Origin of the sequence: Microcoleus sp. PH2017_08_TRC_O_A (assembly GCF_020738665.1) — a bacterium.
GTDB lineage: Bacteria > Cyanobacteriota > Cyanobacteriia > Cyanobacteriales > Microcoleaceae > Microcoleus.
Map to the genome: position 1 here is coordinate 1 of NZ_JAEQCE010000043.1, position 57,671 is coordinate 57,671.

Genomic DNA, 57,671 nt, shown 5'->3' on the forward strand with positions numbered 1-57,671 from the left:
CAAATAGTCTCGTGCGATCGCCCGAGTTGCGGACAAAGCTACCCAAATAGTCAAGGATGGGTAGCTTTGTCCATAAATTAAGTTACAGTTTCAAACCCACGCATTGATTTGGTTTCTCGAAGGAAATCAAAGATTGGGGACTCAAGCCCAAGCCATTCTTTCTAATTTGGACAGTCAGCTTGTTCTACCCGCGATCGCTCTTGCTGAAGCTGCATGGATTGTAGAGCGGGGAAAAACATCAATTCCATCTGTAAATGCCTTGTTTAATGTGATTAATAGCGATTCCAGAATCACAGTTTATCCACTCGATCGAACTATCGTCGATCGAACGCTCAGCTTATTGAACATTAATGAAATGCACGATCGCCAAATTGTCGCAACCGCAATGATTTTGCAAGAGCGAGGTGAAACTGTTGCGTTGTTGACGTGCGATCGAAATATTACGGCTTCAGGTGTCATCTCTATTATCTGGTGATGGGATTTATAATAAAATAACGGTTACAAAGCATTGCGCCGGAATTCTCCAGAAATAAATTCTGCTTTGGTGAATCAATACTGAGGATTGTAACTTAAAGAATTTGATAAAAAAAAGGAACAATGTATTTTTCCATTGTTCCTTCTCTTGTTATTTCCCAAACTGTCAATCTACAGCTTGACTTCAATATCTACGCCGGCTGGCAAATCCAATTTCATCAAAGCGTCAATTGTTTTAGCAGAAGGCTGGTGAATGTCGATAATGCGACGGTGCGTGCGGGTTTCAAAGTGTTCGCGAGAATCTTTGTCTACGTGGGGCGATCGCAGCAAGCAATAAATCCGTCGTTTTGTCGGTAGGGGAATCGGGCCGATCGCAGTAGCTGCTGTCCGATTTGCTGTATCTACAATCTTTTCACAAGATGCGTCGAGAATTCGGCGATCGAAAGCTTTGAGGCGAATGCGAATTTTTTGTTGTGGGATAGCTGCCATTTTGGTTTCTTTAATTTTCTAGGTTCTGTTTATTTTTTGTTCTTTGTTATTTGTTCTTTGTTACTTGTTATTTGTTCTTTGTTACTTGTTATTTGTTCTTTATTATCGAATATTTAATCAATAACTACCAACCAATAACTACTAACCACTAACTACTAACCAATAACTACTAACCAATAACTACTAACTACTCACTAAATAGCAGAAAAGCCTATTGACATTTGGTGGCTTTTCTGCTATCAGGGCTGTTAGCGGATTCCTACTTGAGGATTTTGGAAACAACGCCGGCGCCGACGGTGCGGCCGCCTTCGCGAATTGCGAAGCGCATTCCTTGTTCGATCGCGATCGGGTGAATCAGATCTACAGTCATTTTGATCCGGTCACCAGGCATCACCATTTCAGCTTCCGAACCGTCATCAGCAGTGAACTGCATGATTGTACCGGTTACGTCAGTTGTACGGACGTAGAATTGAGGGCGGTAGCCAGAGAAAAATGGCGTGTGACGGCCGCCTTCTTCCTTCTTCAGAATGTAAACTTCAGATTCAAACTGAGTGTGAGGACTGATGGATTTTGGCTTGGCAATTACCATGCCTCTTTCAATATCAGCCTTCAAAATACCCCGGAGGAGTAGACCCACGTTGTCGCCGGCCAAGCCTTCATCCAAGGACTTAGTGAACATTTCCACACCAGTCACCGTAGTGCTGCGAGTGTCCTTAAGACCAATCACTTCGACAGTTTCGCCTACTTTGACACTGCCGCGCTCAATCCGACCAGTAGCCACAGTACCCCGACCAGTAATCGAGAATACGTCTTCAACTGCCATCAAGAAAGGCTTGTCAATTTCGCGTTCTGGAGTAGGGATGTAAGCATCTACTGCTTCCATCAGCTTGTAAATCTTGTCAATCCACTCATTTTCGCCCTGCTTGGTTTTGGGGTTAGCAAGCATCGCTTCGAGAGCTTTCAAGCCAGAACCAGTCACGATGGGAATGTCATCGCCAGGAAAATCGTAAGAGCTCAAAAGTTCGCGAACTTCCAGTTCTACCAGTTCCAACAGTTCAGCGTCATCCACCATGTCTTCCTTGTTCAAGAAGACAACCAAGCTGGGAACACCAACTTGCTTAGCTAGCAGGATGTGTTCGCGAGTTTGAGGCATGGGGCCGTCTGCCGCTGACACTACTAGGATGCCGCCGTCCATTTGAGCAGCACCGGTGATCATGTTTTTCACATAGTCAGCGTGTCCGGGGCAATCCACGTGGGCGTAGTGACGACCTGTGGTTTCGTATTCTACGTGAGCGGTATTAATCGTAATACCCCGTGCTTTTTCTTCGGGCGCAGCGTCGATGTCGGCGTAGTTCTTAGCCTTTGCTTGACCTAGTGCAGAGAGAGTCATCGTAATCGCCGCGGTCAAAGTTGTTTTGCCGTGGTCAACGTGACCGATTGTGCCGATGTTTACGTGGGGTTTAGTCCGTTCAAATTTTGCGCGTGCCATTCTCGATTTGTTCCTTGTTTTTTTTAGCGATTTTAGACTTGAGATTTTAGATTCTAGATTTTGGATTCAATCCAAAATCCAAAATCTAAAACCTTAAATCATTAGTTCCCTTTGTTCTTAGCGATAATGGCTTCAGCCACATTTCGCGGCACTTCTTCGTAATGGCTGAATTCCATTGTGAAGATGCCTCGACCTTGGGTTTTGGAGCGGATGTCAGTAGCGTAACCGAACATTTCTGCTAGTGGAACCTTTACAGAAACTTTGGCAATTCCCTGATCCGTCTCTTGACCTTCGATCTGACCCCGACGCGAGTTGAGGTCTCCGATGACGTTCCCGATGTAATCTTCGGGAACTTCAACCTCTACCTTCATCATAGGCTCTAGCAGCACAGGCGACGCCTTCATCACGGCTTCTTTGATTGCCATTGAACCGGCGATCTTGAATGCCATTTCTGAAGAGTCTACATCGTGGAAAGACCCGTCTACCATAGTAGCTCTGAGGTCGATCACGGGATATCCTGCTAGAATACCTGATTCGCAGGCTTCTTTCATCCCTTGTGCTGCCGGATTGATGTACTCTTTCGGTACAGTGCCACCGACAATTTTGGAGACAAATTCAAAGCCGGTTCCCTCTTCAGCAGGTTCTAGTTCGATCACCACGTGACCGTACTGACCTTTACCGCCGCTTTGGCGGATAAATTTACCTTCGGCGCGGACGGATTTGCGAATGGTTTCGCGGTAGGCTACTTGCGGCTGACCGACGTTGGCTTCTACTTTGAATTCGCGCAGCATCCTGTCTACCAAAATTTCCAAGTGCAGTTCTCCCATGCCGGCGATGACTGTCTGATTGGTTTCTGGGTCAACGTTGACTCGGAAGGTGGGGTCTTCTTCGGAGAGTGACTGGAGGGCTTTGGAGAGCTTCTCCATGTCTTGTTTGGTTTTGGGTTCCACCGCTACCGAGATGACTGGTTCTGGAATAAACAGGGACTCCAGAATCACTTCGGAGCCTTCTTCACAGATGGTGTCACCGGTGAAGGTGTCTTTCAGACCCAAGGCTGCTCCCAAGTCTCCGGCGCGGAGTTCTTCTACGTCTATCCGATCGTCCGCTTTGAGTACAATTAGGCGAGAAACCCGCTCTTTTTTGTCTTTGGTGGAGTTGAGGACGTAGCTACCTTTTTTGAGGACACCGGAGTAAACGCGGAGGAAGGTCAGGCGACCGTAGGGGTCTGCCATGATTTTGAATGCCAGAGCTGACAGCGGGGCGTTGTCGTCGGCAAAGCGCTCTGCGGTGTCGCCGTTGGGTAGGAGTCCTTGAATTGGGGGAACTTCCAAGGGCGACGGCAGATAGTCGATGACTGCATCCAACAACAACTGAACGCCTTTGTTTTTGAATGCCGAACCGCACAGCATGGGGACGATCGTACCTTGGACAGTACCGTGGCGCAGGGCCAAACGGATTTCGTCTTCGGTTAGTTCTACACCTTCGAGGTATTTCTCGGTAAGGGCGTCGCTGGTTTCTGCTACGGATTCGATCAGCTTGGTGCGATATTGGGCCGCTAGCTCTTGGACTTCATCGGGGATTTCTACTTCCTCGATATCAGTGCCCGTGTTGTTCTTGTAGATATAGGCTTTCATTTGCACTATGTCTACAATTCCCCGGAAGTTTTCCTCACTGCCGATCGGGATTTGGATGGGTACAGCGTTCGCTCTCATCCGATCGCAAATTTGAGCATAGACTTTGTAGAAGTTCGCGCCCATCCGATCCATTTTGTTGACAAACACGATTCGCGGTACTTTATACCGATCGGCTTGTCGCCAAACTGTTTCCGATTGTGGTTGCACTCCACCTACCGAGCAGAATACTGCGATCACTCCGTCAAGCACTCGCATGGAACGTTCTACTTCGATAGTGAAGTCTACGTGTCCGGGAGTGTCGATGATGTTGATTTTGTGCTCTTTCCAAGTGGTGGTGATAGCGGCAGCAGTAATCGTAATTCCCCGCTCTCGCTCTTGCGCCATCGTGTCCATAATTGTTGTTCCATCGTGCACTTCACCCATTTTGTGAACCATGCCAGAATAGAACAGAATTCTTTCTGTTGTTGTTGTTTTGCCCGCGTCAATGTGGGCGGCGATGCCGATGTTGCGAGTTTTCTCTAGCGGGACGATACGTGCCACAGCTACCTCCTTGGAGTTTGTGTTGCTATAATACAACTATACTACATAATAACTTTGTTTGCCATCGCTACCGACTTAGAACATAAGTATATGGAGCGTATTGTTACATTTTAATATTTTTTGCAACATTTGTTTACAAAAATATTAAGGATGCGACATGGAGGATTCAGAGACCGGGTGAATTTTTACTTTGGGAGTTTTGAGTTTGCTTCACGAATGGCCGGCAGCATTGTCCCTGGAGAAGCAATCTCAATACTCAAAATTTACACTTTTCAATTGATCGCCCGATGCTTTTATGCCGCGCGATCGACCTCTTCTCCATGCCCGACGATTTGGCAATTAGTAACGGTAGTGAGCAAAAGCCTTGTTAGCTTCTGCCATACGGTGTGTTTCTTCGCGCTTGCGAATAGCACTGCCTGTTTCGTTGGCTGCATCCATCAGTTCGTTAGCCAGCTTGGCAGCCATCGAGCGGCCTGTGCGGGCGCGGGCAAATCTGATCAGCCAACGGAGTGCGAGGGTGGTTCCGCGATCGGAACGTACTTCCATCGGCACTTGGTATGTAGCGCCACCTACCCGGCGGGCTTTGACTTCTACCAGGGGTGTAGCGTTTTTGACTGCTTTTTCAAACAAGTCTAACGGTTCAGCTCCTGTGCGTTCTTGGATGGTTTTCAGGGCGTCGTAGACTATGCTGGAGGCCACGGATTTTTTGCCGTGCTGCATGATCCGTCTCACCATCATGCTTACCAACCGGCTGTTGTAGGTTGGATCTGGAGGAACTGGACGTTTTTGAATAACTGTGCGGCGAGACATAGTTCTATTTGGGATTTTTGATTTTGAATGATTGAATTTGGGGTTTTGAACTCAGATATTATCGATCGCGGACGATCGAAAGTTTGGCTTTTCCACCCCTCAAGGATGCGAGTTACCAGAAAGAATTGGTTGAAAGCCGGAACACGAGTGAGGGAGAAGTTAAAATCAGACTATTCATTACTCCAATCCTCTTCCTTCTAGGTAGAGGTCGCTCTTAAACTGTCAACTGTCAACTGTCAACTGTCAACTGTCAACTGTTGCTTTAGGACGCTTCGCCCCATATTTTGAACGACCTTGCTTGCGGTCTTTCACGCCGGCAGTGTCTAATGTACCGCGAATGATGTGGTATCTAACTCCAGGTAAATCTTTTACCCGACCGCCTCGAATCATTACTACCGAATGTTCTTGCAAGTTGTGACCGATGCCGGGGATGTAGGCTGTCACTTCAAAACCAGAGGTCAGCCGTACCCGAGCCACTTTCCGCAGCGCCGAGTTGGGTTTTTTCGGGGTGGTCGTGTACACTCTGGTGCAAACTCCGCGGCGCTGGGGGCAACTCTTGAGAGCTGGCGATTTGGTTTTTTTCTGCGTTTGTTCCCGTGCTGAACGGATGAGTTGCTGAATAGTGGGCATGAGTTACGGCATTTCTAGCTTTTTGCTGAATATAGTGATTTGGCGGCATCCGCACTGAAAGTCCCTTCCCCTGTGTGGGGACGGGATAAATGAAAATAATTATGGGTAAGTGAGGATACCAGACTCTATATAGTACACGACTCGAGTTTTTTTGGCAAGAAATTTCCACGGCGGGCGAACTTTCTTGCTTGTTTGCTCGAAGTTGGGATGCGGCGATCGCCCGTCGTACCAATACATATGTGGCATTATATATTGAAGCCCAACTTTGAAAAGGGTCACAGCAGTGGTGCAAAATCGATCGCGCGAAATATCGAACCACCATTTTTCGGAGACGCCCATCAACTCTACCGTGCGATCGCATCACAGCCGCTCGCATCACAGCCTCAGAGAGATCGACATCACATAAAGTTATATAAAATTACCTGATAATAAGCAATATACATTTAGTTGAGCGCAGATGAAAACCAAAACTTATATTCCTGAAAGTACAATTTCCGAACTTTACTTGAATATTTGGAAATCCGGTAAGATAGATCGGACGGTGTTCCACCAAATTCAATACGAAATTAATTCTGAGAGTTTAAAAAGTTCAGACGAGCTAAAAATTGTTAGCAGACTGCTCTATGCAGTCCGACGGGGATGGCTTTTAGTCATGGACTAAGTGGCGTTTGGAGTGTTGATATTACCTCCAAAGGCAAGCGCCAACAACGCAGGTGAGTGAGTTTTCAGTTTTGAGTTAAAATCTCATCCATAAAATCATATATAAATTATATTATATAGAGACTCAAATAAGACTCACCACACTTGACAGGCAATATTCAAGGAAAAGGACAGGGTATGTTTAATTCTACAGAACTGCTGATCGAAGCTTTCATCAAACAACTAGAAAATGGATATAGTCGCACTTACGGAGGCTACAAATCCGACTATGCCGACATTATTGCCTGGGTGGGGGCAATGGCGTTAGAAAACATTGCCAGCAGCGACGCTCTTTATCACAATACAGAACACGCCATTTGTATTACCTTGGTCGGTCAAGAAATTTTGCGGGGAAAACACATTCGCAAGGGCGGAGTCTCGTGTGAAAATTGGCTGCACTTCATCATTTCTTTGCTGTGCCAAGATATCGGATATGTCAAAGGAGTTTGCCGAGAAGACCAAGCATCAGCAGGATTGTATGCTACCGGAAAAGATGGCATGAGAATTGCACTTGCTCCTGGTGCAACAGCGGCTAGTTTATCTCCTTACCGAGTTGACAGAGCAAAACTATTCATTGACGAGCGCTTCGGCAACCACAAGCTAATTAATGCTGAGATAATCAAGCAGAACATAGAACAGACTCGTTTCTCGGTGCTTGACGGCAACATTGACCAAGATGCAGGTAATTATTCTAGTTTAGTTCGCGGTGCTGACTTGATAGGTCAGCTCAGCAACCCACAATATTTACAAAAAATTGGCGCGCTGTTTTACGAATTGGAAGAAAGCGGTGCTACTAAAGTTTTGGGATACCGACATCCGGGCGACTTGCTCCAAAGCTACTCTAAGTTTTACTGGAGTGGAATTTATCCTCACATTAGCGAATCTCTCGGTTATTTGCAGTTGACCCAGGAAGGCAAACAGATTGTTGCTAGTTTGTACGCCAACGTATTTCGGATGGAACACCAACGTTTCGATTCAGAGGTTGCTTGATTGCCAAGGGCGGGAGCTCACAGCCACCGCCCCTAAAGAACTTCACTCTCCATTTCCGAATGGTATTGAGGACATAACCAATTGCTAGGTATCAAAGAAGGCCATCCCTCCCGCAGCGCTTCAAAACAAACAGCACGCACAGTTAACTGACAATCCAGCAATTCTACACCAGCTTTTTCAACTTGCTTTTTCCCAATTTTAAAAATCGATTCATCGCTAAATTCAAAAGTCTTGTGACACTGAATGCAAACCAGGTGATGATGGTGGTGTAATTCAGGCAAATTTAGTTCATAATGTTTGTGTCCTTCTGCTAATTCTAGTTCGCGCAAAATCCCAATTCTGGCTAATAAATGCAATGTTCTATATACAGTAGATAAGCCAATTTTTTCTCCTTGACTCTGTAAAGTTTTATATAACTCTTCTGCACTCAAATGATTGCCTTGCCGTAGATTTTGAAAGACGCTTAAAATAGTTTCTCGCTGGGGAGTCAGGCGACAGCCCCTCTGGTTGAGTTCGACTTTGAGTGAGTTAGCACTGTATAAATTCATATTTGTGAAGGCAGAAGGATTTAGTTATCTAGGAGAGGAGAGGAGGGTAGGCACGGGGGCACTACCCCTACAAATTGTTCGCAATTCATAATTGAGGGCTATAGCCGCTTTTCCCTCTTGCTAAAGGTGTAACTGAAGGATTAGTTGTCGGTATTTCTGTGTAAGGTTTATGAAGCTTAGAGCAATGTTGTTGACAAGAATTGGCAAAACAAGTTTTCGGTTCAAAGTCGGTACAGCCGATCGCATCTTCAGTACAAGCAACACACGGCCGCACGGTACACTTGAGACGGTAGTCATTAGTAAAAAACTCGCAATCCGAACACGGAATTTGATGCAGTCGCCGAATTTGATAGAATCCTTCTCGCAGCGCTACCGAAATACTCCACAAAAACAGAACCATCAAAGTCCCGATACAGAAACAGCAAATAAAAACAGTCATAGGGTGATTTTCTCAACAGTACACACAAATCCAGAAATGAGCCAATTTAAGCAAGAAACAAAGTTCTAATTTCTTGCTTAAATTCGATTCAGATTCTATTTTGAGTTCAGTTCACAACACCTCGGAAAATTGCATCAATGCCAGCAAAATTGTCTAGCAGCAAATAAGCAAGGAAAGCTCCGCTCGTACCTCCGATCACAAAACCGCCCCGGAATAAACTCCAATCTTCCGGCGTTTTGTGCCAGTAAAGAACTTTACCTGCTTCGATGTTCCGATTCTCGTAAATCGAGAGGCCTATTGCCAAAATCAAGACTAATGCCAGAGTTGCCAGCAATCCTGCCAGAGGTGCTAAACCTTTTTCTTGTAAAGGCAGCAATACTGCAAAAGCTCCTACCAGGAAATAGCCGTGAGCCAAGCTAACTTCTAATCCCCTGACTATGGGAGACAATCCCTTGCGGTAAATCGGCAAATTCCGCAAAAAAGTTACAGTCGTGTCAGAAAAACTTACGGTTGTCGTTGCACTTGCAACTGGAACCATAGCAGGAGTTGCCGTTACAAATTCGCCCGATCGAAAATCAAATCCTGCTGCTTTTGTCCGTACCCGCAGGGCGTGCCAAATATGACCGGAAAGCGCCAAAATCGCTAAGATAAAGTGGCTTGTTGCCTGCCAAGTCCGCGAAGAAACTACTGTGGCTTCCGGGCCGGTTAAACCCACAGGGCCGTAGAAAACCTCTGGATAAACAGTGTCGTTTACTGTCACAAAGTAGGCAGCCAAAAAGCCCATGTAAGCCAAAGCGCCCAAACTGTAAGAAAGGTAAGCTTCTCCCGACCAAAACAACACTCGCTGGGCCCAGGCAAAAGGCTTGGTGAAGATATGCCAGAAACCGCCAATGATGCAGAGCAAGCCGACATAAATGTGACCGCCCACAACATCTTCTAAGTTGTCAACTGCTGCCATTCCTTCCGGGCCTTGTACGGGCAAGAGATAGCTAAAAATGCGGGCGGGATTGAGGGTTGGTTCGCTAATTATTCGTACATCTGCGACGTGGGGATCGTAAAGACCTCCCCAAAATAAGGCTTTTGCGACTAGCAGCCAAGCACCAGCACCTAATAGTAATAGGTGAATGCCGATGATGCTGGTCATCTTATCTTTGTCTTCCCAGTCGTAGCCGAAGGAACCAAAGAAAGTGTTGTTTTGTGGCAATACTTTCGGGCCGAGCAAGGAATGATAAAGGCCGCCGGCACCAAGAACTGCGGAGCTAATTAAATGCACAACTCCGATCGCAAAATAGGGATAGATATCAACAATTTGACCACCTTTACCTACTCCCAAACCCAAACTTGCCAAATGCGGCAGCAGGATTAAACCTTGGTCGTACATGGGCTGCTGTGGGTTGAAATTGGAAATTTCAAACAGGGTCATCGCCCCGGCCCAGAGTACAATCAAACCTGCGTGAGCGACGTGAGCTCCTAAAATTCGTCCTGAAAATTCTGTGAAACGGGCGTTACCAGCCCACCAGCCGTACTCGTTTTCTGGCTTTTCCGGTTCTGGTTTTAAATTCGGTTCAGCTATTGCTTGCATTTTCGCTTTCCTCTAATTTCGGTGAATTGGAGTTGCCCAAAAAACCCGGTTTCTCACAAAAGTCGTCGCTTTTTTCGAGAAATGTTGGTGCAGAAACCGGGTTTTTGACCCCCGCGCGTAAATTCTGGGTTAACTCGCTGCATTCGCTGCAACTTGGTTGACGACTTCGCCTTTGCGGAAGTCAAATCCCGCTGCTCGGAGGGCGTGCCAAATATGTCCTTGCAAGAAGAAGAAGGCTAACCAGAAGTGAGAATTTGCCAGCCAAGTTCGAGAAGTCAAAACTTCTCCACTATCGAAATAGGGATATTGCTGGATGCCAATTTTTAAGGCTGGGCCGAAGAATTCTACTGGGTAAACCAGGGTGTTGACTGAGACAAAGTAGGCGGCGATGAAACCCATTAAGGCTAAAGCGCCAAGACTGTAGGAGAGATAAGCTTCTCCTGACCAGACGAACAGGTTTTCTGTCCAAGCAAAAGGCTGAGTGCGAATGTGCCACAACCCGCCGATTATGCAGAGAATTCCTACCCACATATGGCCGCCGACAACATCTTCGAGGTTGTTGACGGAGGCAATCCAGTTTTTGCCACCTGCGCCGAATAGGTAGCCGAAAATCACAGTTGGGTCGAATGTGGGTTCCGAAATCACCCGCACTTGCCCGATCGTGGTATCATACAAACCACCGAAATACATTGCTTTGGCCACCAATAAGAAGGCTCCGATACCTAACAAAACTAGGTGGATGCCTAAAATTGTGGTCATTTTTTCTTTGTCTTCCCATCTGTAGCCGAAGAAAGGAGTTTTTTCTTCGAGGGTGGCTTCTCCTTTGAGGGAGTGGAAGATGCCACCGAAGCCGAGAAAGGCTGAGCTGATTAGATGAATGACACCAATCTGAAAGTACGGATAGGTATCAACAATTTTGCCTCCGGCTCCGACACCCAAGCCAAGTCTGGCTAGGTTGGGCAGCAGAATTAAGCCTTGTTCGTACATGGGCAATTCTGGGTTGAAGCGGGAAAGCTCAAACAGGGTATAGGCTCCCGCCCAGAGGACGATGAGGCCGGCTTGGGCGACGTGAGCACCTAGCAAACGACCCGAAAGGTTGATTAAGCGGGCGTTGCCGGCCCACCAGGGATAGGTTTCTCCTTGGGCTGGGAAGGATTTTTTGGCCATGCTTGTCACGGCGAGTTACCTCTTGAGAAAGATGTCAATTGAGTCTTAAGCTTGTGCGGCTTATTGATATAGATAATCAACAATTTTAGAAGTTTCGTCAAGGGCTATTTGATAAAGTTTTTCACTTATTTTAGTTAAGATATGTAACACAGCCGTTTAAAATATCGTAAAACCAAGTCTACAATTGGTTTTGAGCTACAATAAGAACTTTTCCTCCGGTTGGGCAGAATAAAATTTAGAGCAAGATTTATAAATTTATTGACAAATAGTCTTAGTAAAGGTAGAGTTTTGTTTAAGTAGCTATCTAATCCTCTCGGAAAAGACAAGGTGGCAAAAGAAATTCGGTACTTTCTTCTGGGCAAGCTTGATAAAAGTGGGGCTAGAAGGGGTGCGGGATTGTTTTTTTCTGAATCAAGAGAGTTAATCGCTACTTGTTGGCATATTCATCTCAAACTCTAAACAACAAAGCCTGAGAGCGTTTGCTCTCAGGCTTTTCTAGTTAGATTTTTAACTGCTTGTGGCATCGGACACGCTAGCTCAAGCAGATGATTTGCTTTCCGATGATCTGCTTTCCTCGGCTACTTGCTCGTTGCTGGGCAACTCCAGGCAATAACCCGCGCCGTATACGGTTTTGATGTACCGAGGATGGCGGGGATCGGGTTCCATCTTGGTTCTCAGGTGTCTGATGTGTACGCGAATTGTTTCGATATCGTCATCGGGGTCGTAACCCCAGACTTCTTTGAGAATTTCGCTGGGAGAGACTGTCTGACCGTGGCGCTGGAGCAAGCAGTGCAACAACTCGAACTCTAGGTGAGTCAGTTTGACGGTATTAACGTACCAAACAGCTTCAAACCTTTCGGGGACAAGAGTTAGCGGGCCGTAATTCAGGATTTCTGAGTGTTTGGCAGCTTGGGGGATGCGGTCTGTGCGCCTCAGCAAGGCTCGCACTCGTGCCAGCATTTCTTCTAGTTCAAAGGGTTTGGTCAGGTAATCGTCGGCGCCGGAGTTGAAGCCTTCTACTTTATCTTGAGTTTGACTTAAGGCTGTCAACATCAAGACGGGTATGTCGGCGGTGCGATCGTCACGCCGCAATCGCTGACACACTGTGAATCCGTCTACTCTAGGCAGCATCAGGTCTAGCATGATCAGGTCGGGGAGCATTTGTATTGCTAGTGCCTGACCTTTGATGCCGTCTTCTGCCTGGGTGACTTCGTAGCCAGCCATTTCTAGGTTGACGGCTACGAGTTCGGCGATCGCCGCGTCATCATCAATAACAAGTATCCGAGGCATCATCATTTATCTCACCGCTAACCAGATGGCGGAGGCTACAGCCTTCTGGGGGTTCCAGGTAACTTTAAGGAGCAATTTTTTAATTTTAAGCTTCATAAAAAAACTCGGTAAGTGGGAAACTCAGGGTATGAAAGACCTGAGAGGAAAATGACCAGGCGATTTCAACCGCCTTGAATCTTTACCATTACCGCCTTGGAGTTGCAAGAGTCTGGTGTACTTTTGTAATGTACTTTCAATGGGACAATTACCATCTCAAATCTTGCAACCCTGTACGCATAATGTTCGCTCCTGATGGAGCCTCCCTTCCGGGGTAATGTTCGCCTCGACCTGGTTATAAAGGCTTGTTAGACCTGCGACACTGTTTCAGTGACTTTAAAACTGTTTAATCGCAGGTGACAGAGCGGAAAACTGGCGTCGCATTCGCCGGTGTCGTGACCTAAATAACGTCTCCTCCCAAGAGGGGTCTGGTCAGAACAGCTTGCAATTTCTTACAAGCTCAGTGGCTTGAGCCTCGGAGTTCCTGACTAAGGATTATAAGGTTCATTAAGAACTTTTAGGGTTCTGTAAATATTCTTGTACTAATTATAAGCCCTCTTGAGCGCATATCAGAAAACTGTTCGCCAAAAATCTTGCTGGGAGTCGATTTTTTGCCGGCAAGAACAGCTTCCTGTTTCTTCTGGGTTTGCCTGCGACTTCAGGCAATGGCGCTAAGGGTAAGCTACTGCGGGTGCCAGAGATTGTCTGTGGCGATCGACCCATATAGGGGAATTCGGATAGAGGATTTGGCGACTCGATAACGGGTCATTGAAATATACTGCTTAAATGCTGTACCACTTAAGCCCGGTCTTTGAGACATCTGTTAACGGCTAACTGTTAACTTTTAAAATTTTGTTAAGTTTAGTTAAAAAACTTTCTTTTTTTTGAGGATTGCCACTTGCTTTTCAGGGCTATTGACTGTATAATTTAATAATTGAAATATAAGTATTTATCAAAAAAATAAAAAATATTCCCATTATCAAATAGTATCATACATAAGTCAAACAATCAATCCCGCAACCTGAAAATTTGGGGTGATTTTTTTTCAATTATTTTTTTACCATAAAGAATTGGTTGAAAGCCCGCCCGCCCGATCGCCCTTGAGAAATCAAAAGAAGACGATTCATTACTCCAATCCTCTTCCTTCCTTTGTCAACTGTCAACTGTCAACTGTCAACTGTCAACTGTCAACTGTCAACTGTCAACTGAACATCGCCCTTGGAGCAGCCAAGCAAAGGATAAAAACTGCTAGCAAGGCTAAGGCTACTGAGGGGGAGCAGGCTGAGTATTTTTGGTAGGAAGAGTCGGTTGAGGGGTTAATTTTTGGAAGTAAAGACCGCCGACTGTTAGTAAGAATATTGTATAACCAACAGCTTGCAAAAGATAGATTCGATCGCGGTATCCAAAGAGCGCTTTGAGAATCACTCCCGGAAATTGTCGATCGGGCAAAACTCCCGCTACATTCCACACCATCGGGCCTAAAATACAAGAGTGGAGTTGTGCAGTGCGATCGTAAAAAACACAAATTGCTGCATACTGGCTATCCGTCTGGGACAAAATGGCAGCGGAGGCGTCAAAATGTTTGAGTGCAGAGACTGCTAAACCGGCGACGATTAGCAATAATAAGATTCCCATAAATTTGAAAAACTGGCGGATATCGATTTTGACACCCCATTTAAAAATTAGGGAACCAATGATTGCAGCCCCAAGCAAACCGCCCACAGCACCTAAAGCTGGAGTTAAACCTTGTTGAAATTGAGCGCTGATAAATATAACTGTTTCAAAACCTTCGCGAAGTACGGCGATAAAAATCAAGCCGAATACGCCCCAGCCAGCATTCGTGTTTGATTTTAAAGCTGCGGTAAGTGCGCCTTCAACTTCGGCTTTGAGAAAGCGGGCTTGCTGAGTCATCCAAATTAGCATCCAGCTTAGCATGGCGATCGCAAAAATTCCCAATACGCCTTCTAATAGCTGTTTAATTACGGGTGCGTAAGGCTGATTTGATGTTGATAGTGCTGCGAGCAATCCATTGAATAAAACACCGACAAAACCGCTAGCAGCAATGCCGGCTGCGATACCTGCATAAACCCAAGAATTGAGGTGAGTTTGGTCGGCTTTTTTCAAGCAAGCTAGGACAATTCCGACGACTAAGGCGGCTTCTACGCCTTCACGGAGAGTAATTACAAAGGTTGGGATGGCTTCAGTAAAGTTCATTTTTTGATAACTGCTAATTTGTAGTTAGTGTTTAGTCTTTAGCAACTTTTATTTTAGCGCTGGCAGAATATCAATTTATTGATCCGCGAAGGCGCGTTAGGCGAAGCCGCGCGTAAGCGCTAGGGCGTGAAGGAATAGAAACTAAGAGAAGGACTTATAGCCTTTCTCAAAAAGATGAGGTATGACTGACAGGTTATTATAACCCTTGAACGTATAGGGATCTCTTCCCAACAACGTCCGCGAATATGAGAGCTAGATACGCTATAGATACTCTTAAGGCGGTTCTGGAGTAACTAATGACAATGACGAATGGTAAGGTGCGTCGCTTTGAGATTGTCTATTTTTTTTGAGTGATTCTTTGTACCGACGCACCCTACGACTAATGACTAAATCAACTGTAATCCCGCAGCATTTTTTTGAGTTCCACTTGGTGCAATTCTTCTTGTCCAATTAGAGTGCGGGCGTATTCTTCGAGATAAACGCTGGAGTCTGTGACGACTTCTAGTAAGGATTTATACTTTTTAAGCGCTTTTTTCTCGTGATTTAAACTTTCTTCCAACAAGTCTTTGATGGAGTGTTTGTATGTTTCTTCGATGGGGGCAATTTTTTGGCTGGGATGTCCGTCTAAACCTGTTAAAATTTCTCCGGCTTGTTGGGCGTGGAGTAGGGATTCGGTTGCTTGTGCTTGAAAAAACTGCACGATGGGAATTCGGTTTGGCCCTGTCACCATTAGTGCATAGTGGGTGTAGCGCACTACTCCTGCTAGTTCCCATTCCATGATGGTGCATAGCAGTTCTTGGGTTTTTTTCTCGTCGAGTTCTTTCATTTGCTATTTTCGATCTAAGATGCAGTCAAGAGCAGTTGTCATAATATCACATTTTTTAATTTAATAGCAATATAGCAATATCGAATGCAAAACTCGGATTACCGTCACGCGGCTAATGTCTCGATTGGAAGAGGAAAAAGTTATCGATCGCTCCCGCCCTCAGTACATCGTTTTAACTTAGCATTTTTGACATTTCTGATAATTATTATAATTATCAGAAATAAAGGAATTTTTTAACCCCACATGCACACAGAAAAACGCAGATACCCAAAAAGTATCTGCGTTTGTACTTCGACTGATTATTTAAGTCGTCACCAATGCCTTCAGCAGATAAGCGCGAGTTCCTGTTTGGTTTACGCCCTTCGCATCTCTGTAGGTGTAACTGCCATAGGCAGAAATATCGCCAAAGTTATTGATGCCAGTAGCGTTAGTTAATGTCACATTCGAGCCGCCAAAGCTCGGATTTGTGAGGATCAAACTGTTCAAGTCTTTGATAGTGCCGTTGTTCCAGACAAAAGCGCGGTTTTGAAGGCTCGAATTCTGGGAGACGCCGACCACTTGACCGAATTGGTTGATGCCAGCGGCGGCACCGGTTGCACCGCCAAGGCTGCCGATGTTGATTTTTTGACCGTTTTGCAAGAGGAAGGGTGAGCTTGTGGCTGTAGCCCCAGTGCCACCGCTCGTACTACCGATGATTTGACCGCTATCGTTGATGTCACGGAGAGTGGCTTGTTCTGCCCCAAAGGTGCCGAGGTTGGTTAGTTTATATTTACCGTCTGCGCCTTTTTCCCACAACGCCGCAGTGTTTACGGTCTTGTCGTTGAGTCCGTCACTGTCAACTTCGCCGACAATTACACTCTTATTGTTAATTCCAACCGCTCTACCTGTGTCACCGCCCAAATCTGGCAGGGGGTTGATGAAACCTTCGCTTGAATAAAAGGCGCGGGTGCGATTTGAGGCTGTTGAGGTAGAACCGGGCCCGTAGATGTGGCGGCCAGCAATTTCGTTTTTGTTGTTGATGTCGAAGAAGTAGCTTTCAACACCACCCAAATCGGTGATTTGTAGGGTGTAATCGCCACCAGCCTCCCTTTGCCACAGCAAGCCGCGGTCTGTGGCTCGACCGGCAAATTCATCGCTTGTACCGGCGATCGCACCTAGATCATTGATGGCCGCAGTAAAGCCGCCACCACCGCGCTGAGTAACCTCTTTTCCGGTATTGTCACCGCCGCCATTTTTGATGCCAGTGCTAGTCAGTGGCTTGAACTCCCCATTTTCCCAAACAAATCCTTGATTGCGGAAGCCTGTGCCACTTACTTCGGTGGTTTGGGAACGACCAACTATTTGTCCTTTGTCGTTAATAGCATTAGCTTGGGTGGCATTGCCTGTGGGTGCGATCGAACCTAGGTCAATAGCCTGGTAGCGGTACAGCGGGATATCGTTGGAAAGGAGAGCTTTTTGTACTCCCGTAGCTACGTCTTTGATGGTTGCCAACAAGTCATCTCCGGCTTTGATTAGGGTGTTGCCCATTTCGGTGACAAAGGAGAGGAATTGGCCCGCGAGGCTGCCGCCTAAGCGCAGTTTATCTGTACTCCCATTAAATCCAGATATGGTAACGGAACCAGGGCCTGCTTCGAGAACGATTTGATCGCTACCATTGCCAAGGGAAACTGTATCGTTGCCAGTTCCTGGTTTGATCAAGTTATCGCCGTCGCCTGCGTTGATGTTGTCATCGCCGGCACCGGTGTAGATTTGGTCGTTGCCACTACCTGCGGTGACGAAATCGTTGCCACTACCTGTAACCACGCGGTTGTTGCCTTTGCCTGCGAAGACGCGGTTGTTACCTTCTCCGGCATTGATGATGTCATTGCCTGTTTGAGCGTAGATGGTATCGTCACCTGGGCTGCCGACGATGCTTTTATTACCTTCGCTAGCGAAGATGCTGGTGGCTTTTGCCCCGGCATTGATGATGTCTTTACCAGTGCCTGCAAAAAGTGTACCGCTGCCATCGCCTGTGATTAGGCTGTCATTATCTAGTAGTTTAATTTCGCTGGCGGTTCTTTCTGAATTGAGGGTGCTGGGTGAGCCAATCGACTTTGCAATCAGACTATTCAACTGCGACAAGTCACTGGATATTCCTAAGTCTGCAATAGCAGTATTGGGAAACAGGGGAAATGATGTATTCAACAAGTTATCGGGAACCATTAGAAACTCCTTTGATATGTATGTTTGGGTTGTATTTGAGCGCGTGTAAAACTACACCCTGAAGTTAGACTTTGGGATCAAGATTGATGCTATAATCTCGAAAAAACCTGATGAGAATTGAGTCGATGCCGCACTGGAAAAATCTCAAACCTTTTGCAATGACTAAAGGTTCGCCCTGTCCAGTAAATGACTAATATTAGTTTTACGGGTTAACTTCCAATACTCCGCTAGGAGCGAATACTACCGTAAACTTAGCTGCGGGTACTGTCGCCTTGGTGCTGCCTGTCTGGGCAGATTTGAGCAGATTTGGCAGGGGGGTTTCTTGGGTGTAATCCTTGGCTGGTTGGTTGAGGGGCTCGAAGTTGCCGATCGCCCCGTCTTGACTTGCAGTGACTCGATAGACTAGATTTTGAGTGAATGTGGGAGTAGCTTGCCAAGTCTGATTTATGCGATCGTACACTTTGAGAGCTAACTCATCTAGTTTGGTGCGATCGGTAATTTCCGCTGTCTGATTAGTGACCTCAACCGCCTGAACTTCCTGCTTACCTGCTGACACAGGCAATGCTTGGACAGTCTTATCTGTAGGGCTACTCGCAATAGCCGTTTCAGGAGACTTATTAGCAACAGGTGCAATTTCAGGAGACTTTTCAGGCAGTTTTTTTGTGCTATCAACAGCTAAAGCCGGAGGTGTTGTGCTAGTCGCCATAGCTGGCTCCGCCGGTTTATTAGCAACAGCATTAACATCTGCTACCTTAGCGGGATCTTTCCCCTCAATTGTCAAAGACTTGACGTAAATACCACGAAACTTTTCCATTTGAGTGACGCGCCACATGGCAATTGGATAAGTCACGCATACAAGTGTAAAAACTCCTACACAACCCCAAACGAATTTGTGCATCTCCCTCGCCGGGAGTGGCTTACTTTTTGTTTCCATCATCAAACCTCGTATTACTTAAATTAACGGCAAATAGGGGAATAAAGGATGCCAAGACATAGCTGTGGAAGCTACTAACAAAGCAAACATCCAGAAAAATATGGTGCGGCTTTTCACACTCTTATTCTTCCAAATCGCATACAGTATTGGCCAACTGATAAGCCAGCCAACAAGTAACATAGTTTCTTTGCCCGTGTAACTGCCGATATTTCCCCACAATTCGCTATCACTCTTGCTTCCGGGAATCCAACTGCCAATATTCCAAACAATTTTTTCTGTGGCTTTGGATGTGTCGGACAAGTGGTGAGTTACCATCATGACAAAACAGCCAATGCCAGCACTAATTAATGCAGCAGCAGCCGGGCCAGAATTGCTAGGCGGAGTTTCGGCTCCCTCAGCTAAGCTTTTCGGGAATCGTTTTAAATTATTCCAAAATTTCCCGTAGAAAGGTTCATTATCCGCATGATTTTGGCGGGATAATTGTCTGGTCATTGCTAAAATCTCCTAAGTTTGGGAATTGCTCATTAGCTGTTGCTAATAGTGTCAAATAACCGCAGAAAAATATTCTATGTCAACAGGCAAGATGCCTGTTCCACAAAAAATAAATTTTCTTGTGGGGTGGGCTTCTAGCCCGCACATAAAAAGATTATTGCGAATAGTGCAAAATCTTAGATAAACTAACTATTTACTAGAGAGCGCGAATTTTGGCAACACCAAGTCCGCTCACCATGCCGCCCATTGCAAAAAACATGATTCCCATCAAAGCTACACAAGTAGCTGTTAAAACTGGGCGATTTTTTTTGTCTAAAATTGAGTCGCCGTAGTACCACAAAATCCAGGTACAAGCTACTGCTAATGGCAATGTAAATAGCACGGTAAATTCGTGATATTCCATCAAAATGTACTGGACTAAAGGCGAGTTTGATTTCAGCCAAGCACGAGCTCCGCCAAAATCTGCGCCTGCTCGATAGCGCATATATGATAAGTTGCCGGTAGCAATGGCTAAAAAACTCAAAAGAGTTGACCAAAAGGCTAATGTACGCATTTGTGGCAAGATTTTACCGACTCCCCGTAGCAAGGGAAATGCTAAGTGTCCGGTATAAGCCATGACTACTAATGCCAACATTGAACCCATGCCGTGAATGGTTCCCATCCATCGCTGCCAAGGGCTGGGATGGAGTAGGTTAACGAAAGGCATAAACAGAAATAAACCAGCGGATAAAATGCTCAGCCCGTAGACAGAAACTTGAGCAATATCTAATTGTCTGGGAAATTCAGATGGAACTAAATCGGTAGTTGATTTTTCGATTGAATTTTGCACCGCTATCGGGCCTCATTGAGTTTGGATTGTTCGGGAACGTATTTGAGAATAGTTGCATTAGTATTTTGACTTTCTTGAGAATACAAGCCGTGCGGAGGAGTCGATCGCACATTCACGCGATCGATCGCCTTAAAATACTGCTAAAAGGACATTAACTAGCAATAGAATCCGGCTTTTTAGTTTTTAGAGCACCCAAAACTTTTACTTTTACTGCTTACTCGGCATTTCTACCGCTTCTTTTAGAAAGCAAGTAATGCAACTAATTCTCAAGAACAGATAATAAGGGACATTATTGACTTTTAGTCTTTTGTTAATTTTATTTTAAGATTTGCGTCAAAGCTTGATTCTTCAGGGATTTTACTGCCAGGTCGATCGCGAATTATTGATAATAGTTATCAAAAAGCCGATAATACGTGGCTTCTGAAACCAAAATCGGCAAAAATCCCCCCAGAGGGGATTGTAAAGTTTTGTAAAAAATAGTTGACTAAAAGGTTGGGAGTTCTCATGTTTTGGAGATATCGATGCACATACCTGATGGTTTTCTTTCACCGCCCGTAGCAATTGCCACGGGCATAGCAAGCGCAGCATTTATTGCAGTTGCCCTAAATCGAACCCGCGCCAGTCTTGGGTTGCGACAAGCTCCAGTCATGGGTTTAACCACGGCTTTTGTGTTTGCGGCCCAGATGATTAACTTTCCTGTAGCAGGTGGCACCAGCGGGCACTTGTTGGGAGGCGCACTAGCTTCCGTGGTTTTGGGTAGCCCTTGGGCGGCAACTCTGGCGATGAGTACGGTTTTTATAATTCAGAGCGTCTTGTTTGCGGATGGGGGCATCACCGCACTGGGAGCGAATATTTTTAATATGGGGCTAGTCGGAATTTGGGTGGGTTGGTGGCTGTTGCAGCCATTGCAGCAACTATTGGGAGGTTCCAGAAATCGTTTGCCGCTAGCTGCGGGGATTGCAGCCGCTCTCAGCGTTGTTGCTGCTTCGATTTGTGTGGCGATTGAATTGGCAATTTCGGGCACAGTAGAGCTGAATATCGCATTGCCAGCAATGGTAGGTATTCATATTTTAATTGGGATTGGTGAAGGGCTAATTACAGGCGGTGTTTTAACTTATCTCGTGAAAGTACGGCCGGATTTGTTACCAGGAGAACAGCCACAATTACAGAAATGGTTAGTGCCAGTAATTGGGGTGTTATTAATTAGTGGCGTGCTTTCATTGTTTGCTTCAAGTTGGCCTGATGGGTTAGAAGCGGTAGCAGAACAATACGGTTTTAAAGATAAAGAAGCTGTGGCGATTGAGATTCCAACTCCTCTCGCTGGTTACGGTGTTAAAGGATTAGAAGAACAACCAATAGGTACTAGCATTGCTGGAGTTTTAGGCTCTGCTATTTGTTTCGGTACGGCTTTTGGGATTGCTCAGTTGGTGAAATCTAAAGATGCTTAAACTTTCCATACCTTTTCGATTGCGACTGTCTCTCACAATTGTGATTGGGATTGGTTTTATGAAGACAGGTGCTTGGCTGTGGCTGGGCATTTATGGGGCGATCGCACTTTTTTGGTCACTTTGGCTGAAAGCACCGCTGCGAACCCTGCTGCAACTATTAGGAGCAGAATTAATTTTCCTCTCCTTATTAGTGCTACCCCAAGGTTGGGAACGAGCGAGTTTTCTGTTGCTGCGTTCCCTCATTTGCTTGCTAGTTATGAACAGTTTTCTGCTAACTTTGCCGCCACACAGCTTCGGAATTGCGCTCAAAGGATTGCCCCTACCAGCAGGCTTACAAGAGATTGTGCTTTTAGCTGGACAATACTTAGAAATATTGCTCGCAGAAGTCAACCGGATGAAACGATCCGCTCAACTGCGAGGTTTGTCGGGTAGCGTAGGATGGCTGAGATACGCCAGTGCTTCGATGATAGGAGCTCTTTATTTGCGAAGTCTCGATCGCGCCGAGAGAGTCCACGCAGCCATGATGATTCGTGGCTACAAAGGCAGTTTGCCCGCCGACTCAAAATCAACACCAAAAGAGCGACTCTGGCTGACAGTCACGATTTTAACCGCAGCCGGATTAACAATAGCTTCTTACGGTAATTGGTAATTGGTAATTGGTAATTGGTAATTGGTAATTGTTACTTCTTCCCTCTTGCTTCTTCCTTTTCTCTTTCCCTCTCTGCGCCCTCTGCGGTCTCTGCGGCTAAATACTCTTAATCCTAAAATTGAGGTAAATAAAATTGACTAATCTCAAAGTTGTGCCAACAATCGAAGTACAAGACTTAGTATTCGGATATCCGCAGCAAAAACCTGTATTGCAAGGAATTTCCTTCACCTTACAACCGGGAGAAAGAGTTGCCTTACTTGGTTTGACAGGCGCTGGAAAAAGCACTTTGCTGGAAAATTTAATCGGCTTAAAAATGCCGCAATCTGGCGAGGTTAGAGTGCAAGGAACTAAGCTGGAACAGGCAACTTTATCGGAAGCGCGTAAGCAGATTGGATTTTGTTTTCAAGATGCGAATGACCAGCTATTTATGCCGACTATTTTAGAGGATGTGATGTTCGGGCCACGCAATTATGGAGTACCAGAGGGAGTTGCGCGCGATCGGGCTTTAGCACTATTAGACGAATTCCGTTTGGTTGAATTTGCCAACCGTTCGGCCCACGAGCTTTCTGGGGGTCAAAGAAGGTTGGCAGCATTAGCTGCAATTTTAGCATTAGAGCCGGCAATTTTAATTTTGGATGAGCCTACAAATGGACTAGATCCGTCGTGGCGGAGGCATTTGGCTAAGGTTTTGTCGCAATTGCCGATCGAGGTAATTTTGATCGCTTCCCACGATTTGAACTGGATTGGGAAAACGACTCAAAGGGCGTTAGTCTTGGCTGATGGTCAGATTCGGGTGGATGAACAAACTCAAGAATTGCTCAAAGATCGATCGACTCTTGAATATTACAATTTACCGCCAGATTGGTAATTAGTAATTAGTCATTAGTCATTGGTCATTGGTCATTAGTCATTAGTCATTAGTCATTAGTCATTAGTCATTAGTCATTGGTAATTTGAACCAACTGTCAACTGTCAACTGTCAACTGTCAACTGTCAATGGCTTTGATTAAAGCTGGAATTTGCGAACAGTCTCGTTGTACAGATGAATAGCTAAATCCCGAAGAACTTCTTCATTCTCAATATGACTTCCTAATTTCTGTTTCGCCGAGTTGATGCACATTTGCATTAAGTCGGCGGAACTTTCGACGTAAAGCGCGATCGCCCTTTGCTGTTCTTCAAAACCAATCTCGACTTCCCCGAGCATTGGTACCGATTGACAATTAGCAGATTGGTCTAAGTTTGCCCCAATTCTTTCCTGTTTTCTCCTTTGCACTTCCTCGGAAAAACCAGAAGCAATTATCCCTGCGGGTAGCGCAAAAATCCCGATTCCCAAAAATGCTAAAATTGCTCCTAAAAATTTACCTAAAGGAGTGATAGGATAAATATCGCCGTAGCCGACAGTCGTCAATGTCACAACTCCCCACCACATTGAATCGAGGATACTCCCAAAAGCTTTGGGATGCGCTTCGTATTCAACAAAATACATGATGCTAGAGGCAAATATTAACAGAATGAAAACTGCAAAAGCTGTGGCGATTAATTCTTCTTTTTTTGCGTACAATACTGCTCCCATAGTTCGCACTGAGTGTGAATAACGGCTCATTTTTAGCAGCCGTAACAAACGCAACAGGCGAATTAAATTGATGAAGCTTAACTCGGGAAATAACAGCACTGTAAAAAATGGCAATATTGAAACTAAATCTATTAGACTTAGTGGTGTCAGACTGTATCTCAATCTTCCCCAAAGCGGGTGGCTATATCTGCGATCTACTGTACATACCCACAGCCTCAAACCATATTCTATTGTAAATACTAAGGATGCAACAATTTCGATCTTTTCTAGAATACTTTTTTGTTCTTGGGAGAAACTGGGGGAAGTAGAAGCAATAAAAGCTGCAACATTTATCAGAATCAAACCAGTGATAATAATATTGCCTGCTAAGCTGTATAAATTGCTACGCTCTGAACCTTCTAAGATTTCATGAATTATTGGTCTGAGTTGTTTTTGCACCTGAGTTTCTCCTAAACAATTAGCAATTCATGCTCGCCCTTTACCATAGCTTAAGAAGTTTTTTTGAAAACGTCAGTAGGATTTGTGAGGAGGGCTAAAAATCTGGTTATTTCAGAGATGTTTTCGTTGCAAAACTCCATATTGATCGGGGAAAGTGGGTGGTTTGGGGCAACGGCATTTTAGTAAAATTTAGAGTTAATCTGGAAGGAATCGCCAACTATTACTGGATTTGCAGGCAAACATCATGAAGGTAGCCGTATTCAGCACCAAATCCTACGATCGCACTTTTCTGACAGCAGCCAACGCCGACAAACACGAGTTGGTGTTTTTTGAACCGCGCCTGAACCTGGAAACTAGCGTTCTGACTGCTGGATTTCCGGCAGTCTGCGCCTTCGTTAACGACTCTTTGGACGCAAAAACGCTCCAGGCGATCGCCCAAAATGGTGTTCGGTTGTTGGCTTTGCGATCGGCCGGATTCAATCACGTCGATTTAGCCGCAGCCCGCGATTTAGGCTTAACTCTTCTCCGAGTTCCCGCTTATTCTCCCTACGCCGTCGCCGAACACGCAGTCGCAATGATTTTGTCCCTCAACCGCAAAATCCACCGCGCCTACAACCGAGTCCGCGAAGGGAATTTTGCCCTAGACGGCTTGTTGGGTTTTGACCTCTACGGTAAAACGGTGGGAATCGTCGGAACTGGCAAAATAGGCGCGCTAACTGCCAAAATTCTGCACGGATTCGGCTGTCGCTTGCTGGGATACGATGTTTCCCCAAACCCCGATTGCTTAGCCTTGGGGATGGAATACGTGGCGCTGGCCCAACTGTTCGCCAACTCTGATATTGTCAGCCTCCACTGTCCGCTGATACCAGAAACTTATCATTTAATCGGTGCAGAGGCGATCGGGCAAATGAAACCGGGGATGATGTTGATCAATACCAGTCGCGGTCAGTTGATCGACACTAAAGCTGTTACCAAAGGACTGAAGTCTGGTAGAATTGGCTACCTCGGCTTAGATGTTTACGAACAAGAGACGGATCTGTTTTTTGAGGATTTGTCAAATCAGGTGATTCAAGACGACGTATTTCAGCGCTTGCTGACTTTCCCCAACGTCCTGATTACCGGACATCAAGCTTTTTTCACCGAGGAAGCGTTGCAAAATATCGCTGAAACCACGATCGGCAATATCACCGATTTTGAACAAGGGCGCACTTGTCCCAATCAAATCGACCTCAGGGAAGTGAAAAAATGAGTCAAAAGAGCGATTTGTCAACGGAGGCAATTGTTTAAAATCAACCCATATCGTTATTTTTGCTTGCAATTGGTGAAGCTCTGCCTTAATCTCATCAATTAGCCCCAGCAGCCTGAATGCTTTGCTAATTGCCAGATAATTATATTGGCAGCAACTCAAAGCGTGCAATTTTACTTGACAACGGAGGAATTATCCCATGACCCAAGCTAACTTTTCTGACGACACGCAAACTATCACTGAAGTTGTGACAGTAGACCTAGTGAGTGACCAGCCAGGGGTCATCACTACAATGACCTCAGAAACTCCAGGGAGCCAGTCCCAAGATATTAAAGATCAAATTCTCACAATTTTGTCCGAGCTTCCAGCTTATCTCTCAACCTTTTTTGTTGAATATCAAAAACCTCTGGTAACTATTGGTTTAATCCTGGCAGGCGCTATTAGTATTAAGGTAACGCTGGGAGTTTTAGATGCTCTTAATGATGTCCCTTTGGTAGCTCCATTTTTTGAGTTGATTGGTATCGGATATACGGGTTGGTTTGTTTACCGCTATTTGCTCAATGCTACTAGCCGCAAAGAGTTGTTGACGGAAATTGATTCTTTAAAAGAACAAGTTGTCGGTCAAGATTCTTAATTAGACAGTAGACAGTAGACAGTTGACAGTTGACAGTTGACAGCTCGCTTAGAGAAGGGTTGACACAAGGAAAAGGGAATATTGAGAGCATCTCAGTTTTGCATTTGTATGTAGTGCTGTCCCTGATCGCGAGCGGGGACAGCACTGTAAAAAAATGTTTTTTGAAAAAATGACATACTCCCGGGAATATTTTCCAAATCTTCCCCTCTCCCCCTCTCAATTCGGATGGCAAACTTGTTGCAAAGTGGCGGTAAAGTCGGGGTAGGAAATGGCAGCGGCTTCGGCCCGGTGAATGTTAGTAATACCTGTAGCGTTGAGGGCTGCGATCGCCAAACTCATCGCTATTCTGTGATCGGTGTAGCTGTCAACATCCGCGCCAGTTAAAGGAGTTCCCCCGGTAATTTCCAAACCGTCTGGTAACTCGGTAATTTTGGCTCCCATGCGGTTGAGTTCCGCAGCAGTCACGGCCAGCCGATCGCTCTCTTTGACTCGCAAGTCGGCCGCATCTCGAATGATGGTAGTACCCGACGCAAAGGCTGCGGCTACTGCCAAAATGGGGATTTCGTCAATCAGTCGGGGAATTAAGTCGCCAGCAATGGTGCATCCCCGCAACTGTGGGGAAGAGCGAACCAAGATATCTGCTACCGGTTCCCCCGCAGCATCTCGCTGATTTTGCAGTTCAATGTCCGCCCCCATCATCTCCAAAGCTTCCAAAATACCTGTACGAGTGGGATTGACACCGACATTTTCGACTACGAGTTCGGAACCTGGGACGATCGCCCCAGCAACTAGCCAAAATGCCGCCGAACTAATATCTCCCGGTACAATTACATTCTGTCCTTGCAGTTGCGCTGGGCCACTGACTGTCACGCTACAAGTTTCTGGATCGACGCTCAATTTAGCTCCAAACGCCCGCAGCATCCGCTCGCTGTGATCCCGCGACAGAGAGGGCTCTGTGACTGTAGTATCTCCATGGGCCATCAAACCGGCTAGCAAAATGCAGGATTTAACTTGAGCTGAGGCGATCGGCGAATGGTAGTGAATCCCTTTTAACTGCTGTCCGAGTATCCCTAAAGGAGCTAAAGAATTGCTCTTTCTACCCCAAATTTGCGCGCCCATTTGTTGCAGCGGCTTAATTACGCGTGACATGGGGCGCGATCGCAAAGAACTGTCACCCGTTACCGCATAAAAACGCCCCGGATGAGAGGCTAAAATTCCCAACATCAACCGCATCGTCGTGCCGGAATTACCCGCGTCCAAGACTTCCAGAGGCTCCTGTAACTCACCAATTCCAACGCCCCGGACAGTCACCCGTTCCTCGTTGAGTTCCGAAACGGAGGCTCCCAGAAGGGAGAAACATTTAGCAGTGCTGCGGGGGTCTTCTCCTAGCAGCAGTCCCTCAATTGTAGTTTCACCGCGGGCGATCGCACCCAACATCAAAGCGCGGTGAGAAATCGACTTATCGCCCGGAACTCGAATCCTGCCTCGCAGCGACAAGCCCGAGGCAGGTTTTTGAATGCTTAAAGTTTGACTTTCGCTCTTGGGCGAAGTAGTTATAATGGCAGCTTGCATGAGATAGACTAGGATGGGACGGCGTTAGCTATCCTAACCTTTTCCCAGTCATAAGTCATACCATTTTAGATTTTAGATTTTAAATTTTAGATTGGGGAATGACAGACTGCATAAGGGTTGGGAGCAGGTGGATACAGTTCCATTATTTGCTAAAACTGCGATCGGCTACAGGGGAGAGGAGATGCAACTGTACGGGTTTTACCTGAATTTCACAATTACAGTCCGTATATCTGCTGAGATTTCAGGTTCAGCTCTGAGTTATCGATCGGATAATTGACTTTGGACGGAACAAATTTATATTTCTGACTGCGAATTGTAGATTTTGTGTGTTTTTTAACCAAAAGCTCCGGAATTTGGAGCCGAGATAATCTAAAATCTAAAATCAAAACTCTAAAATCTCAAATCTCAAACTGCCCGAACCACAATAACTCCTACACTTTTATTTATGCTGACGCATCATCGCAAGCCTGTAAGTTTATCGCTGGTATCCACAGATTTACCTTTGTGGTCAGTTGTTGAAACCGCTGGTACCCTGTATCAAAAAGACCGGGATCGCTTTCACTTGTTGTTGCACGAACCAGCAATACTCGATCGGCAATTTTCCGACGCATCTGACACATCTGGCGAGCAAGTTACGATCTTGCCCACAACTACAAAACCCCGGTTGCTGTGGCTGGAAGTTTCGCCCTATCGAGTGATTATGACGATGCAAGGAAACGGCAAGTACAGTTACCGCCACTGCTGGGAACGCGGAATGTACGGCCTGAGCCGTTATTGGCTTCAGGGCGAATCGCTGGCGACTCCCGAACAGTTGCGCCTCCGAAACTTCACCCGCAACTTGACCCTGACAGGAAAGCCGGAACCGGAACACCTGCGGTTAGAATATGAGTTGTGGTCGGAAAAAGTACAACTCGGTTCCTATATTTTGAATCTAGAAATTCATCATTAAATTTGGGAATTGGGCATTGGGCATTGGGCATTGGGAATGGGTAATTAGTCAGAAGTCATTGGTTATGATGTAGGCGATCGCGAAAAACAATAACATCTTGCTGGATATTATAATTGATTTTCTGGTTGTTTTTGTAATTACCTATTTAGCGATCGCTCTTACAATAATTAATGAGTTTTTCAGTCAAAGCGTCTTGATCTTTGGCTGCTTGATTTGCTCGCTGTCCCGCTTGGACAATATCCGCTTTAGCTTTTTTGATTTGCTCTCGACCTTCTATACTTGTAGAAGCCCGATTTCCTGCCTCAAGAGCTTTGCCCATGTCGCCGATTCCTTGACCCATTTCCCCGAAAAATTTAACCGACGGCGCCTGAATTTCTTTGAGGGTTGCATCTGTGATTCGCAAAGCCTCAATTTCTTTAGCTGTCTGGTTCAAATCTTTAGCTAAGTTCTTGCTCGTTGCAGCATCGTAGGTGCCGTTCTTAAAATTGATGAGAGCGTTGCCTTTGGTGACAATTGCAATAAGTTTGGTACACTGGACAGTTCGGTTATCGCCGCTGCAACTAATCGTCAGCGTACAGCAAGCAACAACTACGAACAGGATGGCAATTTGTTTGCGAAAAAAGTACATGAATCCTCGGTTGCAAAAAGTAAATTATGGGATGTTGTAGTAGAGTGTTTCAGTCGATTTTCCATTTTTAGATTTGAGATTTACTCCTCGATCTGAATCTGGGGGCTTTAACTGGGGTCTAAAATTGGGAGCGATCGCTTGACAGGGGTACGTCGAACGGTATCCGTTTTTTGGCAAGGGCGATCGATATATCCACTGTCAAAACACTCCTGCGGCTTTCAGACACGCTCTGCTAAACTAAACTACGTAGCCGTTTAGGAACTATGGTCAAAAACAGCAATAACCTACAGAAGGGCAGCATTTGGGGATATCTTACCCTGCTTTTGCCTATTTGCTTGACGGCGGTTGCCAGTTTCGAGTCGGGAACGATGTTTTGGGCGATCGCCACCACAGCGGGCGTTGCTTGGGCTTACAAGCTTTACCAGCAGCAGCAAAAACACAGACTCGCTCATTTAGACTCGGTTTTCTACAGGTTGATCAAGGAAAATCAAGGGCGAGTTACGGCCTTGGATTTGGCGATGAATGCGAAACTCCCGGGAGAAAAGGTTCAAGAATATCTCGACGAACGGGCTCTTGAGTTTGCCGCCGATTTTCAAGTAACCGAAGAAGGCGGAATTTTGTATTATTTTCAAATAGCCCCCACTGTCACTCAAAGCGAAACACCTAATGTCGCAATAGCTGTTCAAGAGCCTCCCACAAATCCGGAAAAAGCACAAGAGAAAAAACCAAATTTATTTCCGATTGCTCAAACCAAGACTCCTCAAAAGCCCAAAATCTCTTTTACCCAAACAGAACTTTCCCGCAGGTTCAAGGTTCATGCAAGTACGATCGGCAAATGGAAAGTTAAGCCAGAGTTTGCTCAGTGGAGTAGCGAAAAAGACCCGGAGGCGATCGCCTGGGAATATTCTACAGACAACAAGCGATTTTATCCCAAAGATTGATCGGAACAGTTGACAGTTGACAGTTGACAGTTGACAGTTGTTGACAGTTGACAGTTGACAGTTGACAGTTGACAGTTGACAGTTGATAGTTGACAGTTGGAAGAGGGAGAAAGACATAAACAGCAAGCTTTTTAGCGATCCGTATTGTAGATTTAATTAGGTGGACTTACTTGTGGGTTCAAATATACAAAGAAACCGGGTTTATACGAAGTTCTGCGGTTGGTAACGAAGAATTTCGGAATAAAGGGGGTTTTTGAAACTCGATCGCGTCCTGGAAAGATTATGCTCGCTGTTGACCGATCGACCTCTTTTAGGTTAGTTTAAGTAAAATCCTGTTTAATAGAGTTTGCCCGATAAATATCGGTAAATTCGATCGCCATATCTGTTCATTTTTTCTTCTATGTCCACACCAACCTTGCGAGTAATCGCGCGCCTCGTAGCCTTTCCCGACAAAGTAGCAGAACTTAAATCTCTACTTCTGAGCATTATGGAGCCAACTCGCCAAGAAGAAGGCTGCATCAAATACGAACTTATCCAAAATCAAGCCGATCCTACAGATTTTACCTTCCTTGAAGAGTGGGAAAGTGCAGCTTTGCTCGAACAGCATCTCGCCTCAACTCACATTCAAGCCGCAGTGAAGAAATTAGACGGTTTAGCAGTTGCGCTTCCAGATATTCGCCGCTATGAATTGTTAGCTTAATTGGTTTTTAGGTTGAGTTAAATTAATGTCTGCTACATCTTCGATACCCCCTAACAGATAGGTACGTAGTTGGGATGCGAGCCCTCTTTAGACATACATATAAAGAGGGCTGAAGCCCAACTACGTACCTAAATTTCTATGATGGCTACTATAAAACCCCCTTAATAAAGGTGGAAGAAGAGTTAGAGTTAAAATTGTAGCAATTTCCGAGATTTTTATGACAGTAGCAACAATCAAGCAGTTATTTACTTATCCAATTAAAGGGCTAACACCGCAAGCAATGTCGGAGTTTGCTTTAACGAAAGGACATGGTATTAAGGGCGATCGCGCTTTTGCGCTGCTGTTTACAGATTATCTTGAAGGTGCAAAGATGCCCGCCGATAACGCGTCTTGGATTAGCAAAAAATATTTGGCGGTTCAAAACGATTGGCCTCTGCTAGCAGCTTTAGAGTGCCATTATCAACCGGAAACGGCTGTTTTAACAGTCAAGCGTCAAGGAGTTGCAGTGTTGTCAGCAGAAACGAACACAACAGCGGGGCGCGATCGCATCAGCACTTTTTTTACCGACTATCTGGCGGCGACTCAACCAACAAAAGAAGCGAGACACCCGCAGTTTGCACCTTTGCGGTTAATCGGTAACAGTAGTGGGGAAACTCGTTATCCCGATCGAGAACCGGTACATATTTCTCTCCTCAGTCAAGCTACACTCGATCGACTAACCGAAGTCGCGCAGCAAAATATAGATGTGGGCAGATTTCGCCCAAACGTTGTGCTAGAGGGCGTTTCAGCTTGGTCGGAATTTGAGTTAATCGGAAAACAGTTTCAATTAGGTGCAGCACGGATCGAAGTTACAGCACGAATTGGTCGCTGTGTCAACGTAGAAGTAAATCCACAAACGGGCGATCGAGATATTCCCCTACTCAGTTTACTACAACAACAATTCGGTCACGCACAAACAGGAGTTTTAGCCAAAATCATCAACAGCGGTACAGTTAAAATCGGCGATAATTTGAATTCCTAGAAAACCGGGCAGTTGAAACCGCGTCTATACAGACAAAACCCGCCTCCGCGGGTTGAATAAAACCGAGCGATTGAAACCGCCGTCTGATCTTGTGGGGTGGGCATCTTGCCCGCCCCAAATAGGCTGCTCACGCTTCTTCGGAAATCCGCACCTTATTACCAATTAACTTCAGAAAACTCACTCCAAAATGTTGAATTTCCAAAAAATTAGCATAAGCAGGAGTTGACTTATAAACTCTAAAAGTCCGCATAATTCCCAAAGTTGCCGCACTCTCCAGCGGGCCAACAAAGCTAGTATCTCTGTCCAAAAAATGAGACTGCTTAGCCCAGTGAGCCATCTGTTCCGCATTCAAAAAATAGCAACCGGAATGAGGATTCAAAGTCCGCTCAAAAGAGATTGGCTGTTCCATAATTTTCCCTGCCAACTGCGGCTGCTCCTCCACATTTTGAAATTTAGCAGTAGCTCCTGGCACTAAATCACCATCAATATATGCTTTAAAAACAGCACCTTGAGGCGATACTTCATAGCGATTCGGTTGCAACAAATTTCCATGTCCACCATGATGAGTAAACCAATTTAATTTACTAAAAAACCACGGATCGTGGAGAACTAAATCATCTTCCAAATAACAGAAATAATCGTATTTGTTAAGGCAAGAACGCAAAACAGCCTGACACTCAAACCCCAACAGCAGCGGTTCGCATTTGGTAGCGTGGTGCATAAAAGACCTCGGCTGCACAGGTAGTTGAGGCAACAGGTGATAACCTTGAGTAGTGCAAACAACAATATCAATTTCGTGCTTTTGAGATTGATTTGCTGGGATAGTGGCACATTCGCCAATGTCAATCATGCACTGAGATTTGCCATACAAAGCTTGCAGCGAAGTCACGCAAGCAGTTAAAGCATTGATGCGCGGTTGCGGATCGTTTCGTTGGGAAGCGTGTTTCCCGTCGCCGCTGGGATTGTAGAAGTGAGCAATAGTGAATAGGATTCGCATTTGTATTGATTAACAATTAAAAAATCAACAATAAAACAGAATACCGGGCGGTTGAAACCGCGTCTATACAGACAAAACCTGCCTCCGCAGGTTGAAGACTGGACGGTTAAAATTACGTTATTCTCTTGAGTCCGCGGAGGCGGACATCGTTTGTATAGCAGCGGTTTCAACCGCCGTCTTATCCGCCGTCTTGTCCGATCGCAAGCGTATTGCACAAAAACCCCTATAAATCTTACCGCATTCAGTCGGTAAACAACTCAGGCAATCGCGATCGCAACTCAGCGTTTAAACGTGGCAACTCATCTCGCATTTGCAAGTACCAGTCTCGGCGCTGGCGGTAGTGTCCGCACAGCAAGCGGTTGTCGCGCACCCATTCGTAAGCATTCGCGGCTATTTCCTGGCGCATAGAAGTGTCGGAAATCAGCGAATTTAGCTTAGTTTCAAACTCTTTTTCATGTTTGTAAATCAATCCGGTTTCACCTTCTACTATCGAATCTTCGTACACTGTGGGACTCGCCAAAACCGCTACTCCTCGCGCCGCACATTCAATGAATTTTAAGTCAGATTTCATTTCGTTAACCGGGTTGACAACGAGCGGCAGCAAAGCTATATCGCAACTGTACATGATTTCTTGATACCGTTCGTAACTGCAAAAAGATTCAAATTCCTTTTGCTGTATTTCCAAAGATTCAAAAAATCTGCGATCGTGGATAACTTTAACTCGAATCAGGTGTTTGTGTGCAGCTAAAACTCGATTCAGTGCTGCCATAATTGGCTGCCAATCATTCTCGCGGTTGAGCGCGCCAAAAAATATTGTGACGGTATGTTCTGCTGGATAGATTCGCGGCGGAGGTAGATAGGCTAGTTGATTGGGAAATACGGCAACATTATGATTGTAGTGACGCAAAATTTTCGCTAGCGGTTCTGTTGTAGTTTGAACGCAGTGACAGCCGCGATAGCTGAGGTAATTATTGTCTGCGTATTCGCGGCGGCGGACGGGATTGTCGTCAATTTCGGCTACTATTAAATAGTCTTGTTTTAGTAGTTCTTTGAGTTTGGGAATGTAAGCCGGATATTGCATGATTGTCCGTTGCCAGACGAAGACTTTTTCTTCTCCCGGAAACTCGGTAATTAATGCTGCTGTTTTCACTCCCGATACGGTGCGGACACCGGGAATTGTGGCGCTAAATTTGTCCGGTTCCAGAACTCGCACGCGATCGCACCCTGTAGGAGCCATAATAATGGTTTGGATCAGCAGTCTGCGCGGCTGCACGGTCGATTTGGTCGATCGCACAATATAATATTCAGCACCAGTTTCCGTAGCAAAATCGCTGGATTTTAGCTCTAACGCCTTCACCATTGGATGCAGCAATTGCTGGAATTGGGCAAAATTTTCGGTTTTGTGTCCCTTCCCTTGCAATTCGTAAACCTGCAATCCGGCTTGAGCAAATAATGATTTAATACTTTCAAGGGTAAACCAGTGCTGCATCTTGCTGTCGGGATTTTCCCAATGTCCCCGCAACAGATTGACAATGCGCCGCCAGTATTGAACGTTGGGAATTGTGGCGAAAACTTGCCCCTCCGGCTTGAGTAAAGCACTGTACTGCTGTAGTATCTCCCAGGGGTTTTTGAGATAGGGTAGCAAGTCGCCAAAAATCAAGCAATCGACAGTTCCGGGTTCGATGTCGAGACTGGCGATCGCCATTTCTTCAATATCGGCTACCGCCACCCAGTTTAGTCGATCGACTGCAATTTTCGCTTTTTCGCGATCGCATTCAATGCCAATATACTGACAGTGGGGATTGATCAGCTTGTAGTGTTCGCCCCTAGAACCAGTACCGCAGCCAATTTCGACAATGACTTTAGCATCCGGCGGTAGCAGCTTGAAGAGGTCGTGGTTGGCGCGATCGATCACTTTCCCTAAAATTCCTGATTAGTTTGCCGTAAAATAAAGCAGAGCAATCCATGTCAACAGACCAGCAGACGAAGGTTAGCATGGCGATGCCAGTATACAATGGCGATCGGCACATTTGTCAAGCACCAAATTTTCGCGATGCCAACTCTTTCTCTTCCCTCTCTTCTGGCCCTCTGCGTACTCTGCATACTCTGCGGTTCATTTAAATCTTGTTCGCCAATCGTGCAAAGATTGATATACGTTAGCAAATATTCGGCAAAATTATAATTTGCGCTAAACCATACTCTCATGCAAGCTCAATTGAGGCGATCGATCGATTCGGCTGATTCCCCAAAAATAAACACAGCACTGTACTAAATACATTATAAATTATGAATCCTAATTTAGGAATAAACATCGCCGGATACATCAACGGCGAATTTGGCATAGGAGAAGGAGTAAGAGCCAACATCAGAGCCGCAGAAGCCGCCGGAATTCCCTTGGCTATCAACAATTTTACCCGCAGTCCCCACCGTAAAAAAGACACCACATATCAAAATTTTAGCGCAGACAATCCCCATCCGGTAAATCTAATTCAAGTCAACGCTGATGAAGTTGAAACTTTTATCAAAGATAGAGGTTCCAGCTATTTTGAAAATAAATACAATATCGGCTTTTGGGCCTGGGAACTTCCCGGATTCCCCCCCGAATGGCAGCCAGCATTTAATCACTTTCACGAAATCTGGACTTACAGCAATTCTTGTGCAGAAGCAATTTCTCAAGTTTCGCCAATTCCAGTCATCAAAATCATGCCCAGTATTTTTTTACCTGCACCTTCCCTCAGCAGGGAAGAACTACATTTACCTAAAGATAAATTTATTTTTCTGTTTGTCTTCGACTTTTGCAGCCGCATCGAACGCAAAAATCCTTTGGCAGTCATCCAAGCATTTAAAACAGCTTTTGGTGAAGATGACCGCGTATTATTGCTGATCAAATCTTCCAACTCCGACAAAAATCTCAAAGATTTAGAATTGTTGAATCTTGCCATAGATGATTCTGCAAATATCAGACATCAAGACGGGTATTTATCCAAAGATGAAATCAACGGTTTGCTTTACAGTTGCGATTGTTACGTGTCGCTGCACCGCTGCGAAGGATTCGGCTTGACAATGGCTGAAGCGATGTTTTACGGCAAGCCTGTAATTGCCACCGGTTATTCATCAAATACAGAATTTATGAATGTCGGTAATAGCTTTTTAGTGAAGTATAAGTTAGTCCCAATCGAGGAAGATTGCGGGCCTTATAAAAAAGGCAATGTTTGGGCAGAACCGGATGTCGGACACGCTGCTGATTTAATGGGCTATGTTTTTAATAATTACCAAGAATCTCAAAAAATTGGAGTGGTAGCTGCTGCGGAAATTCAGACTTTACTCAACCCGCAAGTTACAGGGAGTAAAATTAGAAAACGTCTCGAATATATTGCCGAGATTACCGATAATTTTCAAAATTTGCCTCTGTCACGAATGGTCAAAGCAGAGCCTGCAAAAATTTGGGCCCAATTCAATCAAAATTCCTTGTCATTGCGAGGAACGAAGCAATCTCATCCCCAAGCTGAATTCCGAGAGTCAAACCCACAAATTCAATCAAAAGTAGAACTGCGAAGCTGGCAGCCTTTGGTAAGCATTTGCATTCCGACGTACAACGGAGAGGCATTTATTGAGGAAACAATCAAAAGCGCGATCGCCCAAACTTACCGCAACATAGAACTAATTGTATCCGACGACGGCTCCACAGACCGCACAATTGCGATCGCCCAATCCTTCCAATCGCAAACATCCGCCGACTTCCGCATCATCCTGCACCGCAACTACGGCTTATCGCAAAACTGGAACTTCTGCATCCAGCAAGCCAAAGGTGAATACATCAAATTTCTGTTTCAAGACGACTTGCTGGCACCAGAATGTATCGCCAAAATGGTCGCCACCGCCCAACAAAACCCAGACATAGGTATGGTTTTCTCCCCGCGCGGCATCACCATCGCTGAAGATGAATCTCACCCAATTTTGCGGAAAGCTTCCCAATCAATCAAAGATTTGCACAAAAGTTGGTCGAATTTAAAATCTATTCAGCCCGGAAAAGACTTGCTAGCAGATGCTAACTGCTTGAACAACCCCATCAACAAAATTGGCGAACCGAGTACCGTATTAATTGCCGCCCGAGTTTTTGGCGAAATAGGATTGTTTGATTCAGGATTATCTCAGTATGTAGACTTAGATATGTGGTGGCGGATCATGGGAAACTATCACGTCGGGTTTGTAGACGAAAAACTTTCGTCACTGCGGATTCATCCCGAACAACAAACCTGGAAAAACTTCGCTGCTGGGGAAAATCATAAAGATGTCGTCAGATTTTACAAGAAACTCCTAAATAGTCCTGATTACAGTTTCCTAAATCAACAAATTAAACAGACAATCCGGCAAAAGTTGGTATCTAGAACCCAGCCTAATATATCTGACTTGTCAGCACTGGTTGAAAAATACAAAAAATTGCCATCAAACCAGTCTATTCTGGCAAAAATGCGCCAATACCGCCAACAGCTAGCTGAGTATTGGCTGAATTTGACCGCCGAAACATTAGAAACTGCTTACTCGCAAGCAGCAGGGAAAGCTCATAAATTGCTCCTAGATAGCAGCCTCAAATATGAAAGTTTAACGGAGTCGGAACAAAGTTTTGTCCAGCAGTTATCTTCTAAACTTGCTGAAGCAGGGGAAGTTGCTGATAAGATTCAATATTCTCTGGCAGCGATGCTGTACTGCGATGCTTATCAGTTGCCGCTAGAGTATAAAAATGCAGCAATTCCCCAGTGGTTTTTTGACGATTTTTTGAATTTCCTATTTCAGTCTCCGGCTTGCTTTCAACAAACGGGAGAGGTTGAAAGATATTCTCAATATTTCCAGCAGCTAATCGAGTACGTGTCTGCTAATATCGCCAGTTTTCCAGATTCGGAAGTTTGGCGTTATTTGGCGGCTTTTGTGGCACAAAGTGTTAGCTTCAAAGCTTTGTATTTAAGTGACAAAAATCTGGTCAATGTCTTGAGCCAGCGAGCTGATATTCTGGAATTTCACTTCAAAAATATTGGCTCTAAAATAGACTGGAATTTTGCTGATAGATCACCTCGACGAACTAAAGTTAGAGTCGGCTTTTTGCTCTACAAAATTAGTGCTGAATTTGAGACTTTTGCTGCTCTTTCAGGTTTTGAATATTTAGACAGAGACAAATTTGAAGTTATCGTGTATCATTTCCAGGTACAAGATGAGCAACTGGGGAAATATTGCGAAAGTTGCGCCGACAAGCTAGTCCAACTTTCGGAAGATTTGCCGCAGCAAGTGCAGGAAATTCGATCGCACGATTTAGATATTCTGCTAATTAGCACCAATATCGCCGACACTTCCGGGCCCAGCGCGCTGCTGTGCTTGCACCGACTGGCGCGGGTGCAAATTGCTACCGCTGCATCCACTCCCGCCACTACCGCAGCCCGCAATATCGATTGTTTGATTGTCGGAGATTTGACTTTGCCGGCAGATGCACCAGAGTATCGCGAAAAATTAATTACTTTAGAAGGGTCGGGAGTTTGTTTCAGCTATCCTGTAGAGTTAGCCCCTGCCACCGTTGAACCGACTCGCAGCAGTTGGGGAGCCACCGATGAATCTGTAGTGTTCATGTCCTGTGCTCGGGCTCGGACAATTATCCCAGAATTGCGAGAAACTTGGGCAAAAATTATTGCGGGTGTACCGAATTCTATTTTAGTTTTGTATCCCTTTCGATCGCGCACCGAAAACTATCCGACGGTGCCTTTTTACCACCAAATTCGATCGACTTTCGGGGAATTTGGAATTGACAAAAAGCGGGTAGTTGTGATACGAGCGCTATCAAATCGTGCAGATTGCATAAAATGTCTGGAATTGGCTGATATATATTTAGACTCCTATCCATACAGCGATGCCGGCCCCTTTGCTGAACCGCTGTTGGCCGGGTTGCCTGTAGTGGCAAGAAAAGGGCAAAAAACTCGATCGGGACAATTTGCAGCAGTCCTCGAAGAACTACAACTTCCGGAACTGGTAGCACATAGCGAGAACTCTTATATAGAACTGAGTACAGCACTGGGAACCAACCCAGAACTGCGTCGGCGCTATCGGGATCGAGTCCAGCAAACAATGGCCGCGAACCCCAAAATTCTCGACAGCCGCGCTTACTCCCATCAAATAGGCAAACTATTTGAAAGGAACCCCGTCTGGATGCAAAGCGTCAAGAAATAGACAGCAATAGCGCTAGCTTTCTTAACGCTCTGCTATCATCGGGACATTGAGGGGTTAGTGGTTGTCGCTCTTTTCCTGCCACAGCTAAATTAAAAGGGGAAGCGCAAGTCAGTTGGAGATTAAAAAATGACAGGACTTTTTCAAATAGGCGATAAATTACTGCAAGCTCAGGATATGCCATCGCTCCTGAAGCGTTACCAGTTGATGCCCCAATTCTTGCGGGGTGTAATCATCGACCAAGCGATCGCATCCTTTAGTTGCAGCGACGAAGAACGCCAATCAGCAGTCGAGAACTTTCTGGTACAGCACCAACTGACAGCCCCCGACGCCAGAGAAGCTTGGCTGCGGAGTCAAAATATGACAGAAGAAGAACTTCAAGAGATGGCCGTCAGGCCCTTGCTGATCGAAAAATTTAAGCAAGAGACTTGGAGACCTAAAGTAGATAATTATTTTTTAACCCGCAAAGCCAGTCTAGACCACGTAGTCTATTCCCTGGTACGCACCAAAAATCCAGCACTGGCAAACGAACTTTACTTCCGCATCCTCGAAGGGGAACAAACCTTTGCTGAAGTAGCTCGCGACTTCTCCGAAGGCCCCGAATCCAAGTCTGGCGGCCTGTTGGGTCCAGTACCCCTCAGTCAGCCTCACCCGGCAATCAGTAAACTTTTATCAGTCAGCCAGCCAAATCAACTCTGGACGCCGCGTCCTCTGGCAGAATGGATGGTAATTATTCGACTAGAAAAGTTCATGCCGGCCCAGCTCGACGAATCGATGCGGCTGCACCTGATTAACGAACTCTTTGAAAGCTGGCTCGCCGAACAAATATCGCAAATAGGCCCGCTACAGCCGCTCTCTTCCGTCTCTTCAATATCTTGACATCCTCCCCCCGCCTGAAGGCGTGGGGATTCCCAAACCTCACGATTTGAGTTTCTGCTTCAATGCAACTGCCTCTACCCACAAGGAGTTTTATGGTCTTATGTTCGCTCCCCAGACTAACCCCGCTAGTCCAGCGGTTTTTATGTGTCGAAAACCCAAAAGGAATTCTGATTGACTGTTTTGATTCTAGGGATGTTTACCATTGCCCCGTCCTCTTTTCCCGGTCTACCGATTTTTCTGCCCCGTTGCGATTGTTCGCAAACTTTGGTGTTAGGGTTTATGTCTCCATCGTCGCGGGTGGGTCGTTGACCACTAAAATTGTATCAAATATAGAGCAGTTGTACAAGGACGGGGTTTCCACGCACATTTTCCGATGACCGAAACTAATTTGGCGATCGGCCCCCGGATTTATCCTTGGAGACTTTAAAAACCTTGGCATCGTCACAAAAACACTCTGGATTGATGTGTGGATTCAATTCTTCAATCAAAAATCGAAAATTGGATGACTTCTAGGCCCGCTACAGCCCCTCTCATCCGCGTCTGTAATTGAACGGTAAAGGCTGTAGGCTCAATTCTTCAATCAAAAATCAAAAATCAAAAATCGAAAATTGGATGACTTCTTCCGCTGTTTCCCTCACCCAAATTCAGGATTTCTTAGCTCAAACACCTCCCTTTGACCGACTGTCAGAGACGGATCTAACAGCCTTGGTGGCTAAATGCCAACTCCTGGGCTACCGGACGGGGCAACCCCTGTTTGAACGCGAAAAAATGCCGACTCAGGTGGCAATTATCTATCAAGGTCAGGCCCGGCTGCTGGGCTTTGACCAGCGATCGCAGCGCCACGTCAGTTTGCGGTTGGTGCAGTCAAAGGAAATTCTCGGCTGGGCTGGCTTGCTCAGAGGAGTTCCCTGCGAAACTGCGATCGCCTCTACAGATGTAATCGCGATCGTCCTACCTGCTGAAGATTTCCTGAGTGTACTGGAAAAACAGCCGACATTTGGAGAAGCTTTTCACGCTCACTCTTCCTTGAGCGAAGTGTTTGAACTGTTGAGCCTGGAATTGCAGCGCCAAGCCGACGGCACTTCGGATCTCAAGGAACTAACTCGGCAAGCTTGGGAAGACGCAACAGTTGTCAACGTCCCAAAGGGTAACAAAAAAACTCAAGACCTCGCTAACGAACTAGATGCCGATCGAATTTGGCTAGTCAGCAGCGGCGTCTTGGGCGAGTTTCCCACCGGCAGCCGTTTCTCTGCTGAAAATGCAGCCAAATCCTTAAAAGTAGAAGGCAGCGCCGGTGCCCGCTTGGTAGGCTTCCGGCAACCCTCAGCATCACCATCAGAGCTAGAAGATCCCTTAACTGGCGAGACAGACACAGGAACAGGAGGCTTAGGGAAAAAGCGAGGCATCATTTTTGATGATGTACCCATCGCCCCACCTCGTCCCCCAGAACCCAAAATCGACGCACCAAAGGATGCGGGGAAATATCCAGTTTTCCGCGCCAAAGGGCAAATAGATGCCCCGCTAGCTTGCTTCCAAATGTTGAGCAAGTATTTTGGTATCAAATTTCGTCGGGATATCATCCGCAAAGTTCTAGAAAATCAGTTAAAAACCGCTGGTGTTATCAATCTGCAAGCTTGTGGGGCGATCGCCCAAAGCATCGGCCTGACCCCTCAATTGGCGCAAGTGCCAGCAGATGCGATCAACCGGATCAAAGCTCCGGTCATGATTAAATTCCTAGATAGCTTTGCCATTGTTTACAGCATCACCGAGCAAGAATTGGTACTAGCCAGCCCAGAAAAGGGGCTGATGCGGATGCGGGTACCTCAGTTTAGAGAAGACTGGGGAGAACAGGGAGAAGTCCTGCTGCTGCAAGAGCCGCAAGTCGAACAAAAAGAGCAGTTCAGCTTCTGGTGGTTTGTGCCGGCGCTGATGGAACACAAAACAGTATTTATTGAGGTATTGCTCGCCTCGTTTTTTGTGCAACTATTTGGTCTTGCCAACCCTTTAATCAGCCAAGTAATTATTGATAAAGTATTAGGTCAGCGCAGCATCGACACCTTGGATATTTTGGGTGCGTTTCTGTTAGGTGTTGCCCTATTTGAAGGACTCCTCAACGGTTTGCGTACCTTCTTATTTGTAGATACTTCCAACCGCATTGATGTCAAATTGAGTGCGGAGGTAATCGACCACTTGCTCCGGCTGCCCCAGAGTTATTTTGACAACCGGCGCGTCGGAGATCTGGTCTACAAATTCAGCATGATGGGCCAGATTCGGGAATTCATGACAGGTACCGCTCTGACAGTGGTTCTCGATGCAGTATTTTCGGTGGTTTACGTCGCCGTGATGCTCTCCTACAGTGTGAAACTAACCTTCGTATCTTTGGCAGTTGTCCCGGTACTAGCGCTGATGATTGTTCTGATCAATCCGCTGGTGCTGCGCCTGATCAAACAAAGAAATATGCGTTTTGCTGACTCTCAATCCTATCTAGTGGAAGTAGTCAGCGGAATTCAAACTGTTAAGGCTCAAAATATTGAATTGAAATCCCGCTGGGAGTGGTCTAGCCGTTACGCAAAATATATTACAGCCAGTTTTAAAACAATTCTGACCGGGACTACGGCAGGTACGATTAGTGGTTTTTTAAACCAAGTGGGTAACTTGGCTCAGTTGTGGGTGGGAGCTTATTTGGTACTGAGCAATGACATTACTTTGGGTCAGTTGATTGCTTTCCGAATTATTTCCGGTAACGTGACTGGTTCGCTCCTCAGGTTTGTGAGCGTGTGGCAGAGTTTCCAAGAGGTCTCGATGTCGATCGATATGCTCAAGGATATCATCGACAAACCCACGGAAACCAGCGAGGAAGACCGGAGCAATATCCCGCTGCCGGCAATTCAAGGGCAGGTTACCTATGAAGAGGTTTCCTTCCGATTCCTAGAGAGCGGCGCGCTGCAATTGGCGAATGTGAACTTGGAATTTCCCCAGGGCAGTTTTGTGGGAATTGTGGGGGGAAGCGGTTCCGGTAAGAGTACGGCGATGAAGCTGTTGCAGCGTCTTTATGCCCCGCTTTCGGGCCGGATTTTTATTGACGGCTATGACATTGCCAAGGTGGAATTATATTCGCTCCGCAGTCAGCTTGGCGTGGTACTGCAAGATACTTTGCTGTTTAACTGTACTGTCCAAGAAAATATTGCTTTGAGCAATCCCGATGCGAGTACGGATGAGATTGTACGAGCTGCGAAATTAGCTGTAGCTCACGATTTTATCATGGGCTTGCCCGCTGGTTACAATACGGTGGTGGGAGAACGTGGTGCGTCGCTTTCTGGGGGTCAACGGCAGCGTTTGGCGATCGCCCGGACGATTTTGCAAAACCCGAAACTGCTGATTTTGGACGAAGCTACAAGCGCCTTGGACTACCATTCCGAACGCCAAGTTTGCAACAACTTAGCAGAATCTTTCGCCGGCCGCACGGTGTTTTTCATTACTCACCGCCTGACTACAATCCAAAACGCCGACATAATAATTATGATGGATCAAGGTTCTGTAGTCGAGCGCGGAACTCATAAAGAATTAATGGCTCTGAAAGGGCGTTACTACTGCCTATTCCAACAACAAGAGTCATCGAACACATAATCATGGGGAATGGGGAATAGGTAATAGGTAATAGGTAATGGGTAATAGGTAATAGAGGGTTGGGATATGAGTAGACCGGATTTTGAAGATTTGGATGTTTACAAGTTGGCTGAAAAACTAGCAAATCAGGTTTGGTTTATTGTCAAAGAGTGGGACTTTTTTACGAAAGATACTATGGGGAAACAACTTGTACGTGCAGCCGATAGTGTTTGTGCTAATATTGCAGAAGGACGGGGCAGGTATAATTATCAAGACAATCGGCGTTTTGTGAAGATTGCCAGAGGCTCTTTGTATGAAACAATCAGTTTGTTGAGACTGGCATATGCTAGAAAATTGTTGGGAATAGAACAGGTAAATAAATTCCAACCAATAATTGATGACTTGTCGCCAAAGCTAAATGCTTATCTAAACTCAATAGGTGGTAAGCAAGAAAAAATGATTGATAAAATATCTGATATCGATCGTAAATAAAAAAAACTCCCAATTCCCATTACCAATTCCCATTCCCAATTCCCAATTCCCAATTCCCAATTCCCAATTCCCAATTCCCAATTCCCAATTCCCAATTCCCAATTCCCAATTCCCAATTCCCAATTCCCAAATAACATATGGCTATGAAATCGGTAATCCTTTCTGAACAAGCAGTCATTCTGGAAAAACCAGCGATTTGGTCGCGCTTGTTTTTGTGGACGATCATGCTGATGACCACTTCTGCCGTAGTTTGGGCTTATTTTGCTAGCGTAGAGCAAGCTGTCCCCGCTGTCGGCCAATTGGAACTCAAAGATGGTGCTAGAGACATCCAAGCGCCTGCTACGGGCGCTGTGGTGAGGCTGCACGTCGAAAATGGCGATCGGGTAGAAAAAAACCAGCCCCTGCTCACTTTCAACCCCCTTGCACCCAGTGCTGATTTAACATCGATTAAGAAAACTAAAGAAGCGCTGGAAAAGGAAAATAAATTTTACGAAGATGTCGTCAGCGGCAAAGTTCAAGGCCCTATTCCTTCCAACCTAGAATCCACAATCAAAGACAGACAGAGCCTTGCTGCACAAAATCAAGTGCTGCAAGCTTTGATTGACGAGCTGTACCTTAACCGGGGAGCCAGCGGAAATTTTGATGCCACCCAGCAAGGACTGTATGTTAATTATCGATCGGAATTTCTGTCTCGGGTAGCCGCCGCCCAAGGGCAAGTTCAGGAGTTGGACAAACAACTCAAGCAAGCTGAAAATGCTGAGAAAGCCGCCGGCGATCAAATGAATGTAGCAGTGCAACAATTGGGTTTTGCTCAGAACCAATTAAATTACTCTCAGCAGCAGTTAGCCTCTTCCCAAGAGCAAGTCAAATCAGCTCTGGCTCAGAAAGATTTGGCTGACGAACAGTTAGCCAAATCCCAACAAGTATTGAAGTCCAATCAAGGCATTTTGGGCAGACTAGGCCCGCTGGTAGAGCAAGGAGCGATCGCTGAACTGCAAAGAGAAAAACAGGAACAAGATGTTTTCAGAGGCCAAAGCGACGTTCTGAAACAGCAAGATCAAATCAAACAGCGCGAAGGCGAAATCAACGCCCGCAAAGGCGAAATCAACACCCGCCGAGGTGAGATAAATACACGCCGAGGCGAAATTAATGCGCGTCAAGGTGACATCCAAAAAATTACCGCTGAAGTACAGCGCCAGCAAGGAGAGCAAGCGCGCATTCAGGAGTCGATCGCCCGCGCCCAAGAACAGTTGAAAAACACCAAGGATGCCTGGGCCAAAGAACTTTACAGCAAAATTGCTGAAAACCAGAAACAAATTGCCAGCAGCGATTCTCAACTCAGCCGTTTTAAAGTAGAAAACCTGAAAAAGCTGTCCGAAGTAAATGCTCAGCTAGAAAAAGCCCAGCAAGTCCGCGATACTCAAATTATGAAGGCTCCCGTATCCGGCGTTATCTTCGATTTGAAACCTTCTAAGAAGGAGAATGCGAAGTTGGATCTAGCTAAAGATCCGATATGCCAATCCATTATTAACTCAGTGGTGAAGCCGGGAGAACCGCGCCCCAAACGCTGCGAAGAAGCTTATTACGAAGCGCAGCAAACAGAGAAGCTGCTCAAGGTTTTGGATGATGAAAACGGCTTGCAAGCAGTTGTTTACCTGGAAAATAGCAACGTAGCTCTTGTTTTGGATGGTATGAAAAACAAGCGAGAAAAATTAGAAAAATATCACGGCAAACAATTAGATGGAGAAAAGATTGACTGCGAAAAAGGTAAAAGCTGCCTGTGTCCTGAGAAGGAAGTTAATAGAGAGAAATTGGGTTTGACAAAATACCAATGCGTACCTGTGGATATAAATGTTGAAGCTTTCCCTGCGCTGGAGTTTGGTACTGCTGAGGGTGAAGTGAAAGAGATTAGCAGCGATGCTGAACCTCCTACTGAACTCCGGAAATACTACGCTTTCAAAACCAAAATTAAGCTGAAGACTCAAAAGTTTATTTTGAACAAGGGCAAGCCAAATGAACAGGAAGTTAACTTGCAGTCGGGAATGGCGGTAAGTTCTAATATCAATATCGGCAAGCGAACTGTTTTGCAGATGTTTATCAACCGATTTACTGGCAAACTGGATACATTCAAGACTGTTAAGTAATTCGGTTAACAGAATTGAATAGGACTAAAGTCCTCACTACAAACTTGATGACTGGTTTGTAGTGAGGACTTTAGTCCTAATTAGCCCGGTTCGTACTGAGGACTTTAATCCTAATTCCCCCAAATTATGAGGACTTGCATTCCTCACTACAAACATGATGAGAATGATTTAACGATATTAATATAAAATAGTGATGGCAATTGGTGCGATCGCACATTCATGAAAAAAAGTATTTTATTTACGCTATATCTGATTCCTGTTATCCTGTTAATCGGATTTGTAGCCACTTTTAGCGTTAACGTACCCATTGATGACGAGTGGAGGTTGGCTAGCCTGTTTGAGAAAATAGCTCAGGGAAGTGTAACGTTTAACGATTTTTGGGCTTTGCACAGCAACCACCGCATAGTCTTTCCGAAATTAATTATCGCTGTGCTGGTTTTTGCTTCCAGATGGAATATTAATTATCAGTTGTGTCTCAGCATCGGTTTGGCTGGGATAACTTTTATGACTATGTACAAGTTATCCTCGATGCAGGTTAAGAATGTTGGGGATAATTTGTGGCATTTAGCTAATATTTTAACTTGTATTTTACTTTTCTCCCTGGTTCAACATGAAAACTGGCTTTGGGGATTTCAATTAGCTTGGTTTTTTGTAAATCTGTGTTTTATAGCTGCGGTTTATGCGCTGGTTTCAACTCACAAATTATTGCCTAATATTAGAATTTCTATTGCTGCTATATTCTGTTTTATTGCTAGTTTTTCTCTGGCTCAAGGTTTGCTATCTTGGTTTGTGGCGGTTCCGGCTGTGGTGGCTTTGGAGGGAAATCGAGTACAGAAAAAAAGAAGATTAATTGTATGGATATTGCTGTTTGCAGCAACTTGTGCTATTTACTCAATTGATTATCATCCTAGCCGTAAAACAAGTATTATTGCATTGTTGAATAAGCCGCTGGTGGTAATTGATTATTTTTTGAGTTTATTGGGTTCGCCAATTGTTAGATCACCTGGACTTTCTGCATTTGTAGGATTGGTAATATTTACAACTTTTGGATTTTTTGTATGGCATTTTGGGAAGAAGATTCTATTAACTAATTTGGGATTGGGTGGGGACGGGCAAGATGCCCATCCCACAAGTGATTTGAGATTGCCACATCAGGCCTTGCCTTGGCTGTCAATAGGTTTGTTTTCGGTTTTGTCGGCTTTGTTTATTACGGCTGGTAGGGCGGAATTTGGGGCAATTCAGGCGATCGAATCTTCTAGATATACGACTAATTCGATTTTGCTGTTAATTGCTTTGGTTCAGCTAGGACAATTGTTTATTCGAGAAACAAAAGCTCTGTTGAAATTCAACTATAAATTGATTTTTAGAGGAGTTTCAGGGCTATTAATTGGTATAATTATTGTTAATTCTCAGCAGGCGATCGTCCAAACTAGCTCTGCACTTATTTACAAACAAGGCGCTCAAGATTGTTTGCAGTTAATTAACTATCTCGAACCGTCGAAGTTTTTCAACAATTCGCCCGAAAGCTGTTTGAGAGTGTTGAGTAAAAAAACTTGGCTGGTGAGAGAAGGCGCTGCAATTATCGATAAAATGGGTTGGAGAAAGTTCGCCAAAAATGTAGATTTTATTCCTAATACCAAGAAAGTTTACGGCTATTTAGACAAACCTCCAACGGGCGATAAATTATTGAAAGCTGCTGGTTGGGCGGTTTTGCCAGACAATAGGAAACAGCCGAATATTGTACTGCTATCTGTCGGCGATAAAAAATCTTTTTTTGCTAACGCTTATGTAAATTTGGACAGTCCCGATATTGCTAAGACTTTGAAATCACAGTTGTACAATAATGCGAGGTGGGCGGTTGATGTGTCTGGTGGCGATTTAGCGATCGCCCAAACCGAAATCAAAGCTTGGGTGTATAATCCTGTGGACAACCAATTTGTCCAGTTGCGTGGAGGATGAGGAGTGAAAATTTCGGTGATTATACCAGCCCACAACGAAGAGGGCTGTTTGGATGGTACTGTGCGGGCTTTAGCCCAGACGCTCGATTTAGAAGGGATTCCGCACGAAATTTTGATTGTGAATGACAATAGTAGCGATCGAACTATTGACATTTGCCAGGAATTGTCAGAGACTTTTGGCACAGTTAGATACATCAACAATCAACCTCCCAACGGTTTCGGATTTGCCGTGCGCCGGGGATTGGCAGAATTTGAAGGCGATGCTGTGGCGATTGTGATGGCGGATGCTTCCGACGATCCGATGGATTTGGTAGCAGGATACCGCCAATTGCAAGCAGGATATGATTGCGTTTTCGGTTCCAGATTTATCAAAGGCGGCTTTGTCGTTGATTATCCAATTCACAAGTTAGGAATTAATCGCTTAGCAAACTGGTTTGTCAAAAGTATTTTCGGCTTGCGTTACAACGATGTCACGAATGCTTTTAAACTATATCGCAGAGAAGTGATTGAAGGTATACAACCGATTTTGAGCCATCACTTTAATTTGACTGTCGAACTTCCCCTAAAAGCAATTGTCCGGGGTTTTTCCTATACGGTGATTCCTCTGAGATGGTACAATCGGACTGCTGGTATTTCTAAGTTGAAAATAAAAGAGATGGGAAGCCGGTATTTGTTTATTGTCTTGTATGTCTGGCTGGAAAAACATCTCTCTCGCGGCGACTACCACCGAACAAGAAAGATGAATGAGTTAAAAGCAGTTGACACTTGATAGTTAAGTATGGGAATTAAACCATTTATGCGTAAGGGGATCGGGCTTTATTCATGAGGTTATTTACCAGAAAGAATTGGTTGAAAGCCCCAAGTCTTTGAGGGAGAAATTAAAATCAGACTATTCATTACTCCAATCCTCGGACTTAAGGGTAGAGGTCGCTCTCAAACTGTCAACTGTCAACTGTCAACTGTCAAAAATGGGGACTGCAACTTATAGCGGTTCTCAGAAAGATTCGCGGACGTTGTTGGGCTTAAGCCCTCTTAATTTAGTGGTTATGTAAGGATTCAGTCATACCTCATCTTTTTGAGAAAGGCTATAGATAACGGGCGCAACCTGCGAAATGATTACGAAAAAATGGTCAAATAGCTCAAAAGTGCGATCGCGCGGTAAAATTTAACTTAGGAGGCTATGGGGAAATTTGGTTGAAAAGATATACTAAATTGAGAGGATTAAGTCATGGTTTTTACAGCCCAAGAAATGGCAAGATTGATGCCAGATGCCAGTCAACTTGAAAGTGATGAGCCAGAAATGGAAAGTTCCCTACATTATATTCAATTAGCATTATTAGTTGCCTGTTTGGAATGGCAATGGCGCGATCGCAATGACTTTTTTGTTGGAGCAAATCTGACGGTTTACTACAGCCAGCAACAATTGAAAAATCGGGATTTTCGCGGCCCTGATTTTTTTCTGATCGCCGATACCGAAAAACGTCCGCGTCGTTCCTGGGTAGTTTGGGAAGAAGAGGGGAGATATCCCGATCTAATTATAGAATTGCTATCTAGTTCTACCGCCAGAGTCGATCGCAACGAAAAAAAGATATTATATCAAAATCGGTTTAGAACGCCCGAATACTTTTGGTTCGATCCTGAAGATTTGGAATTTGCTGGTTTTCGTTTAATTGGTCAAGAATATCAAGCTATTCTTGCCAATGAATTTGGTAGATTGTGGAGTGAGGTACTAGAATTATATCTGGGAATTCACGATGGGAAATTGCGTTATTTTACCCCAGATGGTGAGTTAGTTGCTACGCCAGAGGAAGCTGCACTGCAAGCCCAAGAGCGAGTCGAACGTTTAGCAAATCAGTTGCGGGCTTTGGGCATTGAACCAGAATAGCTGTCAAAATTAATTGACAGATGATTAAGTTTTAATGCGAGACATATAGCCTTTCTCAGATAGGTGAGGTACGTTGTTGGGCTTCAGCCCTCTTATATTTATTATATAGTAAGCGAGGTCGCATCAAAAACTCCATTTACAGTCATACCTCATCTTTTTGATAAAGGCTATACCTCAACACAATTTAACAGCAGTAATTAATCCTCTAAGAAAGTTGAGTCAATGCCTGAGAGAATTTTAATTGTGGGCGGTGCGGGTTTTATCGGCAGTTGTTTGGCAATTGGCCTGAATAAACTTCACCCGGAATGGCAAATAATTTGTTTGGATAACCTGCGCCGCCGGGGTTCGGAATTGAATTTGCCTAGGCTTAAAAGTTGCGGGATTCAGTTTGTTTACGGGGATATTCGCACGGCGGCTGATTTAGATCCGGTTGCACTCAATGCTGATTGTATTATAGATTGCGCTGCGGAGCCTTCTGTTTTGGCGGGTTTTAGTTCGCCTCAGTACGTTTTGCAGACGAATTTGCTGGGCACTGTGAATGTTTTGGAGTTGGCGAGACAGACTGGTGCGAGTTTGCTGTTTTTGTCTACGAGTCGGGTTTATCCGATCGCCTCTGTCAAGTCTATCAAGTTATTGGAGTTGGATGATAGATTTGCGATCGCCCCAGAGCAAACATTACCCGGTATATCGGAGTTAGGCATATCAGAAGATTTCCCACTAAAAGGACACCGCTCGCTTTACGGAGCAACTAAATTAGCGTCGGAATTGCTGATTGAGGAGTACAGGGAAGCATACAACGTGCAGGCAATTATCAACCGCTGCGGGTTAATTACCGGTGCTTGGCAAATGGGGAAAGTAGATCAGGGAGTTTGCGGTTTGTGGGTGGCGGCTCACTATTTTCAAAGGTCGCTTAATTATATCGGTTTTGGCGGCAGTGGTAAACAAGTTAGGGATTTGCTGCACGTTGAAGATTTGCTGAGATTAGTCAATTATCAGTTGGAACATTTTGCGGAATTTGACGGCGAAGTGTTTAATGTTGGTGGTGGTTTGAGCAACAGTCTGTCTTTAGTTGAAACAACTGATTTGTGCCAAAAAATTACGGGAAAGTCTATTACAATTAATCCGGTTTTGGAGGAACGGGCGGGGGATATTCCGATTTTTATTACCGATTCTTCTAGGGTGATGGAGAAGACTGGATGGCACCCTATGATTGGGCCGGAGGCGGCTTTGCAGGATATTTATGATTGGATTGCTGCTAATGAAGTGGTTTTAAGTTCGATTTTGTAGGGATTTTTCAATCGCAGATTTTTAATAGTAAGGTGCGTCGCTAAGATAATTTTTGAACCTAGTTGAGTGACTGCAAGCGACGCACCCTACCGCGAAATTTCATCCCCGTCTAAAATTCCCACCATTACTTTAAATAAATCGTCTAAATCGTCAGGTACTCTAAACAAATGAGTGTCTTGGAAAATAGTTTGCTGATTTCGATCTAACTTGCCAAATCGCCAGACATCTCCCATTGTCACAGCACCGTAAAATATATTTTGGTCTTCCACGTGCGACATAGCAATTAATTGTACAGCTAGTTGAGTAAATCCTCTAGTCATATCGTCGTTTTTTGCTTCAATAACTAGCAACTCTTGATTTGACTTCACGAGATAATCTAAATTTCCCTTTAACCAGCTATTAACGTTGAGAGTATACTCAAATCGCAGTTGACATTGACAGTATCGGATCAGATCCAGAAGTACGGGGGATACTAAGGATTCTCTTCTAGCTATTTCGCTGCTGAGACTGACTAAGGGAAGGATATCTTCTATTTTATCTCTCAGCTCTATCAGTCTATCTAACTGTCTAGTTGTTTTCGGTAAAGATAACCTTCCTTTGCTTAGTGAGTAATCAAATTCTGCTAAAATTTGATCGGTTTCATAAGGTAAGTCAAAGTATGAACGAAAGGTATATTCTCGACCTTCCTGTAAGATTTTTTGCTTGGTCATAGTGTTTTCAATCACAATCTGTTTATTTGTACATTATATATCAATTTTTCTAAGCCGGTCGAATGAGTAATTTCCTGTCCTTAACAAAATTCATCATTTATCCCCAAACTTCTGTCAAATCCAAGACAAAACCAGGCAACACATCTTCGCCGGACAAAGTTGCAGGATTTTCCAGCAATTCTAATTCTTGGTTCTGTCTGTAAATCTCCACTTTTCTGTTTTTTCTATCTATCAACCAACCCAACCGCACCTGGTTTTCCATGTATTCTTGCATTTTATCTTGCAGCGGTTTGATTCTGTCAGTTTTAGAACGGAGTTCCACCACAAAATCTGGGCTTAACGGAATAAAACCTTCTTTTTGTTCTGGGGTTAGTGCATCCCACCTTTCTTGACACACCCAAGCTGCATCGGGAGAGCGATCGGCCCCATTTGGCAGGTGAAAACCAGTAGAAGAATTAAATGCTTTACCGAGTCTAGTACGCCGATTCCACAGCCAGATTTGCCCTTCTATATCCAGATTTCGATATCCTGTTTCGCCTCCGGTTGGTGGGTTCACGATTAATTCTCCTGTTGCTGTGCGTTCTAATTGTAACTCTCGGTTGGCGATCGCTAATTCTACAAACTGTTCGCGGGTAACGGTGAGCGTTAGTGCAGGCGGAATATTGAGTGCAATATCAGCCGATGAGTTGGTTTCTACCATCATTTTTTCCTAAAATTGATGCTGTTTTAGCAAATTAATCCTCATCTCAGAAAGCCCAAAACATAGGACAATTTGCAATTTTTATTATAACAATTCAAAGTTCGTAGGTGACAGCCATCGCTCCAATCGGCGATCGCCATCACCATCAATTTCTACTCAGCAAAATAGCGGGTCAAAATCCGCATGATCTCACCGCTAATCGGCGAGGCCAGAGGCGGGCTCCATTCCTCAACCTTGGCAAAACCCAAGATTTGCAGGATATCTACGATCCAGTTGACGCCCTTGGGAGTGCCGCACAGCAGCAAGCGGACGGGTTTTTTGTCGGCGGGCGCGTTGGGAATTTCTTCGCGCAGTAGTTCGGGAACGGACTTGGGAGTTGGTATCATACAGTTATCTCCTAATAGGGTTATCTCCTGAATGTGGGAGTCCAAACCCCTGCCGCGTCTCGATTGCAGTCTGAAGCGGTGGGGGTTTGGTCTTGGGTGTACGCTTGTGATAAGCTAACATAGCTTGTAAACCTATGTCAAGAGGTAACGTGCAAAACTAGAATGTTAAAGAAAGCAGTGATGAGAAAAAGACGATCGTGCCACCGAAGAACCTCAGACGAGTAACCACTTACGTCCCTCCTGAAATAGCCAAAGCATTAGAGGAATGGGCCGAGAAAGACGAGCGATCCGTATCTTGGCTGGCTGGAAAGCTGATTGAAAAAAGTGTTAAAGAGTATCAAAGTCAAGAACAGCAACAAGCATCTACACCGGAGGTGAAAGAATGAATCCAACAGCTATTAACGCTCTGTGAGTTGGTTAAAGATTGGATCGAAGTTAAAATGTGAGTCAATTTAAAAGAGAAAAACCTAATGGGCGGGAAGCGTAAGCTTGAGTTGATAGCTGTGTATGTAACCAAGGAAAAAAAGGAGGCTCTTGAGGAATGGGCTACTTCTGAAGAACGTTCTGTTTCATGGATTGTTAGCAAGGCGATCGACAAAGCACTGGAAGACCGTCAACAGCAGCAAACTGAGGCAAAACAGGATACACAGCAGTGAAAGTCGATCGCACTTCACTGAAAATTTCATTGCTACTCATTAAAACAATTAGGCTTGTCAACCATGCACACCATTGGTGCTTTTGCGATTATTGACAGCGGCGGCAAGGTACTGCTGTGCCATCGCACCGATAGGGATGCTTGGAACTTGCCTGGTGGTAGGGTTGAGGCGGCAGAAACTCCGTGGGCTGCGGTTGTCCGTGAGGTGGAAGAGGAGGTTGGTTTGCTGGTTAAGGTCATAGGTGCGATCGGCATTTATGCTATACCAGTGCGATCGGACTTGGTGTTTACATTCCGCTGTGAAGTCGTTGGGGGTAGCCTGCACACGACGGAAGAAGCAGATGACATCAAGTGGTATCTGCCCTCGGAGTTGCCTATCAACACGTTTTCGAGTCATGTCGAACGCATCCATGACGCCTACGCTGGGCGCAGCGCGGTTTTGCTGAAGACGCAGGAGTAATCTTGTGGTTAAAGATTTGGTAAAAGCTACATTGAAGGGCGATCGTACTTCACTCGAACAGGATTTGCGGAAACTAACGTGAGGATATTGATGTTATTAGAAGACCGGGCGGTTGAAACCGCGTCTATACAGACAAAACCCGCCTCCGCGGGTTGAAGAACGGTTACAATTATGTTATTTTCTTCAGTCCGCGGAGGCGGACTTCGTTTGTGTAGGCGCGGTTTCAACCGCCGTCTTCTTTATTGTCCCACCAATTACCTCGGAATGCCAGCATGATGATACCTCTCGATCCGATTATCAGCGCACTTACCAGCATCGCCAATCCTATAATTAAAGATAAGTTTCAGCGCAGCGAAACAGTCATCAAATTACTCAAAAAATTTAACCTCGACCCCGAACACCCGCTGCCGGATTTTAGCAGCGTTTACGCCTACACTTTGGTAGAATACGGCATCGGCAAACCCAAGCCAATTTTAGAACTATTCCGGGAATCAGAAATTAAACAAGCTTTTCGTCAAGCATTCGATCGCAATTCTCCGGCTATTTTTCTCACACAAGGAGAAGAATTTCTCGATACCTATGCTTTGGGAGATAAAATTAAAGATTTAGGGATTGACATTCGGCGCGAATTTGCTGCTTTTTCCGCAGTTTTTATCGCCGTCACCAAGCGCACCCGCACTCCGAAAGAAGCTTTGACGAATCATCAGATTGATTCAGTCCACAAACAGATTGTAGCAGTTCAAGAAAGGATCGATCGACTCCCAACTTTAGAAGGAATTCGCACCGAAATGGCGCGATTGGCTGTTGAAAATACTCCGGCTTTACCAGCAGCAACAGAAACTGCGGCAAAATCCCAAGAATTTGCTTTGGCGCAGCAGATGCGCGGTTGGTTTGAAATATTGGGCTACGATTTTGAGCCGTATCAGGTTTGGGAAGATAGCTATTTTGAATGGATTATTCGGATTCCGGTGAGGCGGGGCAGATTCGATCGCATTTTGATTCGCGGCATGGCGGGAGAAGCGGGAATTCAAGATGTCGGGGCGCTGAGACAGTCGGTAGAAAAGCAAAAAACCGATGAAGGTTGGCTGGTGACGGCGCGCCGGATTTCCAAAGCAGCCCGCAAGGAAGTTGACAAACCAGAAAATCGCCATCTCGATTGTTATACTTTTGATGAATTGATTGATGTGGATGCGGATTTTAGCGGCTATATCGACTGGTTGGAAAATGAAGTTAAGCGCAGGCAAATCGATGGCAAATACGTGCCTCTCGGTTGTACGAAAGCTGAGTTCGATGGCGCTAACAAGCGACAAATTGATGCCAGTTATTACGGCGAAGAGGACGGCTGGATTGACGGTTATATCGACGTGTGGATGGACGATCCGACGAAAGAACATATTTCGATTTTGGGCGAATTCGGGACGGGGAAAACTTGGTTTGCTTTTCACTATGCTTGGACGGCTTTGCAGCGCTACCAACTGGCAAAGGAAAGAGGAACTCAACGGCCTCGGTTGCCTTTAATTATCACTTTGCGCGACTATGCAAAAGCTTTGAATGTTGAGAATGTTTTGGCTGGTTTCTTCTTTACTCAGCACAATATCCGCCTCAATAGTGAGGTGTTCGATCAACTGAATCGGATGGGGAAGTTGCTGTTGATTTTTGACGGATTTGATGAAATGGCCGCGAAGTGCGATCGACAACAAACAATTAACAACTTCTGGGAACTAGCAAAGGTGATTGTTCCCGGTGCGAAAGTAATCTTAACCTGCCGGACAGAACACTTTCCAGAAGCCAAAGAAGGACGCGCTTTATTGAATGCGGAATTAAAAGCTTCGACTGCCAATCTCAGCGGAGAAACACCGCAGTTTGAAGTATTGGAATTAGCAGCATTCGACGACGAGCAAATTCGTCAAGTATTGTCTCACCAAGCCGATGCCGAAACTGTGGCACAGGTGATAAACAGTCCGCAGTTATTGGATTTGGCGCGCAGGCCGGTGATGGCGGAATTGATATTAGAATCATTGCCGGATATTCAAGCAGGTAAACCCGTGGATATGTCGCGGGTATATTTGTATGCGGTGCGCCGGAAGATGGAACGGGATATCAAGGCAGAAAGGACGTTTACATCGCTGGCAGATAAACTATTTTTCCTGTGCGAACTGTCCTGGGAAATGCTATCAACTGACCAGATGAGTTTGAATTATCGGCTGTTTCCAGACAGGATTCGCCGCTTGTTTGGGGCTGCGGTGCAAGCAGAAAAGGACTTAGACCACTGGCATTACGACATGATGGGTCAAACCATGTTAATTCGCAATGCTGAGGGGGATTATTCTCCGGCACATAGGTCGCTTTTGGAGTTTTTTGTAGCGTATAAGTTGGCGGCGGAGTTGGGAGTTTTGCCTGCTGATTTTACGGGGTTATCGCAGGCACAATTGTATTTGGATAATTCTTTTGAGTCGGTGAATTATACTTGGTCGGGGTATTTTAACCGTCAGGTGGATAATACAGGTGATATTGTGCCGATTCCGGCTTTGAAGGGTTTTGTGAGTGAAAGTTCAGGGCAACTTCGCAACAGTTTTGGGCGGGAACCTTTGACGAAAGCGGTGATGGATTTGCTGGTGCCCATGCTTTCAAAAACCGAGTTTCTGGGTGAGGTTAAGTCTCGACTGTTGGAAGTTTTGGAGGCGACGAAAGGTAAAACTGAGGAGGAAGTTGGTTATATCGGTGGGAATGCGGCGACGGTATTGGTGAAGGTTGATAATGCTGCTTTGGAAGGGAGAGATTTATCGGGGGCTGTAATTAAAGGTGCGGATTTTTCTAATGCTAGTTTGCGGCGTGTCAATTTTGCTGGGGCGAATTTGAGTGAGTCTAAATTTATTAAAGCTTTCGGTTCACTTTTCGCATTAGCATTTAGTCCAGATGGCAAACTGTTAGCTACAGGTGGTTCAGATGGCATGGTTCGTTGTTGGGAAGTTGCTAGCAGAAGAGAAATTTTGACCTGTAAAGGTCATAGCAGTTGGATACGTTCAGTTGCATTTAGTCCAGACGGTAAAACTCTAGCTAGTGGCGCTAGTGACCAAACTGTAAAGTTGTGGGATTGCCACAGCGGTGAATGTCTCCAGACTTGCCAAGGTCACAGTGATTGGGTAAACTCAGTCGCATTTAGTCCAGACGGTAAAACTCTAGCTAGTGGCG

Annotated in this window: 50 protein-coding genes (1 of these 50 running past the window's edge); 26 read left to right on the forward strand and 24 right to left on the reverse strand. The window is 45.2% G+C overall.

The annotated features are described in order from the left end of the window. Positions 1 to 103 precede the first annotated feature (103 nt). Positions 104 to 475, forward strand: coding sequence for a PIN domain-containing protein (locus JGK22_RS16700; RefSeq protein WP_293186978.1), 372 nt, complete (start codon positions 104 to 106; stop codon positions 473 to 475). A gap of 170 nt (positions 476 to 645) precedes the next feature. On the opposite strand, the gene rpsJ is transcribed toward JGK22_RS16700, so the two are convergent. From rpsJ to rpsL, 5 genes are all read right to left on the reverse strand, one after another. Next, a complete protein-coding gene (rpsJ, locus tag JGK22_RS16705) occupies positions 646 to 954 on the reverse strand; it encodes a 30S ribosomal protein S10 (protein WP_265238410.1) in 309 nt (102 codons plus the stop codon). Between the two features lie 268 nt (positions 955 to 1,222). After that, the gene (gene tuf, locus JGK22_RS16710) at positions 1,223 to 2,452 is read right to left on the reverse strand and encodes an elongation factor Tu (RefSeq protein ID WP_293186979.1); all 1,230 of its coding nucleotides are present in this window, start codon (positions 2,450 to 2,452) and stop codon (positions 1,223 to 1,225) included. 101 nt (positions 2,453 to 2,553) lie between these two features. Continuing rightward, entirely contained in the window at positions 2,554 to 4,626 is a 2,073-nt protein-coding gene (gene fusA / locus JGK22_RS16715; RefSeq protein WP_293186980.1) for an elongation factor G, read from the reverse strand. A gap of 339 nt (positions 4,627 to 4,965) precedes the next feature. Further along, complete coding sequence (rpsG, locus tag JGK22_RS16720) at positions 4,966 to 5,436, reverse strand: 30S ribosomal protein S7 (protein ID WP_006632196.1); 471 nt, start codon at positions 5,434 to 5,436, stop codon at positions 4,966 to 4,968. A gap of 243 nt (positions 5,437 to 5,679) precedes the next feature. Beyond that, a complete protein-coding gene (rpsL, locus tag JGK22_RS16725; protein ID WP_293313234.1) occupies positions 5,680 to 6,066 on the reverse strand; it encodes a 30S ribosomal protein S12 in 387 nt (128 codons plus the stop codon). A gap of 457 nt (positions 6,067 to 6,523) precedes the next feature. Here rpsL and JGK22_RS16730 point away from each other — a divergent pair, with 457 nt between their 5' ends. Beyond that, a complete protein-coding gene (locus JGK22_RS16730) occupies positions 6,524 to 6,727 on the forward strand; it encodes a hypothetical protein (RefSeq protein ID WP_293218631.1) in 204 nt (67 codons plus the stop codon). Between the two features lie 176 nt (positions 6,728 to 6,903). Beyond that, positions 6,904 to 7,755 carry an Npun_R2479 family HD domain-containing metalloprotein gene (locus tag JGK22_RS16735; RefSeq protein ID WP_293186982.1) on the forward strand — a complete coding sequence of 284 codons (852 nt, stop codon included), beginning with the start codon at positions 6,904 to 6,906 and terminating at the stop codon, positions 7,753 to 7,755. Between the two features lie 32 nt (positions 7,756 to 7,787). Here JGK22_RS16735 and JGK22_RS16740 read toward each other — a convergent pair whose 3' ends face one another. From JGK22_RS16740 to JGK22_RS16795, 11 genes are all read right to left on the reverse strand, one after another. Next, on the reverse strand, positions 7,788 to 8,303 hold the full coding sequence (locus JGK22_RS16740) for a transcriptional repressor (RefSeq protein ID WP_293186983.1): 516 nt from the start codon (positions 8,301 to 8,303) through the stop codon (positions 7,788 to 7,790). Positions 8,304 to 8,388: 85 nt separating this feature from the next. Continuing rightward, positions 8,389 to 8,742 carry a hypothetical protein gene (locus tag JGK22_RS16745; RefSeq protein ID WP_293186984.1) on the reverse strand — a complete coding sequence of 118 codons (354 nt, stop codon included), beginning with the start codon at positions 8,740 to 8,742 and terminating at the stop codon, positions 8,389 to 8,391. A 106-nt stretch (positions 8,743 to 8,848) separates the two neighbouring features. Further along, positions 8,849 to 10,324: a chlorophyll a/b binding light-harvesting protein gene (locus tag JGK22_RS16755; RefSeq protein ID WP_363319259.1), complete on the reverse strand. Its 1,476-nt coding sequence runs from the start codon at positions 10,322 to 10,324 to the stop codon at positions 8,849 to 8,851. Positions 10,325 to 10,453: 129 nt separating this feature from the next. Next, entirely contained in the window at positions 10,454 to 11,491 is a 1,038-nt protein-coding gene (locus tag JGK22_RS16760; RefSeq protein WP_293208620.1) for a chlorophyll a/b binding light-harvesting protein, read from the reverse strand. A 537-nt stretch (positions 11,492 to 12,028) separates the two neighbouring features. Further along, the gene (locus JGK22_RS16765) at positions 12,029 to 12,781 is read right to left on the reverse strand and encodes a response regulator transcription factor (RefSeq protein ID WP_293186988.1); all 753 of its coding nucleotides are present in this window, start codon (positions 12,779 to 12,781) and stop codon (positions 12,029 to 12,031) included. A 1,299-nt stretch (positions 12,782 to 14,080) separates the two neighbouring features. Further along, positions 14,081 to 15,031, reverse strand: coding sequence for an FTR1 family protein (locus JGK22_RS16770; protein WP_293183827.1), 951 nt, complete (start codon positions 15,029 to 15,031; stop codon positions 14,081 to 14,083). Positions 15,032 to 15,422: 391 nt separating this feature from the next. After that, on the reverse strand, positions 15,423 to 15,857 hold the full coding sequence (locus tag JGK22_RS16775) for a ferritin-like domain-containing protein (protein ID WP_293153590.1): 435 nt from the start codon (positions 15,855 to 15,857) through the stop codon (positions 15,423 to 15,425). Positions 15,858 to 16,160: 303 nt separating this feature from the next. Next, positions 16,161 to 18,059, reverse strand: coding sequence for a DUF3466 family protein (locus JGK22_RS16780; RefSeq protein ID WP_293183830.1), 1,899 nt, complete (start codon positions 18,057 to 18,059; stop codon positions 16,161 to 16,163). Positions 18,060 to 18,261: 202 nt separating this feature from the next. Further along, positions 18,262 to 18,957, reverse strand: a complete 696-nt coding sequence (locus JGK22_RS16785; RefSeq protein ID WP_293313236.1) for a hypothetical protein — start codon at positions 18,955 to 18,957, stop codon at positions 18,262 to 18,264. A gap of 54 nt (positions 18,958 to 19,011) precedes the next feature. Continuing rightward, positions 19,012 to 19,485, reverse strand: a complete 474-nt coding sequence (locus JGK22_RS16790; RefSeq protein WP_293191385.1) for a hypothetical protein — start codon at positions 19,483 to 19,485, stop codon at positions 19,012 to 19,014. Between the two features lie 196 nt (positions 19,486 to 19,681). Continuing rightward, positions 19,682 to 20,314, reverse strand: a complete 633-nt coding sequence (locus JGK22_RS16795; RefSeq protein WP_293191387.1) for a hypothetical protein — start codon at positions 20,312 to 20,314, stop codon at positions 19,682 to 19,684. Positions 20,315 to 20,835: 521 nt separating this feature from the next. Here JGK22_RS16795 and JGK22_RS16800 point away from each other — a divergent pair. The 3 genes from JGK22_RS16800 to JGK22_RS16810 all read left to right on the forward strand — a co-directional run bounded on the left by JGK22_RS16800 (position 20,836) and on the right by JGK22_RS16810 (position 23,279). Continuing rightward, entirely contained in the window at positions 20,836 to 21,762 is a 927-nt protein-coding gene (locus tag JGK22_RS16800) for an energy-coupling factor ABC transporter permease (protein ID WP_293197823.1), read from the forward strand. Beyond that, on the forward strand, positions 21,755 to 22,411 hold the full coding sequence (locus tag JGK22_RS16805) for an energy-coupling factor transporter transmembrane protein EcfT (protein ID WP_293183840.1): 657 nt from the start codon (positions 21,755 to 21,757) through the stop codon (positions 22,409 to 22,411). The genes JGK22_RS16800 and JGK22_RS16805 overlap by 8 nt, the downstream gene beginning before the upstream one ends. Before the next feature lie 133 nt (positions 22,412 to 22,544). Then, positions 22,545 to 23,279: an ABC transporter ATP-binding protein gene (locus JGK22_RS16810; protein WP_293183842.1), complete on the forward strand. Its 735-nt coding sequence runs from the start codon at positions 22,545 to 22,547 to the stop codon at positions 23,277 to 23,279. Positions 23,280 to 23,417: 138 nt separating this feature from the next. Here JGK22_RS16810 and JGK22_RS16815 read toward each other — a convergent pair whose 3' ends face one another. Beyond that, positions 23,418 to 24,422: an ion transporter gene (locus JGK22_RS16815; protein WP_293183844.1), complete on the reverse strand. Its 1,005-nt coding sequence runs from the start codon at positions 24,420 to 24,422 to the stop codon at positions 23,418 to 23,420. A gap of 244 nt (positions 24,423 to 24,666) precedes the next feature. On the opposite strand from JGK22_RS16815, the gene JGK22_RS16820 reads away from it, so the two are divergent. Continuing rightward, positions 24,667 to 25,671, forward strand: coding sequence for a 2-hydroxyacid dehydrogenase (locus JGK22_RS16820; RefSeq protein ID WP_293218635.1), 1,005 nt, complete (start codon positions 24,667 to 24,669; stop codon positions 25,669 to 25,671). Positions 25,672 to 25,867: 196 nt separating this feature from the next. After that, on the forward strand, positions 25,868 to 26,302 hold the full coding sequence (locus JGK22_RS16825; protein WP_293183848.1) for a CAAD domain-containing protein: 435 nt from the start codon (positions 25,868 to 25,870) through the stop codon (positions 26,300 to 26,302). A 216-nt stretch (positions 26,303 to 26,518) separates the two neighbouring features. Here JGK22_RS16825 and aroA read toward each other — a convergent pair whose 3' ends face one another. After that, entirely contained in the window at positions 26,519 to 27,874 is a 1,356-nt protein-coding gene (gene aroA / locus JGK22_RS16830) for a 3-phosphoshikimate 1-carboxyvinyltransferase (protein ID WP_293218637.1), read from the reverse strand. Positions 27,875 to 28,001: 127 nt separating this feature from the next. On the opposite strand from aroA, the gene JGK22_RS16835 reads away from it, so the two are divergent. Both JGK22_RS16835 and JGK22_RS16840 read left to right on the forward strand, forming a co-directional pair. Continuing rightward, complete coding sequence (locus JGK22_RS16835; RefSeq protein WP_293191391.1) at positions 28,002 to 28,151, forward strand: hypothetical protein; 150 nt, start codon at positions 28,002 to 28,004, stop codon at positions 28,149 to 28,151. A 168-nt stretch (positions 28,152 to 28,319) separates the two neighbouring features. After that, positions 28,320 to 28,823 carry a hypothetical protein gene (locus JGK22_RS16840; protein WP_293183853.1) on the forward strand — a complete coding sequence of 168 codons (504 nt, stop codon included), beginning with the start codon at positions 28,320 to 28,322 and terminating at the stop codon, positions 28,821 to 28,823. A 145-nt stretch (positions 28,824 to 28,968) separates the two neighbouring features. Here the strand turns inward: JGK22_RS16840 and JGK22_RS16845 are convergent, their stop codons facing one another. Next, positions 28,969 to 29,451 (reverse strand): hypothetical protein, encoded by a 483-nt coding sequence (locus JGK22_RS16845; protein WP_293191394.1) that lies wholly within the window; start codon positions 29,449 to 29,451, stop codon positions 28,969 to 28,971. 263 nt (positions 29,452 to 29,714) lie between these two features. On the opposite strand from JGK22_RS16845, the gene JGK22_RS16850 reads away from it, so the two are divergent. The 3 genes from JGK22_RS16850 to JGK22_RS16860 all read left to right on the forward strand — a co-directional run bounded on the left by JGK22_RS16850 (position 29,715) and on the right by JGK22_RS16860 (position 32,113). Next, on the forward strand, positions 29,715 to 30,392 hold the full coding sequence (locus JGK22_RS16850) for a hypothetical protein (RefSeq protein ID WP_293207249.1): 678 nt from the start codon (positions 29,715 to 29,717) through the stop codon (positions 30,390 to 30,392). A gap of 400 nt (positions 30,393 to 30,792) precedes the next feature. After that, on the forward strand, positions 30,793 to 31,092 hold the full coding sequence (locus tag JGK22_RS16855; protein ID WP_293207251.1) for a putative quinol monooxygenase: 300 nt from the start codon (positions 30,793 to 30,795) through the stop codon (positions 31,090 to 31,092). Positions 31,093 to 31,309: 217 nt separating this feature from the next. Next, on the forward strand, positions 31,310 to 32,113 hold the full coding sequence (locus tag JGK22_RS16860; RefSeq protein ID WP_293191396.1) for an MOSC domain-containing protein: 804 nt from the start codon (positions 31,310 to 31,312) through the stop codon (positions 32,111 to 32,113). A gap of 127 nt (positions 32,114 to 32,240) precedes the next feature. Here JGK22_RS16860 and JGK22_RS16865 read toward each other — a convergent pair whose 3' ends face one another. Both JGK22_RS16865 and JGK22_RS16870 read right to left on the reverse strand, forming a co-directional pair. Beyond that, positions 32,241 to 33,110: a calcium-binding protein gene (locus JGK22_RS16865; RefSeq protein WP_293183865.1), complete on the reverse strand. Its 870-nt coding sequence runs from the start codon at positions 33,108 to 33,110 to the stop codon at positions 32,241 to 32,243. A gap of 241 nt (positions 33,111 to 33,351) precedes the next feature. Continuing rightward, complete coding sequence (locus tag JGK22_RS16870; protein WP_293313239.1) at positions 33,352 to 35,025, reverse strand: methyltransferase domain-containing protein; 1,674 nt, start codon at positions 35,023 to 35,025, stop codon at positions 33,352 to 33,354. Positions 35,026 to 35,396: 371 nt separating this feature from the next. On the opposite strand from JGK22_RS16870, the gene JGK22_RS16875 reads away from it, so the two are divergent. The 9 genes from JGK22_RS16875 (at position 35,397) to JGK22_RS16915 (ending at position 51,568) form a co-directional block, all read left to right on the forward strand. Further along, positions 35,397 to 39,320, forward strand: coding sequence for a glycosyltransferase (locus JGK22_RS16875; RefSeq protein ID WP_293313241.1), 3,924 nt, complete (start codon positions 35,397 to 35,399; stop codon positions 39,318 to 39,320). A 126-nt stretch (positions 39,321 to 39,446) separates the two neighbouring features. Then, complete coding sequence (locus JGK22_RS16880) at positions 39,447 to 40,196, forward strand: peptidylprolyl isomerase (protein ID WP_293153537.1); 750 nt, start codon at positions 39,447 to 39,449, stop codon at positions 40,194 to 40,196. A gap of 612 nt (positions 40,197 to 40,808) precedes the next feature. Then, entirely contained in the window at positions 40,809 to 43,823 is a 3,015-nt protein-coding gene (locus tag JGK22_RS16885; protein ID WP_293197812.1) for a peptidase domain-containing ABC transporter, read from the forward strand. 66 nt (positions 43,824 to 43,889) lie between these two features. Further along, the gene (locus tag JGK22_RS16890) at positions 43,890 to 44,294 is read left to right on the forward strand and encodes a four helix bundle protein (RefSeq protein WP_293183875.1); all 405 of its coding nucleotides are present in this window, start codon (positions 43,890 to 43,892) and stop codon (positions 44,292 to 44,294) included. A gap of 143 nt (positions 44,295 to 44,437) precedes the next feature. Further along, positions 44,438 to 46,438 (forward strand): chromosome partitioning protein ParA, encoded by a 2,001-nt coding sequence (locus JGK22_RS16895; protein ID WP_293218647.1) that lies wholly within the window; start codon positions 44,438 to 44,440, stop codon positions 46,436 to 46,438. Between the two features lie 219 nt (positions 46,439 to 46,657). Beyond that, positions 46,658 to 48,397: a hypothetical protein gene (locus JGK22_RS16900; RefSeq protein WP_293313243.1), complete on the forward strand. Its 1,740-nt coding sequence runs from the start codon at positions 46,658 to 46,660 to the stop codon at positions 48,395 to 48,397. Between the two features lie 3 nt (positions 48,398 to 48,400). Continuing rightward, a complete protein-coding gene (locus tag JGK22_RS16905) occupies positions 48,401 to 49,165 on the forward strand; it encodes a glycosyltransferase family 2 protein (RefSeq protein ID WP_293313245.1) in 765 nt (254 codons plus the stop codon). Between the two features lie 459 nt (positions 49,166 to 49,624). Continuing rightward, a complete protein-coding gene (locus JGK22_RS16910; protein ID WP_293185943.1) occupies positions 49,625 to 50,281 on the forward strand; it encodes a Uma2 family endonuclease in 657 nt (218 codons plus the stop codon). A 222-nt stretch (positions 50,282 to 50,503) separates the two neighbouring features. Continuing rightward, entirely contained in the window at positions 50,504 to 51,568 is a 1,065-nt protein-coding gene (locus JGK22_RS16915; protein ID WP_293208253.1) for an NAD-dependent epimerase/dehydratase family protein, read from the forward strand. A gap of 86 nt (positions 51,569 to 51,654) precedes the next feature. Here JGK22_RS16915 and JGK22_RS16920 read toward each other — a convergent pair whose 3' ends face one another. The 3 genes from JGK22_RS16920 to JGK22_RS16930 form a co-directional block, all read right to left on the reverse strand. Next, positions 51,655 to 52,278, reverse strand: a complete 624-nt coding sequence (locus JGK22_RS16920; RefSeq protein WP_293185945.1) for a hypothetical protein — start codon at positions 52,276 to 52,278, stop codon at positions 51,655 to 51,657. 97 nt (positions 52,279 to 52,375) lie between these two features. Further along, the gene (locus tag JGK22_RS16925) at positions 52,376 to 52,978 is read right to left on the reverse strand and encodes a Uma2 family endonuclease (RefSeq protein ID WP_293185974.1); all 603 of its coding nucleotides are present in this window, start codon (positions 52,976 to 52,978) and stop codon (positions 52,376 to 52,378) included. 152 nt (positions 52,979 to 53,130) lie between these two features. Beyond that, positions 53,131 to 53,364, reverse strand: coding sequence for a hypothetical protein (locus JGK22_RS16930; RefSeq protein ID WP_293185947.1), 234 nt, complete (start codon positions 53,362 to 53,364; stop codon positions 53,131 to 53,133). Positions 53,365 to 53,561: 197 nt separating this feature from the next. Between JGK22_RS16930 and JGK22_RS16935 the strand changes: the two genes are divergently transcribed. From JGK22_RS16935 to JGK22_RS16950, 4 genes are all read left to right on the forward strand, one after another. Continuing rightward, positions 53,562 to 53,750: a hypothetical protein gene (locus JGK22_RS16935; protein WP_293185949.1), complete on the forward strand. Its 189-nt coding sequence runs from the start codon at positions 53,562 to 53,564 to the stop codon at positions 53,748 to 53,750. A gap of 84 nt (positions 53,751 to 53,834) precedes the next feature. Beyond that, positions 53,835 to 54,020 carry a CopG family transcriptional regulator gene (locus JGK22_RS16940; protein ID WP_293185950.1) on the forward strand — a complete coding sequence of 62 codons (186 nt, stop codon included), beginning with the start codon at positions 53,835 to 53,837 and terminating at the stop codon, positions 54,018 to 54,020. Between the two features lie 63 nt (positions 54,021 to 54,083). Then, positions 54,084 to 54,479: an NUDIX domain-containing protein gene (locus tag JGK22_RS16945; RefSeq protein WP_293198993.1), complete on the forward strand. Its 396-nt coding sequence runs from the start codon at positions 54,084 to 54,086 to the stop codon at positions 54,477 to 54,479. 272 nt (positions 54,480 to 54,751) lie between these two features. Further along, positions 54,752 to 57,671, forward strand: partial view of an NACHT domain-containing protein gene (locus JGK22_RS16950; protein WP_293313247.1) — the 5' portion only. It continues 893 nt past the right edge of the window; 2,920 of the gene's 3,813 nt are visible here — the first part of the coding sequence; its start codon is at positions 54,752 to 54,754; its stop codon lies off the right edge, out of view.

Bases quoted from the DNA above. Each gene is read 5' to 3' on its own strand.
- tuf (WP_293186979.1), bottom strand. From the start codon at position 2,452: ATGGCACGCGCAAAATTTGAACGGACTAAACCCCACGTAAACATCGGC.
- rpsG (WP_006632196.1), bottom strand. From the start codon at position 5,436: ATGTCTCGCCGCACAGTTATTCAAAAACGTCCAGTTCCTCCAGATCCA.
- rpsL (WP_293313234.1), bottom strand. From the start codon at position 6,066: ATGCCCACTATTCAGCAACTCATCCGTTCAGCACGGGAACAAACGCAG.
- JGK22_RS16730 (WP_293218631.1), top strand. From the start codon at position 6,524: ATGAAAACCAAAACTTATATTCCTGAAAGTACAATTTCCGAACTTTAC.
- JGK22_RS16735 (WP_293186982.1), top strand. From the start codon at position 6,904: ATGTTTAATTCTACAGAACTGCTGATCGAAGCTTTCATCAAACAACTA.
- JGK22_RS16740 (WP_293186983.1), bottom strand. From the start codon at position 8,303: ATGAATTTATACAGTGCTAACTCACTCAAAGTCGAACTCAACCAGAGG.
- JGK22_RS16745 (WP_293186984.1), bottom strand. From the start codon at position 8,742: ATGACTGTTTTTATTTGCTGTTTCTGTATCGGGACTTTGATGGTTCTG.
- JGK22_RS16755 (WP_363319259.1), bottom strand. From the start codon at position 10,324: ATGCAAGCAATAGCTGAACCGAATTTAAAACCAGAACCGGAAAAGCCA.
- JGK22_RS16760 (WP_293208620.1), bottom strand. From the start codon at position 11,491: ATGGCCAAAAAATCCTTCCCAGCCCAAGGAGAAACCTATCCCTGGTGG.
- JGK22_RS16765 (WP_293186988.1), bottom strand. From the start codon at position 12,781: ATGCCTCGGATACTTGTTATTGATGATGACGCGGCGATCGCCGAACTC.
- JGK22_RS16770 (WP_293183827.1), bottom strand. From the start codon at position 15,031: ATGAACTTTACTGAAGCCATCCCAACCTTTGTAATTACTCTCCGTGAA.
- JGK22_RS16775 (WP_293153590.1), bottom strand. From the start codon at position 15,857: ATGAAAGAACTCGACGAGAAAAAAACCCAAGAACTGCTATGCACCATC.
- JGK22_RS16780 (WP_293183830.1), bottom strand. From the start codon at position 18,059: ATGGTTCCCGATAACTTGTTGAATACATCATTTCCCCTGTTTCCCAAT.
- JGK22_RS16785 (WP_293313236.1), bottom strand. From the start codon at position 18,957: ATGCACAAATTCGTTTGGGGTTGTGTAGGAGTTTTTACACTTGTATGC.
- JGK22_RS16790 (WP_293191385.1), bottom strand. From the start codon at position 19,485: ATGACCAGACAATTATCCCGCCAAAATCATGCGGATAATGAACCTTTC.
- JGK22_RS16800 (WP_293197823.1), top strand. From the start codon at position 20,836: ATGCACATACCTGATGGTTTTCTTTCACCGCCCGTAGCAATTGCCACG.
- JGK22_RS16805 (WP_293183840.1), top strand. From the start codon at position 21,755: ATGCTTAAACTTTCCATACCTTTTCGATTGCGACTGTCTCTCACAATT.
- JGK22_RS16820 (WP_293218635.1), top strand. From the start codon at position 24,667: ATGAAGGTAGCCGTATTCAGCACCAAATCCTACGATCGCACTTTTCTG.
- JGK22_RS16825 (WP_293183848.1), top strand. From the start codon at position 25,868: ATGACCCAAGCTAACTTTTCTGACGACACGCAAACTATCACTGAAGTT.
- aroA (WP_293218637.1), bottom strand. From the start codon at position 27,874: ATGCAAGCTGCCATTATAACTACTTCGCCCAAGAGCGAAAGTCAAACT.
- JGK22_RS16840 (WP_293183853.1), top strand. From the start codon at position 28,320: ATGCTGACGCATCATCGCAAGCCTGTAAGTTTATCGCTGGTATCCACA.
- JGK22_RS16845 (WP_293191394.1), bottom strand. From the start codon at position 29,451: ATGTACTTTTTTCGCAAACAAATTGCCATCCTGTTCGTAGTTGTTGCT.
- JGK22_RS16850 (WP_293207249.1), top strand. From the start codon at position 29,715: ATGGTCAAAAACAGCAATAACCTACAGAAGGGCAGCATTTGGGGATAT.
- JGK22_RS16855 (WP_293207251.1), top strand. From the start codon at position 30,793: ATGTCCACACCAACCTTGCGAGTAATCGCGCGCCTCGTAGCCTTTCCC.
- JGK22_RS16860 (WP_293191396.1), top strand. From the start codon at position 31,310: ATGACAGTAGCAACAATCAAGCAGTTATTTACTTATCCAATTAAAGGG.
- JGK22_RS16865 (WP_293183865.1), bottom strand. From the start codon at position 33,110: ATGCGAATCCTATTCACTATTGCTCACTTCTACAATCCCAGCGGCGAC.
- JGK22_RS16875 (WP_293313241.1), top strand. From the start codon at position 35,397: ATGAATCCTAATTTAGGAATAAACATCGCCGGATACATCAACGGCGAA.
- JGK22_RS16880 (WP_293153537.1), top strand. From the start codon at position 39,447: ATGACAGGACTTTTTCAAATAGGCGATAAATTACTGCAAGCTCAGGAT.
- JGK22_RS16885 (WP_293197812.1), top strand. From the start codon at position 40,809: ATGACTTCTTCCGCTGTTTCCCTCACCCAAATTCAGGATTTCTTAGCT.
- JGK22_RS16890 (WP_293183875.1), top strand. From the start codon at position 43,890: ATGAGTAGACCGGATTTTGAAGATTTGGATGTTTACAAGTTGGCTGAA.
- JGK22_RS16895 (WP_293218647.1), top strand. From the start codon at position 44,438: ATGAAATCGGTAATCCTTTCTGAACAAGCAGTCATTCTGGAAAAACCA.
- JGK22_RS16900 (WP_293313243.1), top strand. From the start codon at position 46,658: ATGAAAAAAAGTATTTTATTTACGCTATATCTGATTCCTGTTATCCTG.
- JGK22_RS16910 (WP_293185943.1), top strand. From the start codon at position 49,625: ATGGTTTTTACAGCCCAAGAAATGGCAAGATTGATGCCAGATGCCAGT.
- JGK22_RS16915 (WP_293208253.1), top strand. From the start codon at position 50,504: ATGCCTGAGAGAATTTTAATTGTGGGCGGTGCGGGTTTTATCGGCAGT.
- JGK22_RS16920 (WP_293185945.1), bottom strand. From the start codon at position 52,278: ATGACCAAGCAAAAAATCTTACAGGAAGGTCGAGAATATACCTTTCGT.
- JGK22_RS16925 (WP_293185974.1), bottom strand. From the start codon at position 52,978: ATGGTAGAAACCAACTCATCGGCTGATATTGCACTCAATATTCCGCCT.
- JGK22_RS16930 (WP_293185947.1), bottom strand. From the start codon at position 53,364: ATGATACCAACTCCCAAGTCCGTTCCCGAACTACTGCGCGAAGAAATT.
- JGK22_RS16940 (WP_293185950.1), top strand. From the start codon at position 53,835: ATGGGCGGGAAGCGTAAGCTTGAGTTGATAGCTGTGTATGTAACCAAG.
- JGK22_RS16945 (WP_293198993.1), top strand. From the start codon at position 54,084: ATGCACACCATTGGTGCTTTTGCGATTATTGACAGCGGCGGCAAGGTA.